Source organism: Buchnera aphidicola (Pterocomma populeum), from assembly GCF_049314985.1.
Taxonomy (GTDB): domain Bacteria; phylum Pseudomonadota; class Gammaproteobacteria; order Enterobacterales; family Enterobacteriaceae; genus Buchnera; species Buchnera aphidicola_BQ.
In genome coordinates this window covers 461,370-519,040 of record NZ_CP186013.1, presented here as the reverse complement: position 1 = coordinate 519,040, position 57,671 = coordinate 461,370, and the positions used below count along the sequence as shown (strand labels likewise).

General features: G+C 23.0%; 51 protein-coding genes (1 of these 51 only partly in view). 24 read left to right on the top strand and 27 right to left on the bottom strand.

Annotated elements, in window-relative coordinates; all coding sequences use genetic code 11:
• Positions 1–159: 159 nt before the first annotated feature.
• Entirely contained in the window at positions 160–1,623 is a 1,464-nt protein-coding gene (gene zwf, locus ACOI1G_RS02555) for a glucose-6-phosphate dehydrogenase (protein WP_422667241.1), read from the bottom strand.
• A gap of 224 nt (positions 1,624–1,847) precedes the next feature.
• On the opposite strand from zwf, the gene pyk reads away from it, so the two are divergent.
• The 3 genes from pyk (at position 1,848) to znuB (ending at position 5,046) form a co-directional block, all read left to right on the top strand.
• Complete coding sequence (gene pyk / locus ACOI1G_RS02550) at positions 1,848–3,293, top strand: pyruvate kinase (RefSeq protein ID WP_422667240.1); 1,446 nt, start codon at positions 1,848–1,850, stop codon at positions 3,291–3,293.
• A gap of 203 nt (positions 3,294–3,496) precedes the next feature.
• Complete coding sequence (gene znuC / locus ACOI1G_RS02545; RefSeq protein ID WP_422667239.1) at positions 3,497–4,213, top strand: zinc ABC transporter ATP-binding protein ZnuC; 717 nt, start codon at positions 3,497–3,499, stop codon at positions 4,211–4,213.
• Positions 4,214–4,233: 20 nt separating this feature from the next.
• Positions 4,234–5,046, top strand: coding sequence for a zinc ABC transporter permease subunit ZnuB (gene znuB, locus ACOI1G_RS02540; protein ID WP_422667238.1), 813 nt, complete (start codon positions 4,234–4,236; stop codon positions 5,044–5,046).
• Here the strand turns inward: znuB and aspS are convergent.
• From aspS to trxB, 3 genes are all read right to left on the bottom strand, one after another.
• Positions 5,017–6,783 (bottom strand): aspartate--tRNA ligase, encoded by a 1,767-nt coding sequence (aspS, locus tag ACOI1G_RS02535; RefSeq protein ID WP_422667237.1) that lies wholly within the window; start codon positions 6,781–6,783, stop codon positions 5,017–5,019. The genes znuB and aspS overlap by 30 nt on opposite strands.
• Before the next feature lie 304 nt (positions 6,784–7,087).
• Complete coding sequence (infA, locus tag ACOI1G_RS02530; RefSeq protein ID WP_422667236.1) at positions 7,088–7,306, bottom strand: translation initiation factor IF-1; 219 nt, start codon at positions 7,304–7,306, stop codon at positions 7,088–7,090.
• Positions 7,307–7,428: 122 nt separating this feature from the next.
• Positions 7,429–8,388, bottom strand: a complete 960-nt coding sequence (gene trxB / locus ACOI1G_RS02525) for a thioredoxin-disulfide reductase (protein ID WP_422667235.1) — start codon at positions 8,386–8,388, stop codon at positions 7,429–7,431.
• Positions 8,389–8,790: 402 nt separating this feature from the next.
• Between trxB and serS the strand changes: the two genes are divergently transcribed.
• The 7 genes from serS to tpiA all read left to right on the top strand — a co-directional run bounded on the left by serS (position 8,791) and on the right by tpiA (position 16,293).
• Entirely contained in the window at positions 8,791–10,074 is a 1,284-nt protein-coding gene (gene serS / locus ACOI1G_RS02520; protein ID WP_422667234.1) for a serine--tRNA ligase, read from the top strand.
• Between the two features lie 60 nt (positions 10,075–10,134).
• Complete coding sequence (gene serC, locus ACOI1G_RS02515; RefSeq protein ID WP_422667233.1) at positions 10,135–11,220, top strand: 3-phosphoserine/phosphohydroxythreonine transaminase; 1,086 nt, start codon at positions 10,135–10,137, stop codon at positions 11,218–11,220.
• Between the two features lie 55 nt (positions 11,221–11,275).
• The gene (gene aroA, locus ACOI1G_RS02510; RefSeq protein WP_422667232.1) at positions 11,276–12,562 is read left to right on the top strand and encodes a 3-phosphoshikimate 1-carboxyvinyltransferase; all 1,287 of its coding nucleotides are present in this window, start codon (positions 11,276–11,278) and stop codon (positions 12,560–12,562) included.
• 38 nt (positions 12,563–12,600) lie between these two features.
• Positions 12,601–13,272, top strand: a complete 672-nt coding sequence (cmk, locus tag ACOI1G_RS02505) for a (d)CMP kinase (RefSeq protein WP_422667231.1) — start codon at positions 12,601–12,603, stop codon at positions 13,270–13,272.
• A gap of 114 nt (positions 13,273–13,386) precedes the next feature.
• The gene (gene rpsA / locus ACOI1G_RS02500; RefSeq protein ID WP_422667230.1) at positions 13,387–15,054 is read left to right on the top strand and encodes a 30S ribosomal protein S1; all 1,668 of its coding nucleotides are present in this window, start codon (positions 13,387–13,389) and stop codon (positions 15,052–15,054) included.
• Positions 15,055–15,129: 75 nt separating this feature from the next.
• Positions 15,130–15,414 (top strand): integration host factor subunit beta, encoded by a 285-nt coding sequence (gene ihfB, locus ACOI1G_RS02495; protein WP_422667229.1) that lies wholly within the window; start codon positions 15,130–15,132, stop codon positions 15,412–15,414.
• A gap of 114 nt (positions 15,415–15,528) precedes the next feature.
• Entirely contained in the window at positions 15,529–16,293 is a 765-nt protein-coding gene (tpiA, locus tag ACOI1G_RS02490; protein ID WP_422667228.1) for a triose-phosphate isomerase, read from the top strand.
• On the opposite strand, the gene ACOI1G_RS02485 is transcribed toward tpiA, so the two are convergent.
• The 7 genes from ACOI1G_RS02485 to phrB form a co-directional block, all read right to left on the bottom strand.
• A complete protein-coding gene (locus ACOI1G_RS02485) occupies positions 16,290–17,093 on the bottom strand; it encodes an MIP/aquaporin family protein (RefSeq protein WP_422667227.1) in 804 nt (267 codons plus the stop codon). The two genes, tpiA and ACOI1G_RS02485, sit on opposite strands and share 4 nt — an antisense overlap.
• Positions 17,094–17,233: 140 nt before the next feature.
• A complete protein-coding gene (gene pfkA / locus ACOI1G_RS02480) occupies positions 17,234–18,196 on the bottom strand; it encodes a 6-phosphofructokinase (protein WP_422667226.1) in 963 nt (320 codons plus the stop codon).
• A 274-nt stretch (positions 18,197–18,470) separates the two neighbouring features.
• Complete coding sequence (gpmA, locus tag ACOI1G_RS02475) at positions 18,471–19,166, bottom strand: 2,3-diphosphoglycerate-dependent phosphoglycerate mutase (protein ID WP_422667603.1); 696 nt, start codon at positions 19,164–19,166, stop codon at positions 18,471–18,473.
• 216 nt (positions 19,167–19,382) lie between these two features.
• Entirely contained in the window at positions 19,383–20,603 is a 1,221-nt protein-coding gene (gene sucB, locus ACOI1G_RS02470) for a dihydrolipoyllysine-residue succinyltransferase (protein WP_422667225.1), read from the bottom strand.
• Positions 20,604–20,619: 16 nt separating this feature from the next.
• Positions 20,620–23,403 carry a 2-oxoglutarate dehydrogenase E1 component gene (locus ACOI1G_RS02465; RefSeq protein ID WP_422667224.1) on the bottom strand — a complete coding sequence of 928 codons (2,784 nt, stop codon included), beginning with the start codon at positions 23,401–23,403 and terminating at the stop codon, positions 20,620–20,622.
• Positions 23,404–23,510: 107 nt separating this feature from the next.
• Positions 23,511–24,254, bottom strand: coding sequence for a Nif3-like dinuclear metal center hexameric protein (locus ACOI1G_RS02460; protein ID WP_422667223.1), 744 nt, complete (start codon positions 24,252–24,254; stop codon positions 23,511–23,513).
• A gap of 11 nt (positions 24,255–24,265) precedes the next feature.
• The gene (gene phrB / locus ACOI1G_RS02455; RefSeq protein ID WP_422667222.1) at positions 24,266–25,699 is read right to left on the bottom strand and encodes a deoxyribodipyrimidine photo-lyase; all 1,434 of its coding nucleotides are present in this window, start codon (positions 25,697–25,699) and stop codon (positions 24,266–24,268) included.
• Positions 25,700–25,966: 267 nt separating this feature from the next.
• Here phrB and fldA point away from each other — a divergent pair, with 267 nt between their 5' ends.
• Positions 25,967–26,509, top strand: a complete 543-nt coding sequence (gene fldA, locus ACOI1G_RS02450) for a flavodoxin FldA (RefSeq protein WP_422667221.1) — start codon at positions 25,967–25,969, stop codon at positions 26,507–26,509.
• A 142-nt stretch (positions 26,510–26,651) separates the two neighbouring features.
• Here the strand turns inward: fldA and gap are convergent, their stop codons facing one another.
• The 5 genes from gap to ACOI1G_RS02425 all read right to left on the bottom strand — a co-directional run bounded on the left by gap (position 26,652) and on the right by ACOI1G_RS02425 (position 30,877).
• Positions 26,652–27,650: a type I glyceraldehyde-3-phosphate dehydrogenase gene (gap, locus tag ACOI1G_RS02445; protein WP_422667220.1), complete on the bottom strand. Its 999-nt coding sequence runs from the start codon at positions 27,648–27,650 to the stop codon at positions 26,652–26,654.
• An 83-nt stretch (positions 27,651–27,733) separates the two neighbouring features.
• Complete coding sequence (locus tag ACOI1G_RS02440; protein ID WP_422667219.1) at positions 27,734–28,645, bottom strand: FtsX-like permease family protein; 912 nt, start codon at positions 28,643–28,645, stop codon at positions 27,734–27,736.
• Positions 28,646–28,722: 77 nt separating this feature from the next.
• On the bottom strand, positions 28,723–28,974 hold the full coding sequence (locus ACOI1G_RS02435; RefSeq protein ID WP_422667218.1) for a hypothetical protein: 252 nt from the start codon (positions 28,972–28,974) through the stop codon (positions 28,723–28,725).
• Positions 28,975–28,992: 18 nt separating this feature from the next.
• The gene (gene lolD, locus ACOI1G_RS02430) at positions 28,993–29,682 is read right to left on the bottom strand and encodes a lipoprotein-releasing ABC transporter ATP-binding protein LolD (RefSeq protein ID WP_422667217.1); all 690 of its coding nucleotides are present in this window, start codon (positions 29,680–29,682) and stop codon (positions 28,993–28,995) included.
• Positions 29,675–30,877 (bottom strand): FtsX-like permease family protein, encoded by a 1,203-nt coding sequence (locus ACOI1G_RS02425; protein ID WP_422667216.1) that lies wholly within the window; start codon positions 30,875–30,877, stop codon positions 29,675–29,677. The genes lolD and ACOI1G_RS02425 overlap by 8 nt, the downstream gene beginning before the upstream one ends.
• 207 nt (positions 30,878–31,084) lie before the next feature.
• Here ACOI1G_RS02425 and mfd point away from each other — a divergent pair, with 207 nt between their 5' ends.
• Complete coding sequence (gene mfd / locus ACOI1G_RS02420) at positions 31,085–34,525, top strand: transcription-repair coupling factor (protein ID WP_422667215.1); 3,441 nt, start codon at positions 31,085–31,087, stop codon at positions 34,523–34,525.
• Positions 34,526–34,614: 89 nt separating this feature from the next.
• A complete protein-coding gene (gene pgl / locus ACOI1G_RS02415) occupies positions 34,615–35,616 on the top strand; it encodes a 6-phosphogluconolactonase (protein WP_422667214.1) in 1,002 nt (333 codons plus the stop codon).
• 31 nt (positions 35,617–35,647) lie between these two features.
• On the opposite strand, the gene bioA is transcribed toward pgl, so the two are convergent.
• Positions 35,648–36,934, bottom strand: a complete 1,287-nt coding sequence (gene bioA, locus ACOI1G_RS02410) for an adenosylmethionine--8-amino-7-oxononanoate transaminase (RefSeq protein WP_422667213.1) — start codon at positions 36,932–36,934, stop codon at positions 35,648–35,650.
• A gap of 81 nt (positions 36,935–37,015) precedes the next feature.
• On the opposite strand from bioA, the gene bioB reads away from it, so the two are divergent.
• Both bioB and bioD read left to right on the top strand, forming a co-directional pair.
• The gene (gene bioB, locus ACOI1G_RS02405) at positions 37,016–38,047 is read left to right on the top strand and encodes a biotin synthase BioB (RefSeq protein ID WP_422667212.1); all 1,032 of its coding nucleotides are present in this window, start codon (positions 37,016–37,018) and stop codon (positions 38,045–38,047) included.
• A gap of 264 nt (positions 38,048–38,311) precedes the next feature.
• A complete protein-coding gene (bioD, locus tag ACOI1G_RS02400; protein WP_422667211.1) occupies positions 38,312–38,983 on the top strand; it encodes a dethiobiotin synthase in 672 nt (223 codons plus the stop codon).
• Position 38,984: 1 nt separating this feature from the next.
• Here the strand turns inward: bioD and glyA are convergent, their stop codons facing one another.
• The 3 genes from glyA to rlmN all read right to left on the bottom strand — a co-directional run bounded on the left by glyA (position 38,985) and on the right by rlmN (position 42,830).
• The gene (gene glyA, locus ACOI1G_RS02395) at positions 38,985–40,238 is read right to left on the bottom strand and encodes a serine hydroxymethyltransferase (RefSeq protein ID WP_422667210.1); all 1,254 of its coding nucleotides are present in this window, start codon (positions 40,236–40,238) and stop codon (positions 38,985–38,987) included.
• 23 nt (positions 40,239–40,261) lie between these two features.
• Positions 40,262–41,545, bottom strand: coding sequence for a histidine--tRNA ligase (gene hisS, locus ACOI1G_RS02390; protein WP_422667209.1), 1,284 nt, complete (start codon positions 41,543–41,545; stop codon positions 40,262–40,264).
• Between the two features lie 202 nt (positions 41,546–41,747).
• The gene (rlmN, locus tag ACOI1G_RS02385) at positions 41,748–42,830 is read right to left on the bottom strand and encodes a 23S rRNA (adenine(2503)-C(2))-methyltransferase RlmN (protein WP_422667208.1); all 1,083 of its coding nucleotides are present in this window, start codon (positions 42,828–42,830) and stop codon (positions 41,748–41,750) included.
• A gap of 310 nt (positions 42,831–43,140) precedes the next feature.
• Here rlmN and ACOI1G_RS02380 point away from each other — a divergent pair, with 310 nt between their 5' ends.
• The gene (locus tag ACOI1G_RS02380; RefSeq protein ID WP_422667207.1) at positions 43,141–43,932 is read left to right on the top strand and encodes an inositol monophosphatase family protein; all 792 of its coding nucleotides are present in this window, start codon (positions 43,141–43,143) and stop codon (positions 43,930–43,932) included.
• Positions 43,933–44,163: 231 nt separating this feature from the next.
• Here ACOI1G_RS02380 and ACOI1G_RS02375 read toward each other — a convergent pair whose 3' ends face one another.
• Positions 44,164–44,907, bottom strand: coding sequence for a pseudouridine synthase (locus tag ACOI1G_RS02375; RefSeq protein ID WP_422667206.1), 744 nt, complete (start codon positions 44,905–44,907; stop codon positions 44,164–44,166).
• 80 nt (positions 44,908–44,987) lie between these two features.
• A complete protein-coding gene (locus ACOI1G_RS02370; RefSeq protein ID WP_422667205.1) occupies positions 44,988–45,881 on the bottom strand; it encodes a DMT family transporter in 894 nt (297 codons plus the stop codon).
• A 142-nt stretch (positions 45,882–46,023) separates the two neighbouring features.
• Here ACOI1G_RS02370 and trpD point away from each other — a divergent pair, with 142 nt between their 5' ends.
• From trpD to cls, 8 genes are all read left to right on the top strand, one after another.
• Positions 46,024–47,031 carry an anthranilate phosphoribosyltransferase gene (trpD, locus tag ACOI1G_RS02365; protein ID WP_422667204.1) on the top strand — a complete coding sequence of 336 codons (1,008 nt, stop codon included), beginning with the start codon at positions 46,024–46,026 and terminating at the stop codon, positions 47,029–47,031.
• Position 47,032: 1 nt separating this feature from the next.
• On the top strand, positions 47,033–48,397 hold the full coding sequence (gene trpCF / locus ACOI1G_RS02360) for a bifunctional indole-3-glycerol-phosphate synthase TrpC/phosphoribosylanthranilate isomerase TrpF (protein ID WP_422667203.1): 1,365 nt from the start codon (positions 47,033–47,035) through the stop codon (positions 48,395–48,397).
• 26 nt (positions 48,398–48,423) lie between these two features.
• Positions 48,424–49,608 (top strand): tryptophan synthase subunit beta, encoded by a 1,185-nt coding sequence (gene trpB, locus ACOI1G_RS02355; protein ID WP_422667602.1) that lies wholly within the window; start codon positions 48,424–48,426, stop codon positions 49,606–49,608.
• A gap of 4 nt (positions 49,609–49,612) precedes the next feature.
• Positions 49,613–50,422, top strand: coding sequence for a tryptophan synthase subunit alpha (trpA, locus tag ACOI1G_RS02350; RefSeq protein ID WP_422667202.1), 810 nt, complete (start codon positions 49,613–49,615; stop codon positions 50,420–50,422).
• Positions 50,423–50,613: 191 nt separating this feature from the next.
• Complete coding sequence (locus ACOI1G_RS02345) at positions 50,614–51,363, top strand: YciC family protein (RefSeq protein WP_422667201.1); 750 nt, start codon at positions 50,614–50,616, stop codon at positions 51,361–51,363.
• A gap of 18 nt (positions 51,364–51,381) precedes the next feature.
• A complete protein-coding gene (locus ACOI1G_RS02340) occupies positions 51,382–51,915 on the top strand; it encodes a septation protein A (RefSeq protein WP_422667200.1) in 534 nt (177 codons plus the stop codon).
• An 18-nt stretch (positions 51,916–51,933) separates the two neighbouring features.
• Positions 51,934–52,344 (top strand): acyl-CoA thioester hydrolase YciA, encoded by a 411-nt coding sequence (yciA, locus tag ACOI1G_RS02335; protein WP_422667199.1) that lies wholly within the window; start codon positions 51,934–51,936, stop codon positions 52,342–52,344.
• 185 nt (positions 52,345–52,529) lie between these two features.
• Entirely contained in the window at positions 52,530–53,993 is a 1,464-nt protein-coding gene (gene cls / locus ACOI1G_RS02330) for a cardiolipin synthase (protein ID WP_422667198.1), read from the top strand.
• Between the two features lie 198 nt (positions 53,994–54,191).
• Here the strand turns inward: cls and ribA are convergent, their stop codons facing one another.
• The 5 genes from ribA to ACOI1G_RS02305 form a co-directional block, all read right to left on the bottom strand.
• Positions 54,192–54,779, bottom strand: a complete 588-nt coding sequence (ribA, locus tag ACOI1G_RS02325) for a GTP cyclohydrolase II (RefSeq protein WP_422667197.1) — start codon at positions 54,777–54,779, stop codon at positions 54,192–54,194.
• Positions 54,780–54,847: 68 nt separating this feature from the next.
• A complete protein-coding gene (gene pyrF / locus ACOI1G_RS02320; RefSeq protein ID WP_422667196.1) occupies positions 54,848–55,561 on the bottom strand; it encodes an orotidine-5'-phosphate decarboxylase in 714 nt (237 codons plus the stop codon).
• Positions 55,562–55,629: 68 nt separating this feature from the next.
• Positions 55,630–56,550: a lipoyl synthase gene (gene lipA, locus ACOI1G_RS02315; protein ID WP_422667195.1), complete on the bottom strand. Its 921-nt coding sequence runs from the start codon at positions 56,548–56,550 to the stop codon at positions 55,630–55,632.
• Positions 56,551–56,611: 61 nt separating this feature from the next.
• Entirely contained in the window at positions 56,612–57,259 is a 648-nt protein-coding gene (gene lipB, locus ACOI1G_RS02310; RefSeq protein ID WP_422667194.1) for a lipoyl(octanoyl) transferase LipB, read from the bottom strand.
• A 64-nt stretch (positions 57,260–57,323) separates the two neighbouring features.
• Positions 57,324–57,671: the 3' portion of a YchE family NAAT transporter gene (locus tag ACOI1G_RS02305; RefSeq protein WP_422667193.1), read on the bottom strand. Its footprint extends 300 nt past the window's final position; only the last 348 of its 648 coding nucleotides appear in the window; its start codon lies beyond the right edge, outside the window — the gene reads right to left on this strand; its stop codon occupies positions 57,324–57,326.

Below are 57,671 nucleotides of genomic sequence, written 5' to 3'. Positions count from 1 at the left end.
AAAATATATTAAAATATTTTATTTTACTAATTATTTAACATAAATAATATTAAATAATCTTGTTTTTTAAATTAACATAATATAGTGAATTAAGTCAATATCGACTGATTATTTTTTAAAATTAATATATTTTAAAATAAGTTATTCATACTAAAAATTTTAATTAAACGGATACCAAATACGATGATCACGAGTAATTATATGATCTGCACTATTAGGTCCCCATGTACCAGCAGAATAAAATTCAAGATTATTATTTTTCATTTTTTTCCAGGAAAAAAATATTGAATCTATCCATTTCCATGCTGTTTCTACTTCATCACGTGATACAAATAAAGATTGTTTTCCATTCATGCTTTCTAATAATAATCTTTCATATGCGTCAATGCAATGATAGTCATCAGAAATATTGTACTTTAATTCAGATTTTTCTAAATTATATTCTGTATGAAATCCTGGTTTTTTATTTAAAAATTCTATTTTTATATTGGGTTTAGGTTCTAAACGTATAATTAATTGGTTTGGAACTAATTCTTTATGAGTAGAATAAAATATATTATTAAAAATTTTTTTAAAACAAATAACGATTTCTGAATATTTATATGCTAATCTTTTTCCAGTTCTCAAATAAAATGGAACACCAGACCATTTTTTATTATCAATATTAACTTTTATAGAAGCAAATGTTTCTGTTAAAGTGTGTTTTTTTGCTCCATTTTCTCTTTGATAAGCTGGTACATAACAACCATTAATTTTACCAGAAGAATATTGTCCTCTTGCGGTGTTTATATGAACGTTTTCTAAGTTAATAGGACGTAATGCTTTTAAGATTTTAACCTTTTCATCCTGAATATTTTTTGCTGTTAATTGATTGGGTTGATCCATAGCGATAATAGTTAACATTTGAAGTAAATGATTTTGTATCATATCTTTCATTTGTCCTATGCTATCAAAATAATTCCATCTATTTTCAATTCCCACTTGCTCAGAAACAGTAATTTGTACATGATCAATAATTTTATTATTCCAATTATAAAAAAATAATGAATTAGAGAAACGTAGAGAAAAAAGATTTAAAACACTTTCTTTCCCCAAGTAATGATCAATTCGAAATATTTGTGATTCAATAAAATATTGAGAAATATGATTGTTTATTTTTTTTGATGTTTCCAAACATGTACCTAATGGTTTTTCTACTATAATACGAGCTGGAAAATGATTTAAATTAATCTTTCCTAATCCTGTACAAATAGAATAAAAAGTATGAGGAGGCATAGCACAATAATAAATAGGAATATTATTATTTTTTACTATTTTTTTTAATTTTAAAAAATCTGATTCTATATTAACATCAATATTGCAAAAATATAAACGAGATTTTATTTTTATCCAAATATTTTCGTCAATTTTTTCATTAATAAATTTTTTTATTGCTATTTTAATTATATTTTGATATTCTTCTTGATTCCATTCTGCTCGACCAACTCCAATGATACGTGTATTTTTATGGATTTTTTTCGATTTTTCTAATTTATATAAAGCAGGAAATAATTTTCTTTTTGCCAAATCTCCTTTAGTTCCAAAAATTACTAAATCACAACTTTGATTATTTTCTATGATCATCATCATCTCTTTTTAAAAATTAAATATAATATTTATAATTATTTTATTATAATAAAATAATTTTATTTTAATAATAAATAATATATTTTATATTAAATGTTATAATTATTTAAGAATATGTTTTTAGATATTTTTTCTATAATAAAAATGTTACTTTAATACTACTAAATAACTTGTTAAATACAAATAAATATTTTTTTAGTTATTATAAATAGAGGTCTATTATGTCATATAGATTAAGACGCACTAAGATAGTTGCTACTGTAGGTCCTTCTACAGATAAAAATAATAATCTTGAAAAAATTATTCGTGCGGGTGTGAATGTTTTAAGATTTAATTTTTCACATGGTTTACCAAACGAGCATAAAAAAAGAGCTTATGAAGCAAAAAAGATTATGAAGAAGTTAAATTGTCATATTGCATTATTAGCTGATTTACAAGGACCAAAAATTAGAATTTCTAAATTTGAAAAAGATTATATTCATTTAAATAAAAATGATTTTTTTGTATTAGATGCTGCGTTAAAAGAAGATAATGGAAATCAAGAGAGAGTTGGTATTGATTACAAGAAATTGCCATCTGATTTAAATATAGATGATATATTATTATTAGATGATGGAAGAATACAGTTAAAAGTAATAAAAGTGAATAAGATAGAGATATTTACTCAAGTTATTGTAGGTGGAATTTTATCTAATAATAAAGGTATTAATAAATTAGGAGGAGGATTATCTGCTGATGCATTAACAGAAAAAGATAAAAAAGATATTATTCTTGCAGCAGATATGGACGTAGATTATTTAGCTGTTTCATTTCCAAGATGTAGTAAAGATTTATATATAGCTAGAAAATTAGCTATGAAAGCAGGTAGTCATGCAAAAATAATTGCTAAAATAGAACGTGCAGAAGCTATCATTAATCAACAAATAATAGAAGATATAATATTAGCATCTGACGTAATTATGATAGCTAGGGGTGATTTAGGTGTAGAAATTGGAGATCCGGAATTAGCTGGTATTCAAAAACAATTAATTAGAACGGCTAGAAAATTAAATAGAATAGTGATTACAGCAACACAAATGATGGAGTCTATGATTACTAATCCATTACCAACTCGAGCTGAAGTAATGGATGTAGCTAATGCTGTATTAGATGGTAGTGATGCTGTCATGCTATCAGCTGAAACAGCATCAGGAGAATATCCTTTAGAAACAGTAATAAATATGGCTAAAGTCTGTCAAGGTGCAGAAAAAGTGCCTAGTATTAATGTTTCTAGACATCGGTTAAATATTAAATTTAATGATATTGAAGAAGCTATTGCTATGTCTGCCATGTATTCTGCTAATCATTTACGAGGTATTTCTGCAATTATTGCTATGACAGAATCAGGTAAAACTGCATTAATGATGTCCCGTATTACATCTGGATTACCTATTTTTGCTTTATCAAAAAATCAAAAAACCCTGAATTTAGCAACTCTGTATAGAGGTGTTATTCCAATATATTTTAATAGTCATAATAGTGGTGTAAAAGCTGCTAATGAAGCTTTAGAGTTATTATATAAAAAAAATTTTTTATTTATTGGTGATTTAGTTATTGTAACTCAAGGTGATATTATGGGAAAAATCGGAAAAACTAATACTAGTAGAATTTTAAAGGTAGAGTTTTAAAAGTAGAATATAATTTTTATTTTTTAATAATATAAAATTTATTTTTTTTATAAAATACTATATCTTTATAAATAAACTTAAATATATATAATAATAATATGAAAATGTTATATTTTTAATTATTATATATTAATAATATTAAATTTATTTTAATTACTGATAAACATAATAAGAGTATATATGCAACTTTATTTAAGACAGTTATGTTAGAATTTATTAAGCTAAAAAATATTTATGTGAATTTTTCTAATCGTTCAATTCTTTCGGATATTTCCATTTCTTTAATTTCTAATCGAATTATTACCTTAATTGGTCCAAATGGTGCTGGAAAATCTACTTTAGTACGTGTGATATTGGGACTGATTCAGCCTAATGCAGGATCAGTTATTATCCATCCAAATATTTCTATTGGTTATGTACCTCAAAAATTATATCTTAATAGATTTTTACCTATTACAGTAGAACGTTTTTTAAAATTGTCTAATAATATTAGTGATATTGATATACAATTAATTTTAAAACGTGTAAAAGTAAAATCATTACAAAAATTTAAACTTCAACAATTGTCTGGTGGAGAAATGCAACGTGTTCTTTTAGCAAAGGCGTTGTTGAAAAAACCAAATTTATTAGTCTTAGATGAACCTACACAGGGTATAGATGTTTCTGGTAGATTATCTTTATATAAATTAATAAATGAAATTAAAGATGAATTAAAATGTTCTATTTTTATGGTATCACATGATTTAAATTTAGTAATGGCAAAAACAGATGAAGTTATATGTTTAAATAATCATATTTGTTGTTCTGGTACTCCAGAAAATATTCTTAAAAATATAGAATTTATTTCTATATTTGGAATTAATCGCTCAAGAGAATTAGCTTTATATCATCACAATCATAACCATTTTCATGAATTTTAAATTTTAGAGTAACTTTGATTATGTTTGAACTAATTCTTCCAGGATGGATAGCTGGAATATTTTTAGCTTTAGCTACTGGTCCTTTAGGTTCTTTAATGCTATGGCGTCGTATGTCATCATTTGGTGATACTTTATCACATTCATCTTTACTTGGATTAGCACTTTCTATTATTTTTGATATTAATCCATTTTATTCTGTATTAATATTTATAGTTTTTCTTTCTATTTTATTAGCTTGGTTAGAAGAAATAGTATTTTTTTCTATAGATACCACATTAAGTATTATATCTCATAGTTCTTTATCACTTGGAATAATTTTTATGAGTTTAATAGCTAAAACTAAAAAAATAGATATTAATAGTTATTTATTTGGTGATTTATTAACTGTAAAAATATCTGATGTTATTATTATCGCGGTAATCAGTATTATAGTAATGAGTATTTTATTAATTTTTTGGAATACGCTTTTATTTACAACTATTAGTGAGGAATTAGCAAAAATAGATGGAATTAATTTATACTACAGTCGTTTGATTATGTTATTAACAACAGCTTTAACAATTTCTATGGCTATTAAATTTGTTGGCGCATTATTAATTACTTCTTTATTAATTATTCCACCAGCAACATCTCAATATTTTTCTAATTCTCCAGAAAAAATAGTTTTTATTTCGATAATAATTAGTATTCTGTCTATAACAGGTGGTATTTTTTTATCAGTATTTTACAATATACCAACCAGCCCGTCTATTGTGTTATTTTGTTCTTTTTTTTTCTTGCTAAGTTATATTAAAAAATATGTTTTATTTGTTATCAATTATTTTTATACCTAATTCTTTTAATATATCTTTTTGTAATACACTTGGTGAATTAGTCATGGGACATATTGCAGAAGTTGTTTTAGGAAATGCAATTACATCTCTAATATTTTTACTATTAGTTAATAACATAACAATTCTATCTAAACCTAAAGCAATTCCTGCATGTGGAGGAGCTCCATATTGTAGTGCTTCAAGTAAAAATCCAAATTTTTCTATTTGTACACTTCTTGAAATTCCAATTAAATCAAAAATTTTTTCTTGTATTTTATGATCATGTATTCGTACTGATCCACCTCCAATTTCATATCCATTAATAACTAAATCATAACTATCAGAAATAGATTTTTCTGGTGTATTGTAAAATGTTTTTATATTTTTTTTATGAATTGCTGTAAATGGGTGATGCATAGAAGACAAGTTACCTTCTTTTTCTTTCATAAAAAGAGGAAAATTAATAATCCAAACTGGTTTCCACGTTAACATTTCCGTAATTTTTAAATCTTCTCCTAATTTTAAACGCAATGTGCTCATGGCTTTGTTTACTATTTCTATTTTATCTGCGATAAAAAATAATATATCTCCATTTTTAGCTTTTGTTTTATTAATTATTTTTATTAATATATTATCGTTTAAAATTTTTTTTATAGAAGTATCAATACCTTGACATCCTAATTCTATTTTTTTTATTTTTATATAAAATAGTTTTTTTACACCATATTGTTTAATATAAGAAGTATAATAATCAATTTTTTTACGACTTAAATAATTTCCTTGAGAAATGCATAATAATGCTATGCGTGTATTATCTTTATTATTAATTTCAAAAAATAAAATATGTTTTTTTTCAATAAATATATTGGATATATCGATAATTTTTATGGGATTACGTAAATCTGGTTTATCTGTCCCGTAATCATTCATAGATTCTTCATATGAAAGAATAGGAAATTTATTTAATTTAACATTTATTATTTTTAACCAAATCGATATAATTAATTTTTCTATAAATTTACGTATTTTAATAGAATTTATAAACGAGATTTCAATATCAATTTGTGTAAATTCTGGTTGTCTATCAGAACGTAAGTCTTCATCACGAAAACATTTAACTATTTGATAATATCGATCAATTCCAGAAATCATTAATAATTGTTTAAATAATTGTGGAGATTGAGGTAAGGCGTAAAATTTTCCAGGATAATTTCGACTTGGTACTAAATAGTCTCTTGCTCCTTCTGGTGTAGATTTAGTTAATATAGGTGTTTCAATATCTAAAAATTTGTTTTTTTGCATAATATTTCTAATTAAATGGGTAATTGCACTTCTTGTCTGAATGTTTTTTAATATTTCAGAACGACGTAAATATAAATAACGATATTTTAGATTGATATCTAAATCTTTATTTTCATTTATATAACTAATAGGTATAGGATTTGATTTATTAAAAATTTTTAATTTATGTACTAATATTTCGATATTTCCAGTTTTTAATTTTATATTATTATTTTTTGGTAATCTTTCTTGTACAATACCTATAATTTGAATGCAAAATTCATGTCGAAGTACTACAGCTTTTTTAAAAAGAACACTATTATTTGATTCAAAAATAATTTGTACAATACCAGTCCAATCTCTTATATCAATAAAAATAAATTTACCAAGATTACGTATTTTATGCACCCAACCAGATAATTTTACTATTTTTTTTAAATGAGTAATTCGAATATCACCACAATATTGACTTCGCATATAATTCCTGTGTTTTAATTATTATATGATAATTAATAAAAATCACACTATGAATATAAAATTATATTATTTATAATCGTAAGTATAAAATATATTTATTTATTTCATTTAATATTATTAAAAATTTTTAGTAAACTTTATTATTAAAATATATCTAAATATTTTCTAAAAATAATATTCTGATATAATAACTTTTTTTATGTTAAATATTATTTATTTATAACTTAATAGTTTATAAAATATTAAATAAATTCATAAGTATTACCATCTATGCTTATAGTATTTATACTAGATACAATAAAAATTATCGACTTCTAAAAATAATTCTGCCTTTTGTTAAATCATATGATGTTAATTCAACAGTAACTTTATCGCCTGTTAAAATTCTAATATAATTTTTTCTCATTTTTCCTGAAATATGAGCAGTAATAATATGTTTATTTTCTAATTCTACACGAAACATTGTATTGGGCAATGTGTCTATTACTATTCCTTGCATTTCAATATTTTCTTCTTTAGCCATAATTTTCTCTTTTATAAATAAAACATTGATATTATAAATATTTAAAAAATATTATCTTATTATTATAAATAATACTAGTCATTTTGACTAGTATCTAACTGATATAAAAATATTAAATTCTATTAAGATAATAAATTTAGATATCGTTCACTATCTAAAGCAGCCATACAACCGCTAGCAGAAGAAGTAATAGCTTGTCTATATACATGATCTATGACATCACCAGCCGCAAAAACGCCTGGAATACTAGTTTGAGTACAGTTTCCATGTTCACTATAAATAATTTTAATATAGTTATCTTTCATTTGTAATTGATTAACAAATATACTTGTATTTGGTATATATCCAATTGCAATAAATAATCCTGATACCATTATTTTAAATTTTTTTTGACTAGATAATATTTTTTCTTTAATTAACAAACTGGTTACACCAGAAGAATCGCCTAATATTTTATTTACAGTACAATTTAAATGTAAAATAACTTTTTTTTCTTCAATTTTTTTCATTAATCGATTAATTAAAATTTTTTCAGCACTAAAATGCATTCTACGGTGAATTAAATGTATTTTTTGCACAAAGTTTGATAAATATAAAGTTTCTTCTAAAGCTGTATTACCACCACCTACTACGGCTATTTCTTTATTTTTGTAAAAAAAACCATCACATACAGCACATGTTGATACACCTTTACCTTTAAATTGATTTTCTGAATTAATTCCTAAATAACGAGGATTAGCACCAGTAGCAATAATTAATGCATCACATGTATATTCATTCTTTTCTCCTAATAAATAAAAAGGTTTTTTAGATAATTTAACTGAAATAATATGGTCTGATAATATCATTATATTTAATTTTATTGCTTGTTTATGCATGCGATCCATCAATGTTGAACCAGTTATTACATCAATTTCACCAGGCCAATTTTCAATTTCATTAGTATTAATTAGCTGTCCACCAGGATTATTTCCAGTAATTAAAATTGGATTTAAATTAGCTCTTGCTGCATATATAGATGCTGTATATCCTGCCGGTCCTGATCCTAAAATAATAATTTTATTATGTATTTTCTTTTTCAAGTATTTTATAATCCTTTTATTATTGAAATTATTTTGATATAAAAAAATTTTATACTATATTATTAACAATTTATAAAATTTATTTAAATATATATTATTCTTTTCAAGAATATATATTAAATGCATAATAAAAATAATAAAATTATTATTTTAATAAAATTAAAATACTTTTTTATAATATTATTAACATAATATCTAATATATAAAGACTTGTTTTAATATATAAATAATTAATATATTATAATTTTTATTAAACTAATTATATATTAAAAATAATTTTTATTTTTTAAAATCAATTCAATTATTGATATAAATATGTATTTATTAAAAATATTTTAATAAAATATATACTAATTTTTAAAAATATAAAATTGTCATTCATCATTGAAAAGATAAAATACTATGTTAAATCCTGATTTATTGCGTAATGACTTAAATGTAGTTGCTAAAAAATTATTAAAAAAAGGATTTGAGCTAGATATTAAAACAATATCTTCTCTTGAAAAAAAACGAAAAATACTTCAAATTAAAACAGAAAATTTACAATATCATCATAATGCTTTATCAAATTTAGTTAGAAATGCAAAAAATATTAAATGTAAAGATGATGTATTAAAGCAAAAAGTTATACAATCAAATAAAAATTTAAATATATCTAAAATAGAACTAAATATATTAAAAGAAAAAATTTACAATTTTTCTATGCTTTTGCCAAATATTCCATTTGATGATGTGCCAGAAGGAATTAATGCTTCTGATAATAAAGTAATTCAATATTGGGGTCAAAAAAAAAAATATAATTTTATAGTTAAAGATCATATAGAAATAGGAAAAAAATATAATGGACTTGATTGGAAATCTGCAGCAAAAATGTCTGGTTCTAGATTTGTAGTTATAAAAGGACAAATTGCTCTCTTACACCGTGCATTAAGTCAATTTATGCTAGATTTACATACTAATAATCATGGTTATGTAGAAATGTATGTTCCTTATTTAGTTAACTCTCATGCACTATATGGTACAGGACAATTACCAAAATTTAGTGATGATTTATTTCATTTTGCGCCTGAAGAAAAAAATAAATATATTTTAATACCAACAGGAGAGGTGCCTTTAACTAACTTAGTTTGTGATCAAATTATAGATGAAAATCAATTACCTATTATGTTAACCGCACATACTCCTTGTTTTCGATCAGAAGCATCTTCATATGGACGTGATACAAAAGGTTTAATCCGATTACATCAATTTGATAAAGTAGAATTAGTTCAAATTATTCAACCAGAAAAATCTATGGAAGCACTAGAAAATTTAACATATCATGCAGAAAAAGTTTTACAACTATTAGATCTTCCATATCGAAAAATACTTTTATGCACAGGAGATATGAGTTTTTCTGCAGCAAAAACATATGATTTAGAAGTTTGGTTTCCATCACAAAATAAATATAAAGAAGTGTCTTCTTGTTCTAATATGAGTGATTTTCAATCTCGAAGAATGAAATCTAGATATCGTAATCATATAACAAAGAAAAATTGTTTTTTACATACTTTAAATGGTTCTGGATTAGCTATTGGAAGAACATTAGCGGCAATATTAGAAAATTATCAGTGTTCTGATGGACGTGTAGAAATTCCAAAAATACTACAAAAAAAATATATGAAAAATTTAGAATTTATTAATTAATATAATATATTAAATATCAATTTTTTTAAAATATTTAAAAAAATCAATATTGGTGAACTTATGAATGCAGTATATAATTTTAGTGCTGGTCCAGCAATGCTACCACAAGAAGTTCTTTCAAAAGCAAAAAAAGAGTTAAAAAATTGGAATCAATTAGGTTTATCTGTAATGGAAATTAGTCATCGCAGTGAAGAATTTATTCAGATTGCATTAGAAGCAGAAAAAGATTTAAGAGATTTATTAAATATTCCAGAATCATATAAAATATTATTTTGCCAAGGCGGTGCAAGAGGTCAATTTTCTGCTGTTCCTATGAATTTATCAAATAATATTAAAAGTGCAGATTATATTAACAGTGGATATTGGTCACAATGCGCAGAAAAAGAAGCTAAAAAATATTGTAGTGTTAAAAGTATCAATATTAAAAAAAAAAATAATAATAATATTTCTTTATTACCTTGTTCTGAATGGAATATTAGTAAATTATCAGAATATATTCATTACTGCCCTAATGAAACTATGCATGGAATAGCTATACATGAAGAACCAGTGTTTAATAAAAAGATTATTATTGGTGATTTTTCATCTGTGATTTTATCACGTTGTATTAATATTACAAATTATGATCTTATTTATGCAGGAGCACAAAAAAATATTGGTCCTGCAGGTATGACTATTATTATTATTAAAGAAAAATTATTACATCATTCTAATGTTATTACACCTTCTATTCTTAATTATAAAATTTTATCAACTTATAATTCGATGTATAATACACCACCGACATTTTCGTGGTATCTTTCTGGATTAGTATTTAAATGGTTAAAAAAACAAGGAGGAATTAAAAAAATAGAACAAAAAAATGAAATTAAATCTAATTTATTATATAAAACCATAGATCATAGTAATTTTTATACTAATAATATTGATAAAAATAATAGATCTAAAATGAATATTGTATTTAATCTAATTGATGAAAAATTAAACGATCTTTTTTTAAGAAAAGCACATGAACATGGTTTATTTTTTTTAAAAGGTCATTCTTTAGTAGGTGGAATGAGAGCATCTATTTATAATGCTATGCCTATACTAGGAGTAAAAAATTTAGTAAAATTTATGTTATATTTTGAAAAAAAATATGGATGAAAAAATTGTATTTAAAAATATTTTAATATTAATTTAATAGAGTATATAATTTATTATGGAAGAATCTTTAAGTTTAAAGCCAATTTCTTATGTAAATGGAACGGTATATTTACCAGGATCTAAAAGTATTTCTAATAGAGCTTTGCTTATTTCTGCAATGGCAAAAGGTGTTACTATATTAGAAAATTTATTAGATAGTCATGATACTCAATATATGTTGCTTGCTTTAAAAAAAATAGGTATTAATTATTCTCTTTCAAATGATAAACATACTTGTCATATTGAAGGTATTGGAAAACCTTTTCATTTATCAAAAGAAATATCATTATTTTTAGGAAACGCAGGCACTGCTATTCGCCCTTTACTTGCAGCATTATCTTTAAAAAGTAATAATGTCATATTAAGTGGAGATGACAGGATGCATGAAAGACCGATTAAACATCTGATAAATGCTCTTAGACAAGGAGGGGCAATCATAAATTATAATAAAAATATTGGATATCCACCAGTTTATACAAAAGGTGGTTTTATAGGAGGTAATATTTTTTTAAATGGTAGTATTTCTAGTCAATTTTTAACATCTTTATTAATCAGTGCACCATTAGCTATTAAAGATACAACTATTTTTATCAAAGGATGTTTAGTATCAAAACCATATATTGATATTACTATACACTTAATGCAATCTTTTGGTATTTATATTACGCACGATAATTATTCTGTTTTTTATATTAAAGGTCATCAACAGTATCAATCACCCGGTAATTATTGGATAGAAGGAGATGCGTCATCTGCTTCTTATTTTTTAGCTGCTGCAGCAATTAAAGGAGGTTCAGTTAAGGTAATAGGAGTAGGTAAAAAAAGTATACAAGGTGATATTCAATTTGCTAATATTCTTCAAAAAATGGGTGCATTAATTAAATGGAATAATCATTCTATTACTTGTACTAGAAATAATTTGTATTCTATAAATTTAGATTTAAATCATATTCCTGATACAGCTATGACTGTTGCTATGGTAGCTCTTTTTGCTAAAGGTACAAGTATTATTCGTAATATATATAATTGGCGAGTAAAAGAAACAGATCGTTTATCAGCAATGGCAATAGAATTAAGAAAAATTGGTGCTATTATTAAAGAAGGAAAAGATTTTTTATCCATTACCCCGCCTATATCATTTCATTATGCAGATATTAAAACTTATAATGATCACCGGATGGCTATGTGTTTTTCACTTATTTCATTATCTACAAGTGGTATTAACATATTGAATCCAAAGTGTATCAATAAAACTTTTCCATATTATTTTCAAGATTTTTTATCAATTAGCACTATGAATTAATTTAAATTATTAATATTTTAATTATAAAAAAGATTACTATGAAAAAATTACCTCCTGTTATTACTATTGATGGACCTAGTGGTGCAGGAAAAAGCACACTGTGTAAAGCAATAGCAAATAAATTAAAATGGATTTCATTAGAATCTGGTTTAATTTATCGAGTAATTGCTTTTATAGCTCTAAAAAATAATATTTTTATTACTGAAAAAAATATTATTCCCATTGTAAAAAAATTAGATATTTCTTCAATAAATAAAATAAATAAAAATATTTTAAAAAATACAAAAAATAATAATTATCTTACAAGTTCTCAAAAAATTAGTCATATTGCTTCAGAATTATCTATATATCCTTACATAAGAAAAATATTGTTAAAAAAACAAAAATTATTACGAAATTTTCCCGGTTTAGTAGCAGAAGGTCGTGATATGGGAACAGTAGTATTTCCAAAAGCTACTCTTAAATTTTTCCTTAATGCTAGTTTAGAATGTCGTGTGCAAAGAAGAATGTTAGAACTACAAAAGTACAGATTTAATATTAGCTATAAAAAATTATTTAGAGAAATGAAAAATCGAGATGATAAAGATCAAAATCGATTAATTTCTCCTTTATACCCGTCAAAAAATGCTATAATATTAGATTCCACTAATGTTAGTTTTTTAGAAATAATTAATATTTCTATGATGCATATACTAAAAAAAATAAATTAAATATTTTTAATATCACTTTTTATAATAGGATTATTATAAGATATATTCAAAACAACCTCATTTTAGCATGAAGCCAAAATAGATGTTATATAAAATTTTTCTGAAATTATTAATATGAATGAATCTTTTGCTCAATTATTTGAAGAATCTCTTAAAGAAATTAAAACACGACCAGGTTCTATTATTCGAGGAGTGATTGTATCAATAGAAAAAGATATTGTTTTAGTTGATGCAGGCCTCAAATCTGAATCTTCTATTCCAATTGAACAATTTAAAAATCCTCAAGGTTTATTAGATATCAAGGTAGGTGACCAAATTGATGTAGCTCTAGATGCTATCGAAGATGGTTTTGGTGAAACTTTATTATCTCGTGAAAAAGCAAAACGCCATGAAGCATGGTTAATATTAGAAAAAGCTCATGAACAAGAAGAAACAGTTACTGGAATTATCAATGGAAAAGTTAAAGGCGGTTTTACTGTTGAATTAAATGATATACGCGCTTTTTTACCAGGTTCTTTAGTTGATATTCGACCTATTCGAGAAACTATTCATTTAGAAGGAAAAGAATTAGAATTTAAAGTTATTAAATTAGATCAAAAACGCAATAATGTTGTTGTATCGCGCAGAGCTGTAATTGAATCAGAAAATAGTGCAGAACGTGATCAATTATTAGAAAATTTACAAGAAGGCATTCATGTTAAAGGAATTGTTAAAAATTTAACTGATTATGGCGCTTTTGTTGATTTAGGTGGAGTAGACGGGTTATTACATATTACTGATATGGCATGGAAAAGAGTTAAACATCCTAGTGAAATAGTTAGTGTTGGTGATGAAATTAATGTTAAAATTTTAAAATTTGATCGAGAAAGAACTCGTGTTTCTCTAGGATTAAAACAATTAGGTGAAGATCCTTGGATAGAGATTTCAAAACGTTATCCAGAATCAACTAAATTAAGTGGTAGAGTAACTAATTTAACAGATTATGGTTGTTTTGTAGAAATTGAAGAGGGAGTAGAAGGACTTGTTCATGTTTCTGAAATGGATTGGACTAATAAAAATATTCACCCTTCTAAAGTTGTTAATGTGAATGATAAAGTTGAAGTCATGGTATTAGATATCGATGAAGATCGTCGTCGTATTTCTTTAGGTTTAAAACAATGTAAAATAAACCCATGGCAAAAATTTTCAGAAACACATAATAAAGGTGTTCATGTTTCTGGAAAAATAAAATCTATTACAGATTTTGGTATTTTTATTGGATTAAATGGTGGTATTGATGGATTAGTACATTTATCTGATATTTCTTGGATAAAATCCGGAGAAGAAGTAGTTAAAAAATATAAAAAAGGAGAAGAAATATCAGCTGTTGTACTACAAGTAGACGCAGAAAGAGAACGTATTTCATTGGGAATTAAACAGTTAGAAGAAGATCCTCTGAATACCTATATCTCTATTTTTAATAAATCAGAAATTATTCATGCAAAAATAAAATCATTAGATCATAAAAAAATTATAGTATCTTTATCTAAAGAAATAGAAGGTCAGATAAAATTATCTGAAATAACTCATATTTCTGAAAAAGATATTTTAAATAAAATAAAAATTGGTGATGATATTTCAGTAAAAATATTAAGTATTGATCGTAAAAATAGGACTATTAATTTAACTATTCATATTGTTGAAGATAATAAGAAAAAAGATTTCTCTGATAAAAAAAATAATGATGAATCTTTTTCTAATGCAATGTCAGAAGCGTTTAAAGCAGCTAAAAATACTGAATAATTATATTTTTTAAGAAAATATGTTTTATATTAATTATAATTTTAATAATATTAAATATATGTATTTAGAGGATGTATGACAAAATCAGAATTATTCGAAAGAATTACTGCAAAAAATACTTATCTTTCAGATAAAATAGTAGAATATGCTATACAAGAAATTCTAGAACATATGTCTATAGCATTAGCAAAAGGAAAGCGAATTGATATTCGTGGATTCGGTAGTTTTTCATTGCATTATAGAGCTTCTCGTATTGGAAGAAATCCAAAAACTGGAAAAAAAATACAATTAATTGAAAAATATGTACCCTATTTTAAACCAGGAAAACAATTGCGTAATCGAGCTAATGTTTATAAATAGAGAATATATTTTTATATAGAACAATAGAAACTAAGTTTTCATATAATTACATTATAAACAAAACTTAGTTTCTAAAAAAATCATTTATTTAAAATAATATATTACGGTAAATATATGAAAAAATTTTTAATAATTGCTAATTGGAAGTTAAATAATACAAAAGATAATATTTCTGAATTTTTAAAATATTTAAATATATATTTATTAGATAATAATCAAAAAAATATTATTTCAATTGCTCCTTCTTTTATATATTTAGAAAAATTATCTAGAGAAATAAAATATAAAAATTTTTTTATTACTGCACAAAATGTAGATATTAATTTACAAGGAGCATTTACTGGTGAAATTTCGGTATTAATGTTAAAGGATATTGGTGTACAATATGTCATTTTAGGACATTCAGAAAGGCGTATTTTGCATCATGAAAATAATAATATTATTGCTAAAAAATTTTCTTTGGTTAAAAAGTATCATTTAACTCCTATATTATGCATAGGTGAAACTGAAAAAGAGAAAAAACTTAATAAAACATATGAAATATTAAAAAATCAAATTAATTCTATTTTTGAAATTTGTGGAACGGAATCTTTTCGTAATACAGTCATAGCATATGAACCAATATGGGCAATTGGAACAGGTAAATCAGCTGATATAGAATATGTTCAAAAAATTCATAAATTTATTAAAAACTACATTATACAATATGATCATCTTAGTTTAGATAGTCTTATGATTCAGTATGGTGGATCTATTACTTCTCTTAATGCTAGAGAGTTTTTAGAACAAATGGATGTAGATGGTTTATTAATTGGAACAGCATCATTACAATATAAAGAATTTTTAAAAATTGTAAAAATATCTAATAATATTTATTAAATATTGCTTTTTTTATTTTCTATGATAAATGTATTATATAACCATCCACCTAAATTAATACCAATAATAGAGCCGATAGTGGGAATTAAAAAAAATAGAATATTATTTATATCTTTCAGACATACTAAATTACTTATTCCTATAAAAATTAAAAAAAGTTTTGGTCCAATATCTCGTGCTGGATTAAGAGTAATATTATGTGAAAAACCTACAGATATATTAATAGCTAATATTAAAATACCTATTAATAATGGAGAAATTAGTTCATAATATAAAAAATATTTTTTTTTGTTGTTTAAAGTCATCAAAAATATCATAAAAATAGAAGAAGTAATAATTTCTAAAGAAAAATTATATAAAAAAAAAGTATTTTTATGAAAAGATGGAATAAAAACAGAAATAATATTAATATTTTTTTTTAAAATAGGAATAATTGGATGTATATTATTAAATGAAATAAACATTTTATAGTAGAAATAATATATCAACATTGTAAAGAAAAAAGATCCAGATATTTGAGAAAAAATATATGGTAATACTTTTTTTTTGTTAAATTTAGAAGATAACCATAAAAATAGTGTAATAGCTGGATTTAAATGCGCGCCAGATATTGAAGAGCTTAAATAAATAGATAGAGATACACCGATTCCCCAAATACAACTAACATCCCAATAATTTAAATTAGAATTTGTTAAGCATGAAGATATTGTAGCTCCAAATCCAAAAAACATTATTAAACCAGTTCCTAAAAATTCTGCAATACACTGTTGAACTATATTATTTTTATCGTAGATTTTCATTATGATTATACCTACTATAACTTTATATATTGGATATATATTAATAAAATTTATATAATACAAAAAATATAATGAACAAAAATTTTATAGTATAAAATATATTAAAGGCCGGAAAAAAAACCGGCATTAATTTTATATATTTAAAATAATTTTTTAGCAGTAATTAACCAATCTTTCTTAAAATTTCGTTTCATATTTTGTAATGCATATTGAATATCATGAAAAACCATTTTTTCGTTTTGAATACCTACACACTTTCCTTTATATCCTTGAAGCAATAATTCTACAGAATATGCACCCATTCTTGAAGCTAAAATACGATCATATACTACTGGTGCACCACCTCTTTGAATATGACCGAGAATAGTTGCTCTAGTTTCTCGATTTGTTTCCTTTTCAATATATTGAGCTAATTTTTCTACATCACAAATATATTCTGTTATTGCTACAATGGCATGTTTTTTTCCTTTTTTAATACCAGCTTTAATTTCCATTACTAATTCTTCTTGTATATATTTTACTTCGGGTAAGACAATAAATTCACAGCCTCCAGCAATAGCAGCGGCTAATGTAAGATCTCCGCAATATCTACCCATGACTTCTACAATAGAAATTCTTTGATGAGAAGAAGATGTATCTCGTAACCGATCAATTGCTTCAACAACTGTTTCTAATGCCGTAAAATAACCAATTGTATAGTCAGTTCCAGCAACATCATTATCGATAGTACCAGGAATACTAATACATGGAAGTCCAATTTGAGTTAATTTTTGAGCTCCAATATACGATCCATCACCTCCAATAACAATAAGTGCATCTATATTTCTTTTTTTTGCATTTTTTACAGCAACAGTACGAATTTCATCATTACAAAATTTTGAAAATCGTGCTGATCCTAAAAAAGTTCCACCACGGTTAATCATATCTGATACACTATATCGATCTAACTTTATCATTCTATTTTCATATAAACCTAGATATCCATCATAAACTCCAAAAACTTCTAATTTTTCACTCAGAGCTGTTCTTACTACTCCTCGAATAGCAGCATTCATACCTGGAGCATCTCCACCACTGGTTAATACTCCAATTTTTTTAATCATTTTTGCCTCTATAAGTAACAATCAAAAAATTATATGTTTTGTATTATAATAAAAATATTATTTTTTTTAATATATAAGAATATATTTAAAATAAAAAATTATTTTAAATATAATGTTGTTCTTAAGTATTTTAGGAATTTAAAAATAAATTTTTAAACAATATATTTTTATTTTGAATAGTTATATTATATTTTAATAAAAGATAGTAATCTTATATATAATAGTAAAAATAATATAAATTTTGAAAAAATATATTTATATTATTTTTATACTTTTATGTTAAAAAATAGTATTTTTGTGCAATTAATTCTTTATTAAATTCTAATATAATTGGTATAGCAGTAGGAATATTTAATTTTTCAATATTATTACTATCAATTTTTTTCAGATATTGTATTAATGCACGTAAAGAATTTCCATGCGCTACAATAAGAATTTTTTTATTTTTTTTTAATTGGGGTAAAATTATTTTTTTCCAATATGGAATTACTCTTTTTACTGTCAGTTCTAAACTTTCTCCTACTGGAATATTTTTTACATCTAAATGAGAATATCGTATATCATAACCAGGAAAACGAATGTCTGTTTTTTGAATTTTTGGTGGAATAGCATAAAAACTTCTTCTCCATGCTATAACTTTTTTTTCCCCATATTTTAACATTGTTTCATCTTTATTTAATCCCTCTAATGCACCATAATGTCTTTCATTCAAGCGCCAAGTTTTTTTAACTGGTAGCCATGTTTGATTTAAATTACACATTACATTCCATAAAGTATTAATTGCTCTTTTTAAGACAGAAGTATGGGCTTCATTAAAAAAAAATTTTTCTTTTTTTAATATTTCAGCGGCATATTGTGCTTCTTTTTTTCCATTTTCTGTTAGTTCGACATCATGCCATCCTGTAAATCTATTTAATTTATTCCAACTACTTTCACCATGTCGAAGAAGAACTATTTTATACATTATGATTTTTTTTCCATATTTATTATAATACTGTTCATAAAAAAATTATATATTATTTTAAATAGTAGAACTATCATTATTTAAAATATCAAGATTTTCTATTCTTCTATTAATATAAATGTAAATAATATATTTTTATTTCATACATAAAAGTACAGTAATAAAAATATAAAACTGTACTTTTAAAAAATATTTATATTGTAATAGTTTTTTATAATATGATTACATATCTATTAAAAGACTAGTAAAATCTTCTAATATATTTTTTATTGTTAGTAAAAAACTAACTGATTCTTTTCCATCTATTAATCTGTGATCATAAGACAATGCTAAATACATCATAGGTAATATTTTTATCTTTCCATCTATAGCCATTGGACGATCTTTAATTACATGCATGCCCAATATAGCTGTTTGAGGAGGATTAATAATTGGAGTAGACATTAGAGATCCAAATACACCTCCATTAGTAATAGTAAAGCTTCCTCCTGTTAATTCTTCTATAGTAATTGTTTTTTCTAATCCTTTTATAGAAAATTCTTTTATCTTTTTTTCAATAGAAGACATAGACATCGTATCAGCATTTCTTAAAACAGGAGTAATTAAACCTCGAGGTGTGGAAATAGCTATACTAATATCAAAATTTTTATAATAAATTATATCTTTATTATCAATAGAGGCATTAACTTCGGGAAATTTTTTTAATGCTGCTACTACAGCTTTTACATAAAATGACATGAATCCCAGTCGTATTCCATTTTTTTTTTTAAAATCTTCTCCATATTTTTTACGAAGAAGTATAATTGGTTTCATATTTACTTCGTTGAAAGTAGTAAGCATTGCTGTATTATGGATAGTATCTAATAATCTTTCTGAAATTTTTTGACGTAATCGAGTCATTTTAACTCGATTATTTAATTCTATATTATTTTTTTTTATTTTTTTTATAATAGATACTGTATTATTGGATATATCTATTGTTTTTTTATTTTTTTTTGTTTTAATATAGTTTTTAATATCTTCATTAGTAATAAGATCATTTGTTTTATCTAAATTAATTTTATGACTATGTATTAATCTTCTAATAGATGGCGTAAATGATGGAATAGGTTGTATATTATTATTGATATAATTATTTTCTTTTTTAACTGATAATTTTTCATCTTTTTTAATATTATTAAAAATATCTTTTTTCTTTTCTTGTATATTTTCAATACACCCTAATATTTGTTGTGATTGAACAATAGTACCTGTTTTTTCTAAAATATTAGATAATATTCCGTTGCATGGAGAAGGTACTGCTAACATAACTTTATCTGTTTCAATATCTACTAAATTATCATCATAAAATACTTGATCTCCTATTTTTTTATGCCATATTACTACTGTTGCATCAGTAATTGATTCTGGTAAATCTGGAACAATAATATTAGTTATTGTCATTTTTTATTCCTTTCTTTTAAAATATTTTTAGTGCATTTTTAATAAAATGTTCTTGTTGTTTCTTATGAATAGAAATATATCCAGAAGCAGGGGAGGATGAAGATATGCGACCAACATATTGTAATGTAAAATTATTAGATAAAATGTTATTAATATTATCTTTAATATACATCCATGCTCCTTGATTATAAGGTTCTTCTTGACACCAAATGAACTCTGTTACAGAAATATAATTTTTTAATAGATTTAATATTTCATGTATAGGAAAAGGATATAATTGTTCAATCCGAATTAAAGCAATCGTATTAATATTATGTCTACGACGCGTTTTTAATAAATCATAGTATATTTTTCCAGTACAAAAAATAATACGCTGAACTTCTATTTTATTAATTAGATCTATTTCATCAATTAATAATTGAAATTTACCATATATAAGATCATTTAATGAAGAATTTGCCATTATATTTCTTAAAAGAGATTTTGGAGTGAAAATGATTAATGGTTTAAAAATTTTTTCAAAAATTTGTCGTCTTAAAAGATGATATATTTGTGCTGCAGTACTCGGTAAACATACCTGTATATTATTTTCTGCAGATAATTGAAGAAATCTTTCGATTCGAGCTGAAGAATGTTCTGGTCCTTGACCTTCATACCCATGAGGTAAAAAAAGTACTAAATTGCATTTTTCATTCCATTTTTGTTCACTAGAACAAATAAATTGATCAATTACAATTTGAGCGCCGTTAGCAAAATCACCAAATTGAGCTTCCCAAATAGTTAATGTATTAGATGAAAATAAAGAATATCCATATTCAAATGCTAAAACTGCTTCTTCAGATAAAGCGGAATCCCATATTTGAAAAGAACCTTGTTTTTTTTGTATATTTTTTAAAGGTACATAAATAGAACCGTCAATTTGATCATGAATTAATGCATGACGATGAAAAAATGTTCCTCTACTAATATCTTCTCCTGATAAACGACATGAAATTCCCTGATTAAGAATAGTAGCATAAGATAAAATCTCAGCAGCTCCCCAATTAAATAATTTCAATCCTTTAGCCATATCCAATCGTTCTTCATAAATTTTTTTAACTCTATAATGCATATTAATGTTCTTTGGAATTTGATTAATATGTATTGCTAATTTTTGAATATCAATAAAATTTGTATTTATATTTAATTTTGCAATATTTTTGTTTGTTGAAAAAAAATTTTTTTTTGTTGAAAAAAAATCTATTTTTTTATCTTTAGAAAAAACTAATTCTTTATTATTTAATTTTTCATAATATTGATTTTTAATATTATTTATTTCTTCTTCTTGAATAACTCCTTTTGAAATTAAAAAATTAGAATATATTTCTTTAACAGTAGGATGATGATTAATTTTTTTATACATAAGAGGTTGAGTTACATAAGGTTCATCTACTTCATTATGACCATGGCGTCGATAACAAACTAAATCTATAAAAACATCTTTCTTAAATTTTTTTCTAAAAGAAAGAGCTAATTGTGTTGCAAAAATAGATGATTCTATATCATCTGCATTAATATGAAAAATAGGTACTTCTATCATTTTGGCAATATCAGTACAATATTTACTAGAACGTAAGTATTTAGCATTTGATGTTGTAAACCCAATTTGATTATTAATAACAATATGAATCGTTCCTCCTACTGTATACCCTTCTATTTGTGATAAATTTAATGTTTCCTGAATAATTCCTTGTCCAATTATAGCGGCATCACCATGAATATTAATTGGTATAATTTTATTAGATGATATTTTATCTTGATCAATAATAGCCCGAGAAGAACCTAAAACTACTGGATTAATTATTTCTAAATGAGAAGGATTATAATGTAAATAAAATTTTATATTATCATTAATTATTGTTAATCCACCCATATGATATTTTACATCACCACTATTTTTTTGACATATATCTAAACCAGAAAATTCATTAAATAATATTTTTGGATTTTTATTTAAAATATTTACTAAAACATTTAACCTACCTCGATGAGCCATTCCTAATATTATTTTAGATATATTTTTTTGTTTAGAATAATTAATAATTTCGTGTAATATAGGAATTAATGTTTCTGCTCCTTCCAAGGAAAAACGCTTAGAAGCTGAAAATTTTTTTCCAAGATATTTTTCTAATGTTTCTGCATATATAATCTGAGTTAAAAAATTAATTTTTTGTTTTATATTCAGTAAAGATTCATTAAAATATAATTCTATATAATTCATAATCCATTGTTTTTCTAACAAATTATTTAAATGCATATATTCAAAACCAATAGAACTACAATATTTTTTTGATAATAATGCATATAAATCAATAATATTAGTTTTAAAATTTTGATTATTTTGAAAATTAATTATAATAGTTTTTTTTAAATCTTTTTTTGAAAAATTATATGAAGATAAATTTAAACAAGGAATATCCAATATTTTTTTTAAATTTAACGGATCAAGAGAAGCTTTTTGATATCCTATTGTACGAAATGAATAAATAAGAGTATTTATTTTTTCAGAAATATGAGAGTTTGGATATATTGGAAATGAACAATAGTTATCTTTTATATAATCATTTAAAATTACATTTTCATTATTATTTTTTTCAGGGATATTCTTATCTCTAGAAATTGTTAAAAATATATTTTTCCATATATTATCAACAGATTCTGGATTGATTAAAAATTTTTTATATATTTCTTCTATATAAGATTGATTTTCTGAAGATAACCAAGAATATTTAAGCCATTGTTGGAATGTATTATTTTTCATTTTTTATGTGATATTATAATTATAAGATATTAAATTACTGAAAGATATTATATAAAATTTATATATATTTTATCATTTATATAAATTATTATACTTTAATATAAATTTTATGCAGGATTATCAATATTAATAAACTTTACATCTAAATTGTATTTTTTTTCTAACCAGGCTCCTAAAGATTTAATACCATCTTTTTCAGTAATATGATGACCTAATGAAAAAAAATGAATTTTTAATTCTGCAGCAATATGGATAGTTTCTTCTGATATTTCACCTGTTAAAAAAGCATCAATTCCAAATTTATATGCATGTTTAATAAAACCTTGACCTTTTCCACTACACCAAGCAATACGATGAATATTATGAGGTGCATTTTTATAAAAATGTATAGGAGATTTTTTAAATTTTTTTTCTATAATTTTAAATAATTCATTTCCAGTTACATCATTATTCATATTACCCCATAAAACATAAGGTAAAATATAACCTTGGACACAAATATTTAATTTTTTAGCTATTTGAGCATTATTTCCTAGATGTGGATGAATATCCAAAGGTAGATGCCAACTATATAGATTAATATTATTTGAGAGTATAGTTTTTAATCGATATCTTTGCATATTATGTATATATTTTGATTCATTTGGCCAAAAATAACCATGATGTACAATAATAGTATCAGCATGATAAAATAATGCATGATTTAGTAATTCTTGACATGCAGTTACACCGGTTATAATTTTTTTTATCTCAGATTGACCTTCTATTTGTAAACCATTTGGTACAATGTCCTCGCATTGATCAGATGAAAGTTTTTTATTGATAATCTTTTCTAATTCAAAATTATTCATAAACTTGTTCTCTATTTAAATATAAATTTATATTTTGCTTGCTTAAATACCAATAACGTTTTTTTTCTATTTTCATGAAAATCAACAATCGGTTTCGGATAATCTAATGTAATTTTATTTATATCTTCCCATGTATGTGGATTATGAATATGAGCATCTGGTATATATTTTAATTCAGGAATAAATTGTCTAATAAAATGTCCAGATTTATCAAATTTTTTTGATTGTCTATATGGATTAAAAATGCGAATATAAGGAGTAGCATCACTACCTATTGAAGAAGCCCATTGCCAACCTCCATTATTAAGAGCGAAATCACCATCAATTAATTGAGACATAAAATATTTTTCACCTTTTCTCCAATCAATTAATAAATTTTTGACTAAAAAATTAGATGTAATCATTCTTAATCGATTGTGTATCCATCCTATATCTTTTAATTGTCTCATACTTGCATCAATAATTGGAAATCCTGTCTTACCTTGTGTCCATGCATGAAAATAATTTATATTATTATCCCAAATAATATTTTTTTCCCAAGAATTGACAGATTGCAGTTTTCCTAATAATGGATAACCAATTAATAAATGATAATAAAATTCTCTCCATATTATTTCATTTAACCAAGAAGATAAAAACGTGATATTAAATATATTATCATATCTTTTAGATAATATATTTAGACAATATCGTAATGATATAATTCCTATTGATAAGTAAGGTGATAATATACTTGTATGATTTAAAAAAGGAAAATTACGTTTGATTGTATAATCATGAATTTTATTATTAAAAAAATCTTCTAATCTATTTTGAGCCGCTTTTTCACCGGGAGGAAAAAGATTGATATTAAAATTTATTTTATATTTTTTAAATTCTGTATGATTGAATAAATGATATTTTAATAATATTCTTTTAATTGGTGTAGGAAAACATTTAGGAATATTATTACATAAAATTTCTATTGCTTTTTTTTTAAAAGAAGAAAATTTTTTATATGGTTTATTATTTTTCGTATATATAAATTTAGTAGGAATTAATATATTATCATGAAATCCCTGTACTATAATTTTTTGTTCAAGAAAATATTTTTTAATAAAAACATCGCGATTATATTCATTAATTTCATATTGATAATTATAAAAAATATAATTGATTTTATGTTTTATACAAAAAAAATTTAAATCATATATAGATTGTTTAAAATCAGTAGATTGAAGATGATAAAATGGAATATTTAAATTGTTTAATTCATTTTGTAAATAAAGTAAATTTTGATATATAAATGATATTTTTTTAATAGAAACACTATGATTTAACCATTGTTTAGGAGTAGACATAAATAAAGCAAATACTTGATCTATAGAATATTGGCATGCATGATATAAAGCAGTATTATCATGAATTCTTAGGTCATTTCTAAACCAAACTAATTTTTTTTTCATAAAATTTTTTAATATAAATTAATTAATTTAACATCTAAAATATATTTATAATTATTTTTAATATTTTAGATAGACCATAGAAGTATATAATTTTTTTAAAATATAGTTTTGATATTTGATAATATAAAAATTATTTAAAATTATCATAATATTTTCGTTAATCACAGAACTATTTTAAATAATAGACTAAAATTAATATTGATTTAAAACATATTATTAATATTATTGATTATTTAAAATAATATCTTATATAAGAGATAAATATATATGAAAAAAATAGGTATTTTTTTTGGCAGTGATACAGGTAATACAGAAAAAATAGCGAAAATAATCCAAAAAAAAATTGGAATAAATATTTCTGCAATATATGATATTGCAAAATGTTCACAAAAAGACATTGAAAAATTTCATTATGTAATATTCGGAATACCAACTTGGTATTATGGCGAGTTACAATCTGATTGGGAAGAATTTTTACCTATTCTAAAAAAAATTGATTTTTCAAATAAAATCATCTCTTTATTTGGATGTGGGGATCAAGAAGATTATAATGAATATTTTTGTGATGCATTAGGAATAATATATAATATTATAAAAAAAAATAAAGGAAATATTATAGGAAAATGGCCTATAAATGATTATAATTTTGATTCTTCTAAAGCATTATTAAATAAAGATTATTTTGTAGGATTAATATTAGATGAAGATCGACAACCAGAAAAAACAGATATAAGAATTAATAATTGGATTAGAGATATTAAAATAATATCAGATATAAAAAAATATAATATATTTAATGATTGTCATTAAATATGTCATTTTAAATATTAATACTAATTACATAATAGCAGTATTAAGTTACTACTTAATACTGCTAGATAATTATCAATATAATACTATATATATTCATGTTCTAATATAATATAAGAATAATTTAAATTTTTTCTTATATTTAATAAGTGCTAATTAATGAAACTAAATCTAGTACTTTACTAGAATAACCTGTTTCATTATCATACCAAGAAATTAATTTAGAAAAATTATTATTTAATGATAAACCAGCTTTTGCATCAAAGATAGAAGTTAATTCCTGACCATTAAAGTCTGTAGATACTACTTCATCTTCTGTATACCCTATTATTCCTTTCATTTCATTTTCAGAAGAATCTTTTATTATTTGACAAATTTCTTTATATGTTGCAGATTTTTTATAACGTACAGTTAAATCTACTACAGAGACATTAGATACAGGTACTCTAAATGCAATACCAGTTAATTTTCCATTAAGATTTGGTAAAACTTTTCCAACAGCAATAGCAGCACCAGTAGAAGAAGGAATAATATTTTGTAATACACCTCTTCCACCACGCCAATCTTTTAAAGATGCTCCATCTACAACTTTTTGAGTAGCTGTACTAGCATGTACTGTTGTCATTAATCCTTCAATAATATTAAAATTTTCATCAATAATTTTTGCTAAAGGAGCTAAACAATTAGTAGTACAAGAAGCATTAGATACGATTTTTTCTCCTTTATATTGATCAAAATTAGCACCTTTAACAAACATAGGGATATCATCTTTAGAAGGTCCAGTAAGAATCACCTTTTTTGCACCTGCTATAATGTGTTTATATGCTAATTTTTTAGTTAGAAAAAGACCTGTAGACTCAATAACTACATCAGTTAACACTTGATTCCATATTATTTTTTCAGGATCTCGAACAGATGTAATTCTAATTTTTTTTCCATCAATAACTAAATAATTATTTTGTATTTCTATATTTTTATTAAAACAACCATGTGTAGAATCATATTTTAACATATAAGCAATATATTCAGGGCTGAGTAAATCATTGATAGCAACTATTTCAATATTTGTACGTTTTTGAGCTAATCTAAATAATATTCGTCCAATTCGACCAAATCCATTAATACCTACTTTAATAGTCATTTTTTCACCATATCTTTTAATATGTAATTAAACATATGTGTTAGATTATTAGTATATGAATATAATAATTTAAAAAATTAATGTTAATATTCTTTTAGTATTTTACTGGGATTGATAGTAGTAGCATAATAAGATGGATATAAATTAGTTATAATTCCAATAAAAACAGTTATCACTAAAATCATTATTATATCAAATGTATGCAATTTTAATAATAAAAAATGAGCATGATATAAATTATGTAAAATAATATTTTGTCTAAATATTTTTTCTAAATAATATGTTATATCATTAAAATTTAAAATTGTAATAATACCTATTAATAAACCTAATAAAGTACTAATAATAATAAAACGCAATCCATAATATAAAAAAATTAATTGGATTAATCGATTACTTGCACCCATACTCTTTAAAATAGCAATTTCTTTTGTTTTTTGTAATATTGATATAAAAGAAATAGCAGTAATATTAAAACATGAGATTATAATAATAATAGATATAGATAAATATACAATTGTTTTCATTGATTGAATATCATTATAAAGATGTTTATAAGTATTTATCCATGTATAGGCAGCTAAAGGATAATCAACTTGATTAATTGCATGAAGAATAATATTTTCTGCATGAAAAGGATTAGACATATTTATTTCAATTTGAGCAAGAGTATTATTTAAATCAAGAAAATTATTAAAAAATTTTAAAGGTATTAATACATTATTAGAATATATTTTTTTTTTAGATAAAAAAATTGATTTGATTTGTACAGAAAAAATTTTAAAATGAGATGAAATAGATTTATCTTTTTCATTTGGTATAATAATATTTATCCAATCATTTTTTTTTACATGTAATAAATGTGCAATAGAAGAGGAAATAAAAATTTCAGGATATTTATTATTTTTTTTTATTTCAGTAAAATATTGTTGATATTGATCTAAAAAATATTTTTTTAAATATTGTATATCACTAAACCCTTGAATTTGAACCAATTTAATTTTATTATTTTTTTCTAATAACCCATTAATTGTTATATAACGCGATACATCATAAATTTCTGGTATTAATTTTATTTTTTTTTTATTTTATTCCATAACAATTGAGATGGATTTTTAAATACAATAATACCATGAGGTAAAGAAGATAGAATTTTTTTATTCAATAAAATTTGAAAACCATTGACAGCACTTAAGCTAATTAAAAGTGCAAAAACACTAATTATTATTCCTATCTTAGATAAAAAAGCAATAAATTTTATTGAAAAATGTGTTTTTTTTGGATTATAAAATCTTTGTGCAAGAAAGAAAGACAAATAATTCATTTAATATTATCTTATATTTTATTGTAAATAGCGTTTAAGTTTACCGTTTTTCATCTTAAATATAGTAGGTAATTTTTTTGAAAGTTTAATATCATGTGTTACAACAATAAAAGAAGTATTTTGAGTAATATTTAATTCTAACATTAAATTAAAAATAATATTAATGTTGTATTGATCTAAATTACCCGTTGGTTCATCTGCAATAATTAAAGAAGGCGTATTAATCAAAGCTCTAGCAATAGCAACTCTTTGTCTTTCACCACCAGATAATTCAGATGGATATTTTTTTATTTTTTTTTCTAAATGTACTTTTTTTAACATTTCATATGACTTTTCTTGAGCTTCTATTCGATTTTTTTTATTAATTAACAAAGGAATTGAAACATTTTCAAGAATATTAAAATCTAAAAGTAAATGATGAAATTGATAGATAAAACCTATTTTTTTATTTCTAAATGTTGACAATTCATTAGATGACATTGAACATAATGATATTTCATTAAAAAAAATTTTTCCAGATGTAGGATAATCTAATCCTCCTAAAAGATGTAATAACGTGCTCTTTCCAGACCCAGATTTTCCAATAATAGCTATCATTTCTCCTTTATGTAACGAAAATGATATATTTTTTAATATATTCTGGCATGTATCTCCATCTTGATAAGATTTAGATAAATTAACACATTTTAATAAAATAGAATTATTCATTATTATGTAAAATTTTCACTGGTTGCAATTTAATAATGGTCCACGCAGGATATAAAGTTAAAAATAGTGTAAATAATATAGAAATATTACTGATTAAAATAATTTGAGAGGTATCAATCATCATTATAATATTATTATGATTAGAAAAAACATTTAAAATACATAGCAAAAGTTTTTTTTGAAATATTAGATATAAACTAAAAATAATTCCTAATATAATTCCTATTATAGTAGTAGTAGAACCTAATATTATAAAAATCAACATAATTTTCCAATTTGTTAATCCTTGAGTTTTTAAAATAGCAATATCATTTTTTTTTTCTGTAATATATAACATTAAATTAGACATTATATTAAAACTAAGTATAAGAATAATTAATATTAAAAATAATATCATAATATATTTTTCAATATTAATAGCTTGAAACAAATTTTTTTTTTGAATTTTCCAATCTAAGACAATAAAATTATGTGTCAATTTAATAATTTTATTTTTATTAATAGACAATGGATTTTTAAACCATAATCTCCAACCAGTAATATGATTTTGTGGATAATGTAAAAATTTTATAGCTTCATCTTGATTTATTAATATTTGATAATAATCGATTTCATTATTACTAAAAAAAATATCATTTATTTTAAATTTATGTTCATGAAAAAAACTTTTTTTCAATTTTATGTCTTGAGAATTTAATAACATTAATGTAATTGTGTCACCTAATTTTAAATGTAATTGCTCAGCTAATTTTTTTCCGATAATAATATGATTATCCCCTTTTTTTAATTTATCTAGAACATGTTTAATATTATATTTACATATATCGGTATAATTAGTAAGATCAACACCAAGAATTTCCGCCATAGTCATGCTATTATTATTTCGTATAATAACTTCATGAGTAATAAGATTAGAAAATTTTATAATTTCTTTATTGTTTAATATTTTTTTGGGAAATATAAATTTATTAATATTTTTACTTTTATTAGTAATAATCATATGTGGAGTAAAATATAAAATATTTTTTTTAAATTCATCTTGAAATCCATTTATTATAGAAAAAACAATAATAAGTGAAGATATACTAAGACTTACAGATAAAATAGATAATATAATAATAACTTTTTTAAATTTAGGAAGATGTATATTCCATAAATAACGCAATCCAATAAAAAATGATATAGGTTGATACATTATTTTTTCATTTTTAAAAATTATTAATCATATAATATAAATTAAATATATTATTTATTATACAAAAAATATAATAACATATAAATTTATATACCATATAAGTAATTATTAATGATACAGTTTAGATATTATTAATACAAGAAATCAGTATATAAAATTTTTTGTATTACATGGTGATAAATATATTTATAAAGAAAATTAATAAATATGATAAAAAAAATAAAATATAATTTTAAAAAAAATATTAAACAAAAATATCAATTAGGTAATGTTAACAATTTATTAAAACCTATTGAATATTCTTTTATATTAGAACAATATCCAGGATTTGTAGTGCTTATTGCTTCCAGCCATCAAGAAGCTTTACACTTAAAAAAATCTATGACATCATTAACAGATTTAAAAGTTATATATTTACAAGATTGGCAAACTTTGCCCTTTGATCGTTTTTCGCCTCATTGTGAAATTATTTCTTCACGTCTTTCAATTTTATATCATTTAAAAAACAATGAGAAAGGATTTCTAATTGTTTCTATTTCTACTCTTTTACAAAAAATATGTTCTTCTGAATATTTAACCAAAGAATCTATTTATATTTATAAATCAGATAAAATATACATTGATATATTATTTTATCAATTACAAGAATTAGGATATAAAAAAGTCAATAAAGTTTATTATCCAGGTGAATTTAATTATAATTTATCATTAATAGATATTTATCCAATGGGTAGTTCTTTTCCATGTCGTATTCATTTTTTAGAAAATCATAATATTGTTCGTTTACAGAGATTTAATATACATAATCAACGTACTTTTCAGAATATAAATTCTATTATTATTATGCCTAGATATGAATTTCCTGTTCATAAAAATGCAATTAATATATTATATAAAAATTGGAAAAAATATTTTAATAATGAATTACAAATAGAAAATATTTATCAATTAAATACTACAAAATTTATATCGGGAATTGAATATTGGCAACCATTATTTTTTAAAAATAAATTATCTACTTTATTTGATTATTTTCCTAAAAATACATTAATAATCTATGAAGATAAAATAGAAGAACATGCTAATAATTTTTGGAATACGATTTTAGAACGATATAACTTATTTTTCAGTAGTAATCATCAGATTATTGCTCCTAAAGATTTATGGATGACTTTAAAACAATTATTATTTTTTTTAAATCAACATTCTTCTATAAAAATAATAGAACATAAAATTATAGAAAAAAATAATTCTATTAATGTAAATATTCAAAATGTACCAAAATTATCTAATTCTTTTAATATTCAACAAAAAATTAATTATCTTATATCACTTTTTAATAATTTTTCTGGAAAAATTGTTTTTGCTTTACAAAATAAACAATATTTGAATAACATCTTAAAATTTTTAAAAAAAAATAATATTAATCCTCAATATTCAAAAAATATTACTCATATTAGTTTACAAAAAAAACACTTTTATATTTTTAGTAATATTTATTCTAGTTTTATAGATAAAAATAAAAATCTTTTACTTATATGTGAACAAGATTTATTATCAATTTTAAACAATGAAATAATTTTACCTATTGTAGAAAAAAAAATACATAATAATATAGAAAATAATTTATTTAAATTAGAAATTAATCATCCAATTGTACATTTAGATCATGGAATTGGACGATATCAAGGATTAAAAACTATTGAAATAGCTAATATTAAATCTGAATATTTAGTTATTTCATACGCAGAAGAAGATAAACTATATGTTCCTATTTCATATTTTTATCTTATTACACCTTATCATGCGATATCTCAAGAAAATATTCCACTTCATAAATTAGGTGGTTCAGGATGGACAAAAGAAAAAAAGAAGATCTATAGTACAGTATATGATCATGCAGTAAAATTATTAGATATTTATGCTAATAGAGCATCTAAAAAAGGATTTTCTTTCAAGGAAAATAAAGAAAAATATCAAATTTTTTGTCAAGATTTTCCATTTGAAACTACTCTTGATCAAAAAAAAGTTATTATGTCTGTTTTAAATGATATGTATAGATCTTCTCCTATGGATCGTGTAATTTGTGGAGATGTTGGTTTTGGAAAAACAGAAATAGCTATGCGAGCTGCATTTATATCTGTTTCTAATTTTAAACAAGTAGCTATTTTAGTACCTACTACATTATTAGCACAACAGCATTTTAAAAATTTTAAAAAACGTTTTTCTAATTGGTCTTTTAGTATTGAGATGTTATCTAGATTTAAAACAAAAAAAGAACAAAAATTAATTATAAAAAACACTAAAATAGGTAAAATTAATATTTTAATTGGAACCCATAAAATTTTACTAAAAAATATTGATTGGTATGATCTTGGTTTATTAATTATTGATGAAGAACATAGATTTGGAGTACATCACAAGGAAATTATTCAAGAGTCATATTCTAATATTGATATATTGACCTTAACCGCTACTCCCATTCCACGAACCTTAAATATGGCAATGACAGGAATTAAAGATTTATCAATTATAGCGAATCCACCATCACATAAATTATCTATAAAAACTTTTGTACAAGAATATAATAAAAAATTAATTAGAGAAGCAATATTGCGTGAAATCTTACGTGGTGGGCAAGTATATTATATATATAATAAAGTTAAAAATATTGAGAATATAGCTTCTCAATTATCTTCTTTAATTCCAGAAGCAAAGATTAAAATTGGTCATGGTAAAATGCATAATCTTGAATTAAAAGAAGTCATGAATGAATTTTATCAAAAAAAATTTAATGTTTTAGTATGTACTACAATCATTGAAAGTGGTATTGATATACCAAATGTAAATACAATTATTATCGAAAATGCAGATCATTTTGGATTGTCACAATTACACCAATTACGAGGTCGTGTTGGTAGATCATATCAACAGTCATATGCTTGGTTATTGATTCACAACTTTAAATATATTACATCAGATGCTAAAAAAAGACTAGAAGCATTTTTACTAATAAATGATTTTGGAGCTGGTTTTTCTTTAGCTAATCAAGATTTAGAAATTCGAGGTGTTGGTGAACTATTAGGAAAGGAACAAAGTGGACATATAAATACTATAGGATTTAATCTATATCTTAAAATATTAAAAAATACTGTTAAATCGATCAAAAATGGACATAATCCTTCATTACATGAATTAATTAAAAAACAACCAGAAATAGAATTAAATATTCCTATTTTATTACCTGAAAATTATATTTTAGATGTAAATACAAGATTATATTTTTATAAAAAAATAGTAAGCGCTAATAATATGATAGAAATTAAAAAATTAGAATATGAATTAAGTGATAGATTTGGAAATATTCCTAATATTACTAAAAATTTATTATCAGTTTCTAAAATTCGTTTATTATCAGAAAAATTAGGTATTAATTCTATTAAAGCTAATAATGTAGGGGGATTTATAGAATTTAATAAAATTAATTCTATAAATATAGAATATTTATTAAAAATCTTTAAAGAAGAACCAAAAATTTGGAAAATAGAACATTCTACTAAGATAAAATTTGTAAAAAATTTACAAGATGAATTTATTCGCATTCAATGGATTATAGATTTATTAAAAAAATTTATAAAAAATATGTAAAAATTTTTATTTTTTAAATTTTATATAATTTATAAAAAATAATAAATATATTAAAAAATAATTCATTATTTTATAATAAAAGAGATTATATGAAACAGATTATTTATATTGCCATTCCAGAAAAAAATATAATAGAAGCATGGAATTTAAATAAAAATGGAATATTACAATTAATACAAAAAATTAATACTGATGGTCAAGTACAACCTATGAATATTATTAAAAATAATAATTTTTTATATGTTGGTATTCGTCCGAATAATAGAATTATCATATATTCTATTAAAAAAAATGGATTTCTTGAATTAATAAATGAAAAATCTATTCCTGGTAGTCCTAATTATATTTCATTTGATTCACAAAAAAAATTTTTATTTTGCAGTTCTTATCATATGAATTGTTTAAGTATTCTCCCATTAGATAATAACTATATGATACAAGAACCAATAAAAACTATATATAATATTCAAGGCTGTCATGCGGCTAAAATAAATCAAAAATATAATATATTAATAGTAACAGCATTAAAAGAAGATTGTCTTTATTTGTATTATTTTAATAATAAAGGAACTATAAAAAGCACTGAGCAAAAATGTATATACACAGAAAAAAATTCAGGCCCACGTCATATAGCTATACATCCTAATCAAGATTATATTTATACTGTAAATGAAATTAATGGAACAATTGATATATGGAACATATATCAAAATAAAAATATAATTAAAATAAAAAAAATACAAAATATTAATTTATTTTCTGCTAAATTACAAGATTTTTTTTGGGCTGCAGATATTCATATAACATCCTGCGGACGTTTTTTATACGCTTCTGATCGATCATCTAATACAATTAATCTCTTTCATATCCAATCAGATAATACAATTGTTTTTTATCATTATTATATTACCGAAAAACAACCACGTTCTTTTTGCATTGATCAGTACAATAAATATTTAATAGTTACTGGACAAAAATCAAATACATTTACAATATATAGTATATCTTTTTATACAGGAGAATTAACAAAATTAAATACTTACTATACAAGTCAAGGAGCATTATGGATTTGTACACATTTATTAAATTAACAATAATATTCTAGAAATAATAATTTTTTAATTAAATAAATAATATTTTATAATTTAATGCTTCTGTAATAACATCAGTGATTTTTTTTAATGCACGAGAACTAATAATATATGGCGGTACAATATAAATTAATTGTTTAAAAGGTCTGATCCATACTCCATTATCTACAAAAAATTTTTGCATACAAGCTATATTTATTAATTGAGTACATTCTACTACACCAATTGCACCTAATACACGAATGTTAATTACTCTAAAATGTTTTCGTAATGGAAATAAATTTTTATATAATTGTTTTTCAATTTTTAATACCTGTTTTTTCCATTCATTATTTTGTAATATTTTTATATTAGCATTTGCTACAGCACAAGCTAATGGATTACCCATATAAGTTGGTCCATGCATAAAACAACCCACTTTACTATTGCTTATTTGATTAGCAATTTTTCGTGAAGTTAAAGTAGCAGCTAACGTCATTGTACCACCTGTCATGGCTTTTCCTAAACATAATATATCTGGTACAACATTAGCATGTTCAAAAGCAAAAAATTTTCCAGTTCTACCAAAACCAGTAGCTATTTCATCAAAAATTAATGGAATATTATGATTATCACATAATTTTTTTATTTTTTGTAAATAGATAGGATGATAAAAACGCATCCCTCCTACTCCTTGTACTATTGGTTCTAATATCACGCCTGCTATTTTTAATTCATTTTTTTCAATTAATTTTTTAAAAGATATAAGATCATTTTCATTCCATGATGAGTGGAAAGAAGATTGAGGTGATTCAGCAAAAAAATTTTTAGGTAATACATTATTGTATATTTTATGCATAGAATTATTAGGATCAGATATCGACATTGCACCAAAAGTATCACCATGATATCCATTGAAAATAGTTAAAAATTTTTTTCTATTTTGCCCTAAAGAATTCCAATATTGAATAATCATTTTCATTGCAACTTCAATGGATATAGACCCAGAATCAGATAAAAATATACAGTCTAATTTTGATGGTGTTAGTTTAATAAGTTTTTGGCATAAAGAAATAGCTGGAGAATGTGTAATACCACCAAACATTATATGCGACATATTTTTAATTTGTTTTTTTAAAGCTCGATTTAATAAAGGATGATTATAACCATGTATAGCTGACCACCATGAAGACATTCCATCTATTAATTTTTTTCCATTTTCTAGCGTTAAATATACACCTTTAGCTGATATTATAGAATAGCAAGGAAGAGGTTTAGTCATAGAAGAATAAGGGTGCCAAATATGTTTATAATCAAATAATATGTTAGATAAACTCATTTTTATATATACATCATAAAATATTGAATAAAATATTATAAACTTTTACTAAAATAAAATCATAATTTTTTTGGAGATAATATGAAAAAAAAATGGACGTTAGAAGAAACAACTTTACTTTTCAAAAAACCATTTTTTGATATCATGTTTCAAGCTCAAAAAATACATAGAGAAAATTTCAATCCGCATAAAATACAAATTAGTACATTATTATCTATTAAAACCGGATTATGCCCAGAAGATTGTAAATATTGTCCACAAAGTTCTAGATATTCCACTGGATTAAAAAATGAGTCTTTATTAAAAATAGAAAAAATATTATCTGCCGCCAAAGAAGCTAAATTATCAGGTTCTAATCGATTTTGCATGGGTGCAGCATGGAAAAATCCTTCTGAAAGAGATATGCCATATTTAGAAAAAATTGTTAAAGAAGTAAAAAAAATGGGCATGGAAACATGTATGACTTTAGGTACATTAAACACTAAACAAGCACAAAGACTATCTAATGCAGGATTAGATTTTTATAATCATAATTTAGATACGTCAGCTAATTTTTATGAAAATATTATTACTACTCGAACATATCAAGAACGATTAAATACTTTAAAAAAAGTGCGTAATGCTGGAATGAAAGTCTGTTCTGGGGGTATTATAGGTATGGGAGAGAAAAAAATAGATCGAATACAATTGTTAATGGAATTATCTAATTTATCAATTCATCCAGAAAGTGTACCTATTAATATGTTAGTCAGAATTCCAGGAACACCTATGGAAAATAACACTAATGTCAATCCATTTGATTTTATTCGCATAGTAGCTGCTTCTCGTATTATGATGCCTAAGTCTTATATTAGATTATCTGCGGGAAGGAGTGAAATGAATGATCAAACACAAGCTATGTGTTTTATGGCAGGAGCGAATTCTATTTTTTATGGTTGTAAGTTATTAACAGCAAATAATCCAGATAAAAAACATGATTTAACACTTCTAAAAAAATTAAATTTATCTAGTGAACATAAAACAATTAATTTTTCTCAAGAAAAAGAAAAAATCAATTATCAATTAAAACAAGATAAAATCAAAAAAAATCAATACTATAATGCCGCTACATAGTTATTTAAATATTTATCTAATCATTTCACATAAATATTTATTAAAAATAATTAAAATAAAATATTAATACATAAATTAATGTTATTATTATGTTTATATATTATTATAATATGATAGTATGTCTAAATTGAAATTATATTTAAATTATGTTAAAAAATTATTATATTATAAAATAAATACATAAAATGTTTTATTTTTAATCATTTAATATAAAAAATAACTTATACATATAATGTATAAGTTATTTTGTAAAGATTATTAATTATGATAAAAAAATACTTTATTACTGGAACAGATACAAATATCGGAAAAACATTTGTTAGTCGAATTTTATTACAAAAAGCTAATAAAAGTGGATATTTGACTGCCGGATATAAACCTGTTGCATCAGGTAGTTATAATAAAAAATATGGCTTTAAAAATAAAGATGCTATTATTCTTCAAAAAAATAGTTCTGTATTATTAAGTTATCAAGAAGTTAATCCATTTTGTTTTTATGAAAATGCACCTCCACATATATTAAGTTCTTTATACGGAAAAAAAATAAAAAAAAAATATTTATCTTTAGGTTTAAGAAAAATTTCTCAAAAATCCAATTGGATATTAATTGAAGGCGCTGGTGGTTGGTATACACCATTATCTTATTTTAATACTTTTTCAGAATGGGTACAAAAAGAAAAACTAATAGTTATTTTAATTGTAGGAATTAAAATAGGATGTATTAATCATGCTATTTTAACTGAAAAAGCTATTCTTTTAGATAAAATAATATGTGCTGGATGGATTGCTAATATCTTAGTTCCTACAGAAAAATATAAAATAGAATATATTAATACCTTAAAAAAATATATTAAATCTCCACTCTTAGGAATAGTTCCACATATTCCGAATAACCATAATATTAATATAGATAATATAAATATTATATTACCTTAAATTAAATATATACAGGATATTTATCACATAAATTAAGTACTTTATTTTTTATTTTAAAAATATTTTTTTTATCTTTTGTTGAATTTAAAATACTTATAATCCAATCTGAAACATACGATACCTCTAATTCTTTGAAACCACGTCTTGTTACAGCAGGAGTTCCAATGCGTATTCCTGAAGTAATAAAAGGACTTTGTAAATCATTTGGAATACTATTTTTATTAACAGTAATATTAGCTTGACTTAATATAATATCAGCTTCTTTTCCTGTAATATTTTTATTTGTTAAATCAACTAAAAATAAATGATTAAAGGTTCCACCAGAAATAATATTATATCCTTTTTGTAGAAAAATTTTCACCATACATTGAGAATTTTTTATTATTTGTTTTTGATATTCTATAAAACTAGGCTCTAATGCTTCTTTAAAAGCAATAGCTTTTGCAGCAATAACGTGCATTAAAGGACCTCCTTGACTTCCAGGAAAAACAGATAAATCTAATTTTTTATATAAATTATCATTACCATTTTTAGCTATAATTAAACCACCACGAGGACCTGCAAGTGTTTTATGAGTAGTACTAGTTACAACATGAGCATAATTTACTGGACTAGGATAAATTTTTGCTGCTACCAATCCGGCAATATGAGCCATATCTACTACAAAATATGCTTTAATACTATCTGCAATATTACGCATTTTTTTCCAATTACATATTCCAGAATATGCAGAAAAACCACCCACAATCATTTTAGGTTTATATTTAGTAGCTAACTTTAATAACTCTTCATAATCAATTTCACCTTTTGTATTAATACCATATGGAATAAAGTTATATATTTTTCCTGAAAAATTAACAGAAGAACCATGCGTTAAATGACCACCATCTGATAATTTCATACCTAATACTGTATCTCCAGGTTTTAATAATGCTGAATAAACAGAAAAATTAGCCTGAGATCCAGAATGCGGTTGTACATTAGCATAATCTGCATTAAATAATATTTTTGCACGATTTATGGCTAATTTTTCGATAATATCTACATATTTACAACCACCATAATATCTTTTTTGAGGATAACCTTCAGCATATTTATTTGTTAATTGTGAACCTTGTGCTAACATAACATACTGACTAGTATAATTTTCTGATGCTATTAATTCAATATGATTTTCTTGTCTTTTTTTTTCTTTTTCTATAGCAGTCCATAGTTCTACATCATATTCTGATAATTTAATTTGATGATTTAACATATTTTACCTAAATACCTGATGGATTATTTGATTATTTTAAAAAAATGATTAATTTTAATTAAAATATCACTTTTTAAAATATAATATTGTTTTTTATGTACTAGATCTTTTACTAAAAAACATTTTTTTTTAATTTCATTATCACCTATAAAAATAGCAATAGGAGCTAAAATATTTGCAGCATGTTTTATTTTTTTTGAAATATTATCATCAGAAAAATCAATAAATATTTTTAATTTTGGGTATAAATTTCTAATTTCTTCAGATAAAGCAGTAGCATGAAATGTATTATGATTACCTATTATAATAATATAAATATCGACTTCTCTAACAGTAGGAAAAAAAATATTTAGTTTCTGCATTAATAATACTAATCGCTCCATTCCAATAGCAAAACCTATTCCTGATATTTTATTAGTATTTAATTCTTCAAATAAAGAATCATATCTACCTCCAGCACAAATTGTATTTTGCGATCCTAGTTCAAAATTTTTCCATTCAAAAACAGTACTACTATAATAGTCTAATCCTCTAACTAAATATTTATTATGTCTATATGGTATTCCATGAATATCCATCATTTTACATAATGATTGAAAATGATTTTGTGAAGCTGTATCTAAATATTCATTTAATAACGGCGCTTTAGTTAATATTTCTTGCACATCTTTATTTTTAGAATCTAAAATACGCAAAGGATTTGTATATAATCGACGTTTACAATCTTCATCCAATAAGTATTCATATTTTTTTAAAAAAAATATTAATTTTTTTTTATATTTTATTCTATCTAATTGTGAACCAATCGAGTTAATTTCTAATATTATATTATTCTCTAAACCTAATCTTTTCCATATTCTATAAGTTAATAAAATTATTTCTAAATCAATATCTTCTCCATCTATTCCAAATACTTCTGCACCAAATTGATAAAATTGTCGATATCTTCCTTTTTGTGGCCTTTCATATCTGAACATAGGACCAAAATACCAAAATTTTTGTTTTTTTTTATATAAAAGATTATTTTGTATTATAGCACGTACACATCCTATTGTTCCTTCTGGACGTAATGTAATATTACTTCCTTTTCGATCTTCAAATGAATACATTTCTTTTTCAATAATATCTGTTACATTACCAATAGCTCTTTGAAAAATTTCTGTTTTTTCTAATATAGGTAATCTTATTTCTAAATAACAATAACTATTAAGAACTTCTTTAATGATATTTTCTATATAATTCCATAATTTTAATTCTTCCGGTAAATAATCATGCATACCTCTAATAGATTTAATTATCTTGTACACTATTTTCTCTTTTATTGATTTAGATTAATATTTTTATTTTTTATAATTTAATGTTATATACAATGTATATTGTATAAAAGTATTTTAATAATTTATATAATTTATACAAAATATAATTTTTTTGATTTATATGAAACTGAGTAAAGGCAATTGTATTATATTTATTAAATTAGAAAATATATATTTATATAAAAAATATTTTTTATTTTTTTATATAAGAACCAATTAGTTGACCACATGCAGCGTTAATATCATCTCCTCTATTTTTTCTAATAATAGTTGTAAATCCTTTCCGTCGTAGTAATCTAGCAAAACAATGAATATTGTCATGGGTACTACATGAAAAACGTGAATTAAAAAAAGGATTCCAAGGTATTAAATTAATTTTACTTGGTATATTATGTAATAAAATAGCTAATTCTTCAGCATTTTTTTTAGAATCATTTATTCCATTTAGCATAACATATTCTATTGTTACACCGCCGTGATTAGCATGTGATTGCTTTAAATATTTTAACACTGCATCTAATAAAGATTGAATGTTATATTTTTGATTAATTGGCATAATATTATTTCTAATAGTATCATTAGGGGCGTGTAAAGAGATAGCTAAACAAATGTCAGTCATATTAATTAATTTATTTAATGCAGGCACAATTCCTGAAGTTGATACTGTAATACGACGTTTAGATAATTTAAAAGCATATTCATCTAAAATAATTTTTATTGCAGAAACAACATTTCTCAAATTAAGTAATGGTTCACCCATACCCATAAACACTACATTGGTAATAGATTGATTAATATTTTTCTTTTTTAATATTTTATTTGCTTGCCAAATTTGAGCAATAATTTCAGAAACTGTTAAATTTCTTTTAAATCCTATTTTTCCAGTAGCACAAAAATCACAATTTAAAGCACAACCAATTTGTGATGAGATACATAATGTAGATCTTTTTTTTTCAGGTATATAAACAGTTTCTATATAATCATTTCCTAAAGATGTAATCCATTTAATTGTACCATCATGAGAAATATTTTCCTGAGTAAATGAAGGTGCAAATATATAGCTTTTTTTTTCTAATTGATATCTTAATATTTTACTAATATTAGACATTTTTGAAAAATCAGTACAATGATAATCATAAATCCATTTCATAATTTGTATGGTAGAAAATGATTTTGCTCCTAAAGAACTAATAAATTGATTTATTTCATCACGATTTAAATCTAATAAATTGATTTTAATATTAGAAAGATTTAATATATTAATATTGCGAGTCATAGAAATTTCCTAAATAATTACTAATATAATATTTTTATAAAAAAATATTAAAAAAATAATCAGTTAATAAAATGATATTATTAGTTAAAATGTCATTATAATATTTACATATTATTTTAAAAAAGTTTAATATGAAAATATTAAAGATTTTTTTCTTTATAATATTATATACTAATGAATTCATTTATATTTCTATAATCTAAGAATAAAAGATATGAAAATATAATAAAATTTAAAATCTAAATAATTTCAATAGATTTATATATTTTTAACAATAATATTTGATATTTTATATCATTTGGGGAAATCTATGCATCCTATGCTTAATATTGCTATTCGTGCAGTACGAAAAGGAGGAAATTTTATTATACAAAATTATGATACACAAAATTTTATCCAAAATAATTTAGAAAAAAAGAAAAATTTTATTCAAAATATTATGTATAAAACAAAAAAAATTATCAATAATATAATTAGTAAATCATATCCACATCATATTGTTTTAAATAAATATGCATATGATTCAATAAGAAAAAATGAAAATATTTATTGGATTATTAATGAATTAGATGGTCAATATAATTTTATTAAAAATTTTCCACATTTTTGCGTTTCTCTTGCGATTATCATTAAAAATGTTACAGAGATTTCTGTTATATATGATCCTATTAGAAATGATTTATTTACATCTGTTAAAGGTCAAGGATCTCAATTAAATGGTCGTAGAATTCGATGTGCTAATGTTAGTACTTTAGAATCTACTACAGTAGCTGTAAACTTACCTTGTCATTTTAACGATACATCTTTTTCTTATTTTGAGATATATAAAATATTATTATTATCTGGTGTTTCTTTTTTATGCACTGGTTCTACGGTATTAGACCTGGCATATGTTGCATCTGGAAGAATAGATTGTTTATTTGATTTTAATTTAGATCCAGGAAATTTTATGGCAGGAAAATTACAGGCACGAGAATCAGGATGCTTAATCAGTGATTTTCAAGGAGGACATGAAAATACTGATTATCATTCTTCAAATATTATCAGCAGTCCAAAATTTATAAGATTATTTATAGAAAAAATACGTGAATATCATCATTAATTATTATTAAGAAATATTTTTAATGATATGTGTATTTAATTATAATAAAATTATTATACTCATATCTATTTATAAAAATATAATATTATTATCATAACAATTTTAGATAATTGAAATATCGAATGTACAATAGAATATTATTAAAAACACAAATTATATTTTTATATTAAAATATAATTTATTGATTATCTATAGTAATAGGTATTATAATAAAATATATTATAAAATTTTTTAATTAATGACTAAATTATGTAAATTATTTACTAAGGTAGAATGTAATTCAATCCAATCTCCCTTTTTCAAAGATTTAGGTAAAATAATATTTCCATATCTAATTCTAATTAAACGATTTACTTGACATTGTACAGCTGTTAACATTAATCTAATTTCACGATTTCTACCTTGACATAAAATAACTTTTAACCATATATTTTTTTTTGTTTGAGTATTATTTAATATTTCTATTTTTTTAAAAGAAGAATACTTATTATGAATTTTAACTCCATTTTTTAAAATATTTATTTTATTTTGATTAATATCACCAAAAACTCTAATATAATATTCTCTTTCTATTTTGTATTTAGGATGCATTAATTTATAGGCTAAATTACCATTATTAGTAAATAATAACAAACCCTGAGTATTTAAATCTAATCGTCCTATGCTAATCCATCGATTATTTTTTAATATTGGTAAAGTATTAAATACTGTTTTCCGTTTTTGAAAATCATATCTTGTACATATTTCTCCTTCAGGTTTATTATATAATAGAATTTTTGATGCATATGTTTTTTTTGTAAGAATAGCGATTTTGCCTTGAATAATTATTTTTCCAGGATCTATTTTAGATAATCTTTGTCCGATAATGGCTTTTTTTCCGTTTATATATATGTCACCATGATTAATTAGCATTTCAATAAATCTTCGTGAACCATAGCCAAAATCAGATAATAATTTTTGAATTTTTTCAGTCATTTTAAAATCAAATAAAATTGATATATATTAAAATATATATCTTAAAAATATTATTTATTCAATATATTTTAATTTTAAAGTTAATAGTATTTTTTATAAAAATAATGTGAAGGAATAAATGTTAATAATATTCCAAAGATTAGTGGAAAAATAAAGAATATTTCCAATGAAGAAATTTTATGTTTATATATATAATATTCTAATATCCTAGAAATAAATGGAAAAATTAAAAATACAGTAGACGCATAAAATGCACTAACTTTTTGTTGCAAATAAAAATAAGATAAAATGCCAAAAATTCCAGAAAAATCTCCAAGATATAAAACGGCTAAAATAGATCGATAAGAAAAATGATGAATATTAGGACATTCTATAAACCAAGCCATGCTAGAAAGCAATATTCCAGAAAATAATGATGGTAATGCGTTAAAAGTTAGTACTGATACATTACAGCATTTCTTTTGACATTCTGCATATACTATAGCATGCAAAAGTAAAGCTAAAAATAAAGATAACATTCCTTTCCATTGATAAAAATTTTCCGCTTTTAATTCTATAATTAAAATTGTAAATAGCGTTATTAATGCAATAAAAATACCAATTTTTTGAAAAAAAAATATTTTTTTCTTTAAATATAAAACAGAAATTATAAGAACAGCAACTGGCATATTAGAAAAAATTATAGCAGCGATAGAAGAATTAACATATGATCCTCCATACAACATTAAAGTAAAAGGTATTGAAAAATAAAAAATAGAAATTAATACTTGAAAATATCTTTGTCCTAATGGAAATAATAAAGGTGATTGTGTAAAGTAAGATAGTATAATTAATAATGGTGCAGCTAACAAAAATCGAATACCAGTAGCAAAAAAAGGAGGAATAGTTTCTACAGCAATTTTCATTGCAATCCATGTTGTTCCCCAGGTAATAGAAACTACAGTAAATAATATAAATATTATTATTTTTTTCATTAAAATAATTCCATAGTTAAAAGTAAATATCTAAATAATATAAATTATTTAAATTCAAATTATATAAATCCATGATATTTTTAAAAAAGATAGATATAAAAATAAGTTATTATATATATAAACATTTTATTAAAGGTAAAATATGAAAAATATTTATTATAAACACACTTTACTAAAGAATAAAAATCACATAAAAAATTATTCATTATTTCAATCAATTATTTCTGGTGAGCTTAGTGAAGAAAAAATCACAGCAATATTAAAAAATATATCTTTAGATGAATTAACCATTGAAGAAATGTTAGGAGCAATATATGCATGTTTAGAAAAAACAAAACACTTTCCTAGACCCAGTTATATTTTTTCTGATATAGTTGGTACAGGTGGAGATTCTAAAAATACAATTAATATTTCTACAGCTAGTGCATTTGTTGCTGCTGAATGTGGATTTAAAATTATTAAACACTGTAATCAAGGCATCTCAAGTAAATCTGGATCTGCTGATCTTTTAAAACAATTTGATATCAATTTAAATGCTACTGCTCAAAAATCCCGTCAATCATTAGATCAATTTAATATTTGCTTTCTATTTGCACAAAAATATAATGATGCGTTTAAATATTCTATTAATATTCGTAAAATAATAAAAAATAAAACTATTTTTAATTTATTAGGTCCTTTTCTTAATCCTGCCATACCAGTACGCATTATTATTGGTGTTTATGATAAAAAATTTATGCATATTTTTGCTCATGTTTTAAATTATTTAAATTATGAAAGAGCAATTATTGTTCATGGTAATGGAACTGACGAAGTTTCTTTAAACGGTATTACATATGTTACTGAATTATGCAATGGAAAAATTTTTTCATATGAATTAAAACCGGAAGATTTTGGTATAAACACTCATCCTGTACAAAAATATATAGAAAATTCACCAGAAGAAAATCATGATATTATTAGCAAAATTATGAAAGGAACAGGAGATAGATTATATGAAGAATTAATAGCCGTAAATGTAGCAATTTTATTAAAAGTTTTTGGTTATCAAAATTTAAAAGAAAATACTCAATTAGCACTTGAAAAAATTCGCAGTGGAGCCGTATATAATCGCATAAAAAATGTTGCTCATATATTAAAAGAAGATTAATATGCAAGAAACTATATTAAATCGTATTATATCAGATAAAAAAAAATGGATTCAAGAAAGAAAAAATGAAGAACCTTTAATGTCTTTTAAATATAAAATTAATACAAAAACACGTGACTTTTATACCGCATTAACATCAAAAAAACCTGTTTTTATATTAGAATGTAAACAATTTTCTCCTTCTTTAGGGTTAATTAGAAAAGATTTTAATTTATTTAAAATTGCTAATATTTATAAAAAATATGCTTCTGCAATTTCAGTTTTAACAGACGAAAAATATTTTCATGGAAATTTAAAATTTATTAATAAAGTACGAAACCATGTATTTCAACCTATTTTATGTAAAGATTTTTTTATTGATACATATCAAATTTATTTAGCCCGATATTATCAAGCAGATGCAATCTTATTAATGTTATCTGTTTTAAATGATGCTGAATATATTAAATTATCTAATACAGCAAAAAACATGAACATGGGTATTTTAACTGAAATTAATAATACTAAAGAATTACACCGTGCTCTTTCATTAAATGCTTCTGTTATTGGTATTAATAATAGAAATTTACATGACTTATCTATTAATTTAAATCGTACTCGAAAATTAGCACCGTTAATTCCTAAAGATAAAATTATTATTAGTGAATCAGGTATTAAAAAATATCATAATATTAGAGAATTAAGTTCATTTGTTAATGGATTTCTAATTGGTTCTTCATTAATGGTACATTCTGATCTTGATGTTAGTATTCGATCAATAATTATGGGTGAAAATAAAATTTGTGGACTAACTCGTTCTATTGATGCTCAATGTGCAGTAAAATATGGAGCTGTCTATGGTGGATTAATTTTTATTCAACATTCAAAAAGAAATATTACTATTCAAATAGCAAAAAATATTATTTTAAATAATAATTTACGATATGTTGGTGTTTTTCAGAATGAAAAAATAGAAAAAATTGTTAATATTTCTTTGGAATTATCTTTATATGCCGTTCAACTGCATGGAGATGAAAACCAAAATTATATTAATTTATTACGTACTCTATTACCTAAAAAAATACAAATTTGGAAAGCATTTTCTATTACTGTAAAAGTGCCTGAATGTAATTGGAAAAATATAGACATATACATATTTGATTCTTTTTCTCCAGGAAATAACCAATCTTTTGATTGGTCTCTTTTATCTCATAAAAAATTTCATAATGTTATTTTAGCAGGAGGTATTAATATAAAAAATTGTACTTTAGCATCCAAATTATATTTTTTAGGTTTAGATTTAAATTCTGGTATAGAAGATATACCAGGTATTAAAAATCATGAAAAAATAAAAATTATTTTTCATAAATTAAGATATTATTTTTAATTGAGTAACTATTAAAAAGAGAAAATATTATGAATTTACTCAATCCTTATTTTGGAAAATTTGGTGGTATGTATGTACCTCAAATATTAATGCCAGCTCTATATGAATTAGAAAAATGCTTTTTCTATGCACAAAAAGATAAAAATTTTAAAAAAAAATTGAATCATTTATTAATAAATTATGCAGGAAGACCTACTCCACTTACTTTATGTTCAAATTTAACTCAAGGAACTAAAACAAAAATATATTTAAAACGAGAAGATTTATTACATGGTGGTGCTCATAAAACTAATCAAGTATTAGGTCAAGCCATGTTAGCAGTAAAAATGAATAAAAAAGAAATTATTGCTGAAACTGGTGCTGGTCAACATGGAGTAGCTGCTGCAATTGCATCTGCATTATTAAAATTAAAATGTAGAATTTATATGGGTGCAAAAGATGTTAAAAGACAAAATCAAAATGTATTGCGTATGAAACTTCTAGGTGCACAAGTCATTACAGTTCACAATGGTTTAGGAACATTAAAAGATGCATGCAATGAAGCTTTACGTGATTGGTCTAGCAGTTATCAAACAGCTCATTATATGATAGGAACAGCTGCTGGACCACATCCCTATCCAACAATTGTTAAAGAATTTCAAAGTATTATTGGAAAAGAAACTAAAAAACAAATTTTAGAAAAAGAAAATAAATTACCAGATTCAATTATTGCATGTGTTGGAGGTGGTTCTAATGCTATCGGTATATTTTCAGAATTTATCAATGATCAAATTAATTTAATCGGTGTTGAACCTGCTGGTCATGGAATACACACTGGAAAACATGGAGCACCTATTTCACATGGAAGAACTGGTATTTATTTTGGTATGAAATCTAAATTAATGCAAGATACAGAAGGGCAAATACAAGAATCTTGGTCTATTTCTGCTGGTTTAGATTTTCCATCAGTTGGTCCTGAACATGCTTGGCTACACAGCATTAATCGGGCTCAATATGTATCTATTACTGATAAAGAAGCCTTAAATGCATTTAAAATTTTATGTAAAAAAGAAGGTATTATTCCTGCATTAGAATCTTCTCATGCATTAGCGTATGCATTAAAAATAATAAAAATGAATCCTAAAAAAGAACAAATACTTGTTGTTAACCTTTCAGGTAGAGGAGATAAAGATATTTTTACAGTAAATGAAATACTTAAAAAAAAGGACTAATCTAATGAATCGTTATAAAAATACATTTAAATGTTTATCTTTACTGAAAAAAGGATTTTTTATTCCATTTGTAGTTTTAGGAGATCCTAATTTAATAGTATCAATTAAAATTATTGAAACTTTAGTTAATAATGGAGCTGATGCTATAGAAATTGGAATTCCTTTTTCAGATCCATTAGCTGATGGACCAACTATTCAAAAAGCAAATCAAAGAGCTTTATCTAATAAATATACTATTTCAGAATATTTTTCTATTTTAAAAAAAATACGAAAAAAATATATCAATTTACCTATTGGTCTTTTGATATATGCAAATCTTGTATATAATCAAGGAATTGAAAAATTTTATTTACAATGTTTTAATTCTGGTTTAGATTCTGTATTAATAGCAGATGTTCCTATTGAAGAATCAAATGTTTTTTATAAAACAGCTAATCGGTATCAAATAAAATCTATTTTTATATGTCCGCCTGATGTAAATGATGATTTGTTACTAAAAATTATTAAATATTCAAAAGGATATATTTATTTGTTATCTCGATCTGGTATTACTGGTATAGAAAATAGTAATATATTATCTTCAAAAAATATAATAAACAAAATTAAGTCTCAAAGTTCTATTCCAATTATACAAGGATTTGGTATTTCTAATATCGCGCAAATCCAAGAAATTATGTTATCAGGCGTTTCCGGTATAATATGTGGTTCTGTTATTATTAATTTAATTGAAAAATATCTCGATAATGAAATAAAAATGATACAAAAAATAAAAGAATTAAGTATTTTATTTAAAAATACAATAAAATTAATATAATATTTATATATTAAAAATATAATATTATTTTTTCTAAAATGTTAAAATATATATCTATTTTATATAGATATAAAAAAATATTTCAATAATAATTTAAGATAAATAAAGAATTATTTATATTTTAATAATATACTTTGTACAACTATATATAATTTTATTATTTTATATACTATTTATTAAGGAATATAGATATGTTAATAAAAATAAAGGAAATATACCATGATACACATTATTTTTTTATTAAACAAATTAGTATAATTACTTTTATATCAATAATTGTGACATTATTTGGTTCATCAATAGCAACTTTTACTGAACCACATCTTAAAATAATATCATTATTAGAAAATAACCAATGGAATAATATTAATTCAATCATAGAAATTATCAATAAATTTAATATGCATGAAAAAAAAGAATTATTAAGATATTCAATATTAAAAATAATAGAATTACTAGCTAGTAAAACATTACTTTTAAGTAGTATAATTACTTTAATTTCATTTTTACATTACAAAAAAAAATCAATTATATTATTTATAAATTCTCTATTAAAATTATTACCTAGTATATTTTTAATACACTGTATTAGCATGTTAATAATCCAAATGGGTATGATGTTTTTTATTTTTCCAGGAATTATATTATCTTTTTTATTACTTTTATCTCCAATAATATTTTCTTTTCAAAACAATAATTTAATAGATTCTATATATTTAAGTATTTATATTTCTTTAAAATATATTAAAATAATAGGACCCATGATAATTCTATGGATTATTGCAAAATTATTATTAACAATGATATTTTCTCATGTCATTATTGTTAATAAACAATTTTCTTCTTTTATACTAAATATAAGTATTAATATGCTTTTTGTTTTTTTAAACATATATTTATTTCGCTTTTATATGCTTTTTATGCGTTCTAAGCATTCTTAAAATATTTAGGTTTTCTACATGAAAGGTATCATCCATATATTTCCAATTCTAATATTTTTCATTGTTTATAAAAATTATAATATTTTTGTTGCATCTAAATGTTTAATGATTTCCTCTGGATTATCATGTTTATTATATGTACTAATATATAATAAAATAGATAAAATTCATTTGTTAAGCTTTATTACAATCTTAATATTAGGTTCATTAACAATTTTTTTTCATAACAGTCAATTTATTAAATTAAAAGTCACAATTATTTATATGTTCTTTTCGACAGTATTATTAATTAATCAATTTTTCATGAAAAAATTACTTATTAAAAATTTCTTAAAAAAAGACATTACTATTCCTGATATATATTGGGAAAAAATTAATTTATATTGGGCTTTATTTTTTTTATTCTGTAGCATTTTAAATGTTTATATATCATTTAATTTTTCTGAGACATTTTGGGTAAATTTTAAAGTTTTTGGATTAACAACATTAACATTATTGTCAGTGTTAATTACTGCAATTTATATTGGTTATATAAAATATCGAAAATTATAATAGAGTAAATATTTACACATGATAAAAAAATATACATTACCAAAAGGAACAATAGTATTAAAAACATTAACGATGCCTTCAGATACTAATGCGAATGGTGATATCTTTGGTGGTTGGATTATGTCTCAAATGGATATGGGTGGAGCTATATTAGCTAAAGAAATATCTGGCGGGAAAGTTGTCACAGTGCAAGTGAATCATATGACTTTTTTTAAACCAGTATCTGTTGGTGATATTATTAATTGTTACGCAAAATGCATAAAAATAGGAATTAGTTCTATAACTATTAATTTAGAAGTATGGATTAAAAAAGTGTACTCTAAACCATTAGGTCAGTTCTATCGTGCTGCAGAAGCTATTTTAATTTATGTAGCGATTGATAAATTAGGAAAATCTCGTGAATTATTACCTATGAGCATTATAGAGTAAAAAAATTTACTATTTTACATTAATAAATATAAATTTTATATTTTTTTAATGTTTATGTATTTATAATTTAGAATATATTTTAAATTCATTAAAATATATTTCTATATTATTTTTTTACATTTTATATTAAAAATATTTTTATTGTAAATATAATTTTATAAAAATATAAATAAGGCTTTCAATGGATGAGTACTTTCTACAATTTAGCAAAATGTCTAATTTCAATTGCATATTTTTTATTTATTTTTAATGCAACTTTGCGCATTTTAATTAAACGTCGAAGTTTATCCTTTTTCATTTATTGGTTATTAATAATATATATTCTTCCAATATTTAGTATTTCTATTTGGCTATTTTTTAATAAATTATATTTAGAAAAAAAACACAAAAAAATAGCTAATAAAGCATGGTCTATATCTAATAAATTTCTTTATGAATTAAAATCATATAAACATTTTTTTCAAATAAAAAATAGTGAAGTTGCTACTGCAATATTTCAATTATGTAAAAATAGACATGGATTCTCTGGAATTAAAAGTAATAGTCTTGAATTACTTACAAACACCAAAAAAACTATTAAACTTTTAATACGTGATATTTATCTAGCACGAAAAAATATTGAAATGGTTTTTTATATTTGGAAACCCGGTGGTTTAGCTGATGATGTTGCAATAGCTCTTATTCAATCAGCTAAACGTGGAATACACTGTAGATTAATGCTTGATTCTGCAGGAAGTATTTCATTTTTTCGAAGTCCTTGGGTTAAAATCATGAGAGAAGCAGGTATTGAAGTAGTAGAAGCTTTAAAAATTAATTTATTAAGATTTTTTTTAAAACGTATAGATATACGACAACATAGAAAAATTGTATTAATTGATAATTATATTACTTATACTGGCAGTATGAATTTAGTAGATCCATTTTTATTTAAACAATATCTAGGATTAGGACAATGGATTGATTTAATGACAAGAATCGAAGGACCAATTACTACTACTATTGGAATTATTTATGCATACGATTGGGAAATTGAAACAGGAAATACAATACTACCTCCGCTGCCAGATAAAAATATTTTAAAAAATAATTTTAAAAATTTAAAAGCAAGTATTCAAGTCATTGCTTCTGGGCCAGGATTGCCCGAAAATGTCATTCATAAAGCATTACTAACAGCTGTTTATTCAGCTAAATATGAACTAATTATCACTACTCCTTATTTAGTACCTAGTAAAGATTTACTATATGCTATTTGTAAAGTTGCCAAAAGAGGTGTAAATGTAAGTATTATTATCCCTTTATATCATGATTCTGTATTGGTAAAATGGGCAAGTAGAGCATTTTTTAGCAAATTGTTACATTCTGGTGTCAAAATTTATCAATTCACAAAAGGTGTATTACATAGTAAAAGTATTCTAGTTGATCAACAACTTAGTTTAGTTGGAACTGTTAATTTAGATATGAGAAGTCTTTGGCTAAATTTTGAAATTACTATTATAATTGATGATAGTATTTTTGGAAATCAATTAGCTAATATACAATATCAATATATTTCAGATTCTCAATTATTAGATGAAAAAACTTGGTCTATGCGTGCATATTGGACTCGTATTCTTGAAAAAATATTTTATTTTCTAAGTCCTTTACTATGATCTTATATGATTTTTTAAAATTTTATATAAATTATATTTTTATAAAAAAATATATATTTAAAATATTAGTTATTTAAAAAATATATTTTTATTATATTTATACCCATATAATTAACATATACTATAAATATTTTAATTTAGTTCGGGGGTTCATTTAAAAACCCCTAAATTATAAAATATTTATATACAATCATAAAATTATTTTAATAAATGACCCATTTTATCAGCTTTTGTTTTAAGATAATGAAAATTTTTAGCATTTTTTTCTGCAATAAGAGGAACTCTTTCTACAATATTAATTCCAAATTTTTTTAACATAGTTACTTTTAAAGGATTATTAGTCAATAATCGAATTTTTTTTATATTTAAAATATTAAATATATCAGCACATAATGAAAAATCTCTTTCATCTGCAGAAAAACCAAGTTTTTGATTAGCTTCAACTGTGTCTAATCCTTGATCTTGTAAAGCATATGCTTTAATTTTATTTAAAAGACCAATATTCCTTCCCTCTTGACGGTGATATATTAATACACCATTACCTACTTCAGCAATTTTTTTTAAAGCCATTTCTAATTGAACACCACAATCACATCTTAAACTAAAAAAAGCATCTCCAGTTAAACATTCTGAATGTACTCTAGAAAGTATAGGAATATTTTTATTAATTTTTCCATGTACAAGAGCAATATGATTTTTACCACTTTTTTTTTCTTCAAAACCAAATATCATAAATTCCCCCCACTGAGTAGGTAAAATAGCTTTTTCTACTTCAATTAATTTCATATTTTTTCCAAAATGATGGTTAATGTAAATAATTATTAAATATTTTTAACTATTTTAAAATAAATGATTTATTGCATAGATTTTATAATAGAATTTAGTTTTTTTATTGGATTGTTCGACATAGTAATAGAACGTCCTATTACTATATAATCTATTTTTGATTCTCTAGCATATTTAGGTGTAATAATATTTTTTTGATCATACAACATGTCTACATTACATCTAATACCTGGAGTAATAATTTTCAATTTATCTTTAAATAAAAATTTAATTTTTTTTGCTTCACTCCCTGGGCATACTATACCGTCTAATTTACAACTATAAGATAATTTAGATAATATTAAAATATATTTATCTAATTTCATATCAATACCAATTTCTTTAAATTCTTCTTGTTTTAAACTACTTAAAAGAGTAATAGCAATTAATAAAGGTGCATTTTTTTTAAAAGATTCAAGTGCTTTTTTTGCAGACATAATCATTTTTCTACCACCAGACGCATGAATACTTAACATCCATACACCTAAGTCTGCAGCTGCTTGTATTGCGTTAAAAACAGTATTAGGAATATCATGAAATTTTAAATCTAAAAAAATTTTAAAACCTAATTGATGCAATTCTTTTATAAATTTATAGCCAAAAATGGTAAACATTTGTTTTCCAATTTTTAAGTAAAAAATAGATGGATCTAAAAGATTTACAATTTTCATAGCTGATTTTTTATTGGAAAAATCTAATGCAATAATAATTTTTGGTATAGAAATAAGATTAGAATGCAGCATTATATGATCTCTATGGTATATAATATTTTTAATTTAAAAAACTGTTTAATTTTTATAAAAAATTTAGATCATTTATTATTAATAAATGAATGAGACTGGATATTAGCATGATATGATGAACGAACTAAAGGTCCACAAAATGCATTAGTAAAACCAATAGATAATGCTTCTTTCTTAATATCTTCAAATTCTATAGGTGAAATATAACGCTGAACTGGAAAATGAGCAAGACTTGGTTGTAAATATTGACCAACAGTTAATAATGATACTCCAGCTGCATATAAATCCTTCATAACTGCAGAAATTTCTTTATCTTTTTCTCCTAAACCTATCATTAACCCTGATTTTGTAGGTATATGTAAATATTTATTTTTAAATGCCTCTAATAGATATAAAGATTTTACATAATTAGCTCCAGGTCTAACTTTTTTATATAAACGAGGTACATTTTCAATATTATGATTAAATACATCTGGTAGCTCTTTATTAAAAATATCTAAAATAATTTTTATTCTACCTCTAAAATCAGGAACCAATATTTCTACTTGAACAGTATTTTTTTCTCTTATAGCTTTAATACAATTAACAAAATGTTGTGCTCCTCCATCATATAAATCATCACGTGCTACAGAGGTAATAACTACATAATTAATCTTCATATCAAATATTGTATTGGCTAATTGTATTGGCTCTTTTTTATTTACAACACTTGGAATACCATGAGTAACAGCACAAAATGGACAATTACGAGTACAAATTGAACCTAAAATCATAAATGTTACAGTTCCATTATTAAAACATTCTGATAAATTTGGACAATTAGCTTCTTCACATACAGAATTTAAATTATTTGTACGTAAAATATTTTTCATTTTTTGTATTTTATCAGAATTAAATGGAATTTTTACCTTTATCCATGTTGGTTTTGTTAATTTATTTATATTAATAATATTTTTAACAGGAATGTTAATATTTTTTTTTATCTTCATGAAATTTTTTATCTTAATTTTTTAATATTGATAGAAATATATTTTTATTTAAAAATAATATTTATATTGTTAAAGTATTAATATTGATTATATCAACCTGAAAATAATAAGATAATGTTTGCATTAACAATATTTTTACCTCTTTTATTTTAATATTTTTATTAATATCTTTCATTTGAGTCATTATGATATTTTTATCACCACAAGGATGAATATAATTAAATGGTGTTAAATCCATATCAATATTTAATGCTATACCATGTAGTGTAGATCCATTTTTAATTCTCAATCCTAAAGAAGAAATTTTTTTTTGATCTACATAAACACCTGGAAATTCTTTTTTTGCATATGCATGAATTAAAAAACTATCTAAAGTATCTATTATTATATTTTGCATAATATTAATTAACTGACGAATTCCGATCTTTCGACGTTGAAGATTAATTAAAAAATAAATTATTTGTTGTCCAGGTCCATGATATGTAATTTGTCCACCTCGGTCTGTTTTTACAATTGGGATATTATTTAAAAAAATAATATTTTCTTTTTTATGAATACAACCTTCTGTGAAAATAGGATAATGTTCTACATACCAAATTTCATCTAAAGTATTAATATTTCTATTATTGGTAAAATCATGCATTTTTTGAAATGTATATAACCAATGTTGCAATCCTAAATCACGTAAAATAATAATATTTTTTTTCAAGAAGAATCCAATATTAATTTAATATATTAAATAATACATAAAAATATATATCTTAAATAAGACATTATCCTAAAAAACTAGAAACAATAGATTTAATACCAATACTAATAAATTCTATTCCTAAAGACATTAATAGAAGCCCCATAATACGCGTAATAATATTAATACCTGTTTTACCTAAAATTTTTACTGCACATGGAGCCGCTCGAAAACATGACCAACAAAAAAAAGAAAAAAATGTAATAACTACACTACATCCTATTAAATTAATCCAAGTAGAATGATTTATACTCCATGTAATAGTAGAACTAATAGCTCCTGGACCAGCAATTAAAGGCATTGCTAAAGGAACAACACTAATATTTTCTTTTTTTTTATCTTCATTACTATTTTTTTTTGATTTTATTTGATT

Excerpts from the sequence above, each read along its gene's own strand:
- zwf (WP_422667241.1), bottom strand. The coding sequence starts at position 1,623 with ATGATCATAGAAAATAATCAAAGTTGTGATTTAGTAATTTTTGGAACT.
- pyk (WP_422667240.1), top strand. The coding sequence starts at position 1,848 with ATGTCATATAGATTAAGACGCACTAAGATAGTTGCTACTGTAGGTCCT.
- znuC (WP_422667239.1), top strand. The coding sequence starts at position 3,497 with ATGTTAGAATTTATTAAGCTAAAAAATATTTATGTGAATTTTTCTAAT.
- znuB (WP_422667238.1), top strand. The coding sequence starts at position 4,234 with ATGTTTGAACTAATTCTTCCAGGATGGATAGCTGGAATATTTTTAGCT.
- aspS (WP_422667237.1), bottom strand. The coding sequence starts at position 6,783 with ATGCGAAGTCAATATTGTGGTGATATTCGAATTACTCATTTAAAAAAA.
- infA (WP_422667236.1), bottom strand. The coding sequence starts at position 7,306 with ATGGCTAAAGAAGAAAATATTGAAATGCAAGGAATAGTAATAGACACA.
- serS (WP_422667234.1), top strand. The coding sequence starts at position 8,791 with ATGTTAAATCCTGATTTATTGCGTAATGACTTAAATGTAGTTGCTAAA.
- serC (WP_422667233.1), top strand. The coding sequence starts at position 10,135 with ATGAATGCAGTATATAATTTTAGTGCTGGTCCAGCAATGCTACCACAA.
- aroA (WP_422667232.1), top strand. The coding sequence starts at position 11,276 with ATGGAAGAATCTTTAAGTTTAAAGCCAATTTCTTATGTAAATGGAACG.
- cmk (WP_422667231.1), top strand. The coding sequence starts at position 12,601 with ATGAAAAAATTACCTCCTGTTATTACTATTGATGGACCTAGTGGTGCA.
- rpsA (WP_422667230.1), top strand. The coding sequence starts at position 13,387 with ATGAATGAATCTTTTGCTCAATTATTTGAAGAATCTCTTAAAGAAATT.
- ihfB (WP_422667229.1), top strand. The coding sequence starts at position 15,130 with ATGACAAAATCAGAATTATTCGAAAGAATTACTGCAAAAAATACTTAT.
- tpiA (WP_422667228.1), top strand. The coding sequence starts at position 15,529 with ATGAAAAAATTTTTAATAATTGCTAATTGGAAGTTAAATAATACAAAA.
- ACOI1G_RS02485 (WP_422667227.1), bottom strand. The coding sequence starts at position 17,093 with ATGAAAATCTACGATAAAAATAATATAGTTCAACAGTGTATTGCAGAA.
- pfkA (WP_422667226.1), bottom strand. The coding sequence starts at position 18,196 with ATGATTAAAAAAATTGGAGTATTAACCAGTGGTGGAGATGCTCCAGGT.
- sucB (WP_422667225.1), bottom strand. The coding sequence starts at position 20,603 with ATGACAATAACTAATATTATTGTTCCAGATTTACCAGAATCAATTACT.
- ACOI1G_RS02465 (WP_422667224.1), bottom strand. The coding sequence starts at position 23,403 with ATGAAAAATAATACATTCCAACAATGGCTTAAATATTCTTGGTTATCT.
- ACOI1G_RS02460 (WP_422667223.1), bottom strand. The coding sequence starts at position 24,254 with ATGAATAATTTTGAATTAGAAAAGATTATCAATAAAAAACTTTCATCT.
- phrB (WP_422667222.1), bottom strand. The coding sequence starts at position 25,699 with ATGAAAAAAAAATTAGTTTGGTTTAGAAATGACCTAAGAATTCATGAT.
- fldA (WP_422667221.1), top strand. The coding sequence starts at position 25,967 with ATGAAAAAAATAGGTATTTTTTTTGGCAGTGATACAGGTAATACAGAA.
- gap (WP_422667220.1), bottom strand. The coding sequence starts at position 27,650 with ATGACTATTAAAGTAGGTATTAATGGATTTGGTCGAATTGGACGAATA.
- ACOI1G_RS02435 (WP_422667218.1), bottom strand. The coding sequence starts at position 28,974 with ATGAATTATTTGTCTTTCTTTCTTGCACAAAGATTTTATAATCCAAAA.
- lolD (WP_422667217.1), bottom strand. The coding sequence starts at position 29,682 with ATGAATAATTCTATTTTATTAAAATGTGTTAATTTATCTAAATCTTAT.
- ACOI1G_RS02425 (WP_422667216.1), bottom strand. The coding sequence starts at position 30,877 with ATGTATCAACCTATATCATTTTTTATTGGATTGCGTTATTTATGGAAT.
- mfd (WP_422667215.1), top strand. The coding sequence starts at position 31,085 with ATGATAAAAAAAATAAAATATAATTTTAAAAAAAATATTAAACAAAAA.
- pgl (WP_422667214.1), top strand. The coding sequence starts at position 34,615 with ATGAAACAGATTATTTATATTGCCATTCCAGAAAAAAATATAATAGAA.
- bioA (WP_422667213.1), bottom strand. The coding sequence starts at position 36,934 with ATGAGTTTATCTAACATATTATTTGATTATAAACATATTTGGCACCCT.
- bioB (WP_422667212.1), top strand. The coding sequence starts at position 37,016 with ATGAAAAAAAAATGGACGTTAGAAGAAACAACTTTACTTTTCAAAAAA.
- bioD (WP_422667211.1), top strand. The coding sequence starts at position 38,312 with ATGATAAAAAAATACTTTATTACTGGAACAGATACAAATATCGGAAAA.
- glyA (WP_422667210.1), bottom strand. The coding sequence starts at position 40,238 with ATGTTAAATCATCAAATTAAATTATCAGAATATGATGTAGAACTATGG.
- rlmN (WP_422667208.1), bottom strand. The coding sequence starts at position 42,830 with ATGACTCGCAATATTAATATATTAAATCTTTCTAATATTAAAATCAAT.
- ACOI1G_RS02380 (WP_422667207.1), top strand. The coding sequence starts at position 43,141 with ATGCATCCTATGCTTAATATTGCTATTCGTGCAGTACGAAAAGGAGGA.
- ACOI1G_RS02375 (WP_422667206.1), bottom strand. The coding sequence starts at position 44,907 with ATGACTGAAAAAATTCAAAAATTATTATCTGATTTTGGCTATGGTTCA.
- ACOI1G_RS02370 (WP_422667205.1), bottom strand. The coding sequence starts at position 45,881 with ATGAAAAAAATAATAATATTTATATTATTTACTGTAGTTTCTATTACC.
- trpD (WP_422667204.1), top strand. The coding sequence starts at position 46,024 with ATGAAAAATATTTATTATAAACACACTTTACTAAAGAATAAAAATCAC.
- trpCF (WP_422667203.1), top strand. The coding sequence starts at position 47,033 with ATGCAAGAAACTATATTAAATCGTATTATATCAGATAAAAAAAAATGG.
- trpA (WP_422667202.1), top strand. The coding sequence starts at position 49,613 with ATGAATCGTTATAAAAATACATTTAAATGTTTATCTTTACTGAAAAAA.
- ACOI1G_RS02345 (WP_422667201.1), top strand. The coding sequence starts at position 50,614 with ATGTTAATAAAAATAAAGGAAATATACCATGATACACATTATTTTTTT.
- ACOI1G_RS02340 (WP_422667200.1), top strand. The coding sequence starts at position 51,382 with ATGAAAGGTATCATCCATATATTTCCAATTCTAATATTTTTCATTGTT.
- yciA (WP_422667199.1), top strand. The coding sequence starts at position 51,934 with ATGATAAAAAAATATACATTACCAAAAGGAACAATAGTATTAAAAACA.
- cls (WP_422667198.1), top strand. The coding sequence starts at position 52,530 with ATGAGTACTTTCTACAATTTAGCAAAATGTCTAATTTCAATTGCATAT.
- ribA (WP_422667197.1), bottom strand. The coding sequence starts at position 54,779 with ATGAAATTAATTGAAGTAGAAAAAGCTATTTTACCTACTCAGTGGGGG.
- pyrF (WP_422667196.1), bottom strand. The coding sequence starts at position 55,561 with ATGCTGCATTCTAATCTTATTTCTATACCAAAAATTATTATTGCATTA.
- lipA (WP_422667195.1), bottom strand. The coding sequence starts at position 56,550 with ATGAAGATAAAAAAAAATATTAACATTCCTGTTAAAAATATTATTAAT.